The organism is Xanthomonas sp. DAR33341, from assembly GCF_003992815.1.
GTDB classification, from domain to species: Bacteria; Pseudomonadota; Gammaproteobacteria; order Xanthomonadales; family Xanthomonadaceae; genus Xanthomonas; species Xanthomonas cissicola.
The window spans coordinates 1-57431 of the sequence record NZ_QEYV01000026.1 but is presented as its reverse complement, the minus strand read 5'-3'; the positions used below and the strand labels follow the sequence as shown (position 1 = coordinate 57431).

Sequence of the window (57431 nt, the reverse complement as noted above, 5' to 3'; positions counted from 1 at the left end):
GCGCGACATCGCTGCGTCGGGTCAGCACCGCTTCGGCGCGCAGGCCGGCGTCGTCGTTGATCAGCGCGATCACGCATGGCGAAAAGCGATGTTCGCCGAACACGCGTCCGACCAGATACGCACGCCGCTCGCGATAGAACACCGTCTCCAGCAATTCCACGCTGCGCACCGGATGCTCGCCCCAATGCGCCAGGTCGTCTAGCAGACGCACCGCGATGGCAGCCGCGCAGCGGGTGCGGTGCGCATACGGCACGGCGAACGCGTAGTCGCCTAGCACCCGCACCAGCATGTCGGTCAGGCGGCCGGGCGAGACCGCATACGTGTGGCGCGCAACAGGCACGGTGATGGCGTCGGTCGGTTCGATATCCAGGGCGATGAATTCGATGTCCGCATCGACGCCGTGGGTACCGAAGTAGCGCCGGGTCAGGGTGTTGTAGAACGTCTTGTACAACTCCTGGTCGATCAACCCGCTCAGCAACGCAGCGTAACGATCGCGCGCACGCATCCATAGCGCTCGGTCGTGCGCCTGACCCAGCAGTACTGCGCGCAGACGCAACATGCATTCGGCGATGTATTGGTCGTAGAGCGCGATGCGCGCCACTGCGTCTTCGCGCGCGCCGCTCCAGTCGCGTGTTTCGAACCGCTGTTTGGCGCATGCGGTGATTTCGGAAAAGCGCGCGTGATAGTCCTCGAACGCTTCGTACACGGCCTGGGCGATCGCCAGCGCGCGGCGCTCGGATTGTGGTGGCAACGATGGATGGTTCATGGCGACGGTGTCCCGGAGCGCTTGCGGCGACGCGCGGCCAGTGGCGTGGCGGTCGCCTGTTGCGCATGCGCGGCGTGTTCGCGCGCCTGGCCCTGTAGCCAGGTGCGAAACGCGAGAAACCCGCCATGGGTGCTGGAACGCGGCGGATACACCAGGTAATGCGACCAACTGGTCTTGAGCCGTTGCGTGGACAACGCCACCAGCTGGCCGGACGCCAGCAACAGACGCGCGCGCGTCACGCGCCCCAGTGCGACGCCGACGCCATCCAAGGCGGCACGATGGTGTGCCTCCGATTCGTCGAGCACGGCGACATAGCGTCGCGGCACATCGCCGCCGAACGCCGCGAACCAGCGCGACCAGGCGTCATCCGGGTCGCCCAGCAGTGGCCACTGATGCAAGGGTGGCGCCTTCACGCCGCCCATGCGGTCGATCAGGGCCGGGCTAGCCATGGGCACCAGCCATTCGTCGAACAATGGCTCGGCGATGACGCCAGGCCATTGCCCGGCGCCGATACGCATGGCGGCATCCACTTGCTGCTGGCGCTCGAAATCCACCAGCCGCTCGCTCGACAGCAGGTTGATTTCGATGGTGGGATGACTTGCCAGAAATTCGCCCAGGCGCGGCACCAGCCAGGCCGATGCCATCGACGGCGTGAGACTCAGCGTCAGGGTGTCTTCGCGACGCGCACCGAAGGGCTCGAACGCCTCGGCGATGGCGTCCAGATGCGGTGCGATGCGCTCGAGCAGTTGTTGGCCCTGCGGCGTGGCGGTGACGCCGCGCGCATGCCGTTGCAGCAGCGGATATCCCAGCCGTTGTTCGAGCGCGCGCATCTGATGACTAAGTGCGCTGACGGTCAGATGCATCGCACCAGCGGCGCGCGACAGGTTACCCAGGCGTACCGCGCTGACGAAGCCTTGCAATGCGTGAAGCGGCGGACGCGACATGGCCAACCCTTGAATGGAATTCAATACTCACTTGTAAAAGCCTCGCTTTTACGTCCCCTAGCCTGCGCCTACTGTGGATTCCACTCAAGTGGAGGTGAGTCATGCGCATCTTTAGCGAACTGTTGTTTCAGCACGGCCACATTGCCGATGTGGCGCTGGCCCAGCGCCTGGCGGAACCGGACACGGCAGTGGAGGCGATGCAACGGCACACCGCAAGGGAATCGCTTGGATCTCCCGTGCGGCCACAGCCAAACGTGCAGACGATGACCGATCCGCCTTCGCAAACCCGGCGCGAGCGACGCATGGCGCGGCTCAGCCAACGCCTGCTGCGTGGCGTGACGGCATTGTCGCCGTTTCGCTGAAACGACAAGGCCCGTCTCTTCCGAGACGGGCCTTGCAGACGACATGCGGAGACAGCAGGCGGCGCGGCGACTCAGGCCTTGAGCGTGGCCAGGATGTCGTTGAAGGTCTTGCTGGGGCGCATCGCCTCGCTGACCTTGGCCAAGTCGGGATGGTAGTAACCGCCAATCTCCACCGGCTTGCCCTGCGCGCCGTTGAGCTCGGCCATGATCGTGGCTTCGTTCCCGGTCAGGGCCTTGGCCAGCGGCGCGAACTTGGCCTGCAAAGCCATGTCTTCGGTCTGCGCAGCCAGGGCCTGTGCCCAGTACATCGCCAGATAGAAGTGGCTGCCGCGGTTGTCGAGCTCGCCGACCTTGCGCGCGGGCGACTTGTTGTTGTCCAGGAACTGACCGTTGGCGACATCCAGCGCCTTGGCCAGCACGGTGGCCGATGGGTTGTCGTAACGGTTGCCCAGGTGCTCGAGCGACGCGGCCAGGGCCAGGAATTCCCCCAGCGAATCCCAGCGCAGGCAGTTCTCTTCGACGAACTGCTGCACATGTTTGGGCGCCGAACCACCGGCACCGGTTTCGAACAGGCCGCCGCCGGCCATCAGCGGCACGATGGACAGCATCTTGGCACTGGTACCGAGCTCCATGATCGGGAACAGGTCGGTGAGGTAGTCGCGCAGCACGTTGCCGGTGACCGAGATGGTGTCCTGACCCTTGCGGATGCGCTCCAGCGAGAAGGTCGTCGCTTCCACTGGCGGCAGGATGCGGATATCCAGGCCGTTGGTGTCGTGATCCTTCAGATACTGCTCGACCTTGGCGATCACCTGCGCATCGTGCGCGCGCGCCTTGTCCAGCCAGAACACCGCAGGCGTCTCGCTCAGACGTGCGCGCTCCACGGCAAGCTTCACCCAATCCTGGATCGGCGCGTCCTTGACCTGGCACATGCGCCACAGATCGCCGGCTTCCACTGCGTGCTCGAACACCGTCTTGCCGTTGCCATCGGTGACCTTGACGGTGCCGGCGCCGGACATCTGGAAGGTCTTGTCGTGCGAGCCATATTCTTCGGCCTTCTGCGCCATCAGCCCCACGTTGGGCACCGAGCCCATCGTGGACGGATCGAACGCACCATGCGCCTTGCAGTCGTCGATTACCGCCTGATACACGTCCGCGTAGCAACGATCCGGAATCACCGCCTTGGTGTCCTGCAACTTGCCTTGCGCGTTCCACATCTGGCCGGAGTCGCGAATCATCGCCGGCATGGAAGCATCGACGATCACGTCGCTGGGCACATGCAGGTTGGTGATGCCCTTGTCCGAATTGACCATCGCCAGGCCCGGACGCTGCGCGTATTCGGCCTGGATATCGGCAGTGATCTGTACCTGCTGCTCTTCCGGCAACGTGCCGATGCGTGCGTACAGATCGCCGATGCCGTTGTTGGGATCGAAGCCGACCGACTTGAGCGCATCGGCATGCTTGCTCAGCGTGTCCTTGTAGAACTCGCCGACCACCACGCCGAACAGCACCGGGTCGGAGACCTTCATCATGGTGGCTTTCAGATGCACCGAGAACAGCACGTCGCGGGCCTTGGCATCGGCGATCTGCGCGTCGATGAAGCTGGCCAGAGCGCGCTTGCTCAACACCGCAGCGTCGACGATTTCGCCGGCTTTGACCGCGACCTTGTCTTTCAGCACGGTGCTGCTGCCATCGGCACCGACGAATTCGATCTTCAACGTGCCGGCGTCGGCGATGGTGGCGGACTGCTCGCTACCGAAGAAATCGCCGGACTCCATGTGCGACACGTGCGACTTGGAATCGCTGCTCCACTTGCCCATGCGGTGCGGGTGCTTGCGTGCGTAATTCTTCACCGACAGCGGTGCACGACGATCGGAATTGCCCTCGCGCAGCACCGGATTCACCGCGCTGCCCTTGACCCTGTCGTAGCGCGCCTTGATGTCTTTTTCCGCAGCATCCTTGGGCTCGTCCGGATACGCCGGCAACGCGTAGCCCTGGCCTTGCAGCTCCTTGATCGCGGCCTTGAGCTGCGGCACCGAGGCGCTGATGTTGGGCAGCTTGATGATGTTGGCTTCCGGCGTGGTGGCCAGCTCGCCCAGTTCGGCCAGGTCGTCGGCGATCTTCTGCGTGTCGCTCAAATGCTCGGGAAACAGCGCAAGAATGCGCCCGGCCAGCGAGATATCGCGCGTTTCGACCACGATGCCGGCGGTATCGGTGTAGGCATCGATGATCGGTAGCAGCGACTGCGTGGCCAGGTAGGGTGCTTCGTCGGTGAGCGTGTACAGGATCTTCGGTGTCTTCGACATGAGGTGCGATGGCTCTTGTGGTCGGGAGGAGCGCCGGCATTCACGGACGATGGCAGTGGTGCGCGCGACGGGGGTCGTTGATGCACACCGGTTAGCCAGGGTTGGATGCGGCGATGGATCAGCACGGCATTGTCGCGTCTGAGCCGCGCCCGGGTAAAGCGACCACAGGCGGATGCTACGTCCCGTCACCAGGGCAATCGACATGGATGCAGCTGAAACAAATGCGATGCAACAAAAAGGCGCGACTTGATCGGTCGCGCCCTGTTTGCGTGGCTCAGTGAAATGTCGAGCCATCGGTCGACGGGATCGGTGGCGACGCGCAGCCGATGCTGTACACCGCCAATGTCGCCCAACCTTACTTGACGGTGATGGTCTGCGGATTGCCTGCAGGCTTGCCGTCCACCATGACCTGCGCGGTGTAGGTGCCGGCCGGCCAGCCATCGGGCTTGCTGAAGCTCAGGTTGGTGGTTTCGGCACCGGTGGTGTTCAACGTCGCGTTCTGTTCGCCAGCCACCTGACCATCCTGGTAGGTCAGCTTTGCCGATACGGCCACGTTGCTCGCGCTGCCGTCCGTCTTGACCGAGACGATGATGGTGTCTTTGCTGCCGACACTGGTCGCCGGGGTCACCGTCTTGTCGGCTGCGGCCTGGGTGCCGACGGCCACGCTGGACACCGTCACTGCGCTACCGGTCGCAGCACCGCCATCGGTGCTGGCCGCACCGGTTGCGCTGCCCTGGGCTGCCTGATCGCTCGCCGGCGGGGTGGCGGCCGGGCCGGGCATCGCTTCGGTCGCGGCACCGGAAGTGGGGTCTTTGGAAACGCTGTCGTCGTCGGCCTTCTTGCTGCAGCCAGACACGGCGAGAACGCCCGCCAACGCCAGGGCCAAGCTGCTCGAAACAGAGGTAGTACGCATAAATCGATTCTCCGGTAGCCAGAACGCCTGCAGTGGCAGTGTTCGAGTTGGTTTCTGGGTTTGTTGAATGACGTTGCCGCCAGCGACTGGAAGCCGACCCGCCGTTACGACTTTGCGGGCAAGCGCAGCACCTGCCCGGGAAAGATCTTGTCCGGGTCCTGCAGCGTTTCGCGGTTGGCTTCGAAAATACGTGGCCACAGATTGCCGTCGCCTAGATGGCGCTTGGCAATACTGGAGAGGCTGTCGCCGGCCTGGACGGTCACCGATTCTTCAACGAGCTGTGCGGTGCTTTGTACACTGGTGCGCACGTTGGAAAAATCGGGCGCAGGCGTCACCTCGGCGGTGCTATCGACCGATGAGGTGACGTTGGAGAAATCTGCCTTCTTGTCGACACTCATTGCTGCAATCCCTGTGCATCGCGGTGTCAGCAGGGTGCGCGGGGCGCTGTTAAGCATGGATCGCGCCGCCGTGAAGCCCGCGCGATCCCGCATGAGCGCGATCTACTGACGCAGGTCGCGGAAAATCGACAGCGGCGTCGGGACACTGGCCGAGCTGCGCAGCGGATTGATGTCCAGGCCGCCACGACGTGTGTAGCGCGCTTCCACCACCAGCCACTGCGGCGCGCACTGCGTCAGCACGTCGTTGAAGATGCGCTCGACGCATTGCTCATGAAACTCGGCGTGGTCGCGGAAACTCACCAGATAACGCAGCAATCCCTCGCGATCGATCGGTGCGCCGCGGTAACGCAAGGTGACACTGGCCCAATCCGGCTGGCCAGTCACCGGGCAATTGGATTTGAGCAAGGCCGAGGTCAGCACTTCTTCCACCACTGGCTGCGCATGCGCGCAGAGATAGGCCGCGTTCGGCGGGCCGTAATCGTCGATGCTGAGATCCAGTGCATCAATGGATTCGCCCTCGCCCACCGCATCGATCGGCGGCAGGCCGAACTCCACCGCCACATCGGCACCGGCGCGCGTGGACAGGTCGGTCGCAATGCGCGTGCGCACCGCTTCGGCGCTGTTGAAGCGGGTGGCGTTGAGCGAGTTGAGATACAGCTTGAGCGACTTGGATTCGATCAACGAGGGCGAATCGCAGGGCACGTGCAAGGTGGCGGTGGCTACGCAGGGCTTGCCCTGTGCATCGAGCCAGCTGAGTTCGTAGGCGTGCCAGCGATCGCGGCCGATAAACGGCAGGTCACCAGTCAGCCCGATGGCCTGGCGCCCGGCCGCACGCGGAATCGGAAACAGCAACGACGGGTCGTAGCCGCTCGGATAGGCGACCTCACGACCGAGGGTGGAATCTTCTGGGGTATTCATGTCGCCATTTTAGGCCGCACGGGCTGGCCGTGAGATGTATGGCAACGCGTGACAGAGAGCGAATGGAAAACCCGAAGATCGCCGCTCCAGAATCGAGCCACCGGCCCAACCAGCGAAAGCGGGAATCGCCCAGCCCACGGACGATTCCCCATTCCCCATCACCCCTGCTGCAGATAATCCAGCGACACCTGCAACAGCGCGCGCAAGCCCACATCCAGCGACGACTCGTCCAGCAGGAACTGCGGCGAATGGTTGCTGGGTGCGGTGGCCGGGTCGATACCCTTGGCGGTGGAGCCGACGAAGAAGAACATCGACGGAACCTGCTGGGCGTAGAACGAGAAATCTTCAGCGCCCATCTGCAACGGCGGTTCGTACACATTGTCGGCACCCACCACGGCCTGCAGGCTTGGCAGCATCCTGGCCGTCAGTGCGGGGTCGTTGACGGTGGCCGGATTGCCCGGCTGATCCGGCACCTGCGCCTGGACCTTGGCCCCATGCGCGGCGGCGGTGTGTTCGGCCACGTTCTTGAGATCGGCAAAGATCTGCTGGCGCATGCCCTCGTCGAAGGTGCGGATGGTGCCGACCATTTCCACATCGTCGGGGATGATGTTGTAGCGGATGCCGCCCTTGATCGCGCCGAAGCTGAGCACCGCCGGCTGCTTGGACAGATTGGCGCGGCGGCTGATCACCGTTTGCGCGGCGCCGATCATGTCGGCGCTGGCCACGATCGGGTCGATGCCGTTCCACGGCGCCGAGCCATGGGTCTGGCGGCCGATCATCTTGATCGCGAAGCGGTCCGAGGCCGCCATCAGCGGGCCGCTGCGCACCGCGATCTTGCCGGCCTGCACGCTGGAGAACACATGCAGGCCGAACACCGCCTGCGGCTTGAAGTCGGCAAACAGACCTTCCTTGAGCATCAGCGAGGCGCCGCCCTCTTCGTTGCCTGGGGCGCCTTCTTCGGAGGGCTGGAAGATCAGCATCACTTCGCCGGGCAACTGCTCGCGCATGCCCACCAGCGCTTCGGCCACGCCGAGCAGGATGGCGGTGTGCGCATCGTGGCCGCAGGCATGCATCACCCCGACCTGCTCGCCGCGGTATTCGGCAGTGGCCTTGGAAGCGAACGGCAGCCCGGTCTGCTCTGTCACCGGCAGCGCGTCCATGTCCGCACGCAGCGCGATCTTCGGCCCCGGCTTGGCGCCCTTGATGATGGCCACCACGCCGTGATGGGCGATGCCGGTGCGCGGCTTGAGGCCCAGCTTGCGCAGCTGCGCGGCCACGGTGGCGGCCGTGCGCTCCTCGCGGTTGGACAACTCCGGGTGCTGGTGGAAGTCGCGGCGCCACTGCACCACCTTGGCCTGCAGCGGGGCGGCAGCGGCCTGAACGTCGGGCCGCTGCGCAGTCTGCGCGGTGGCGAGCATGGGCAGGGCGAGCAGCAGCGCGCTGGTCAGCAAGCGGGAGGGGCGCATCGGCAATCCTCAAAAGATGGTTGCCTAATGTAGTGCAGGCGCGTGCCGGATGGGCTGTAGTGGGGCCCGATTCAGCCCGGCGGTCAACCGCGGTCGCCGTGGCGCGTTGCCGCTGCAGTGCAAGTGTGACCGTTGCGGTCGTTTCGCCAGCCGAGCCGTTACTTCAGTAACGCTCAATTGGGAGAGCGCAACGATATGCTTTGCACAGCCGCCCCCACGGTCGCATCCACGCGCCCGGCCCGCCCTCAGGAGTTGTCGCATGTCGCGTTTTTGGAAGGTCACACTGCTGGTTGTCGCGGTGCTCGTCGTGGTGTTCGTCGCAGTGCGGATGATGGGTGCGGGCAATCACGGCAAGCGCGCGAGCGCGCCGGACGGCAATGACCCGGACAACAGCGGCCCGGTACCGGTAACGGTGGTGGCGGCCACCACGCAGGACGTTCCGGTCTATGCCAGCGCGCTAGGCACGGTCACCGCGCTCAATACGGTCACGGTCAGCCCGCAGGTGGGCGGCCAGCTGATGAGCCTGAATTTCAAGGAAGGCCAGGAAGTGAAGAAGGGCGATCTGCTGGCGCAGATCGATCCGCGCACGCTGCAGGCCAGCTACGACCAGGCACTGGCGGCCAAACGCCAGAACCAGGCGCTGTTGGCGACCTCGCGGGTGAATTACCAGCGTTCCAACGACCCGGCCTACAAGCAGTATGTCTCGCGCACGGATCTGGATACCCAACGCAACCAGGTGGCCCAGTACGAGGCCGCGGTTGCGGCCAACGATGCGCAGATGCGCTCGGCGCAGGTGCAATTGCAGTTCACCCGCGTCACTGCGCCGATCGACGGCATCGCCGGCATCCGTGGCGTGGACGTGGGCAACATCGTCACCAGCAGCTCCACGATCGTCACCCTGACCCAGATCCGCCCGATCTACGTGTCTTTCAACCTGCCCGAGCGTGAGTTGCAGGCAGTGCGTACCGGTCAGACGGCGGCGCCACTGGCCGTGGCGGCACTGGATCGCGGCGATGCGCATGTGATCAGCAGCGACGGCAAGCTGGATGTGATCGACAACCGCATCTCCGCCGACAGCGGCACCTTCGGCGCACGCGCGATCTTCAACAACACCGACAACGCGCTATGGCCGGGCCAGTTCGTCAATGTGCGCCTGCAGCTGCGCACCATCGCCGGCGGTACCGTGGTGCCGTCCCAGTCGGTGCAGCGCGGCCCTGACGGCGATTACGTGTACGTGGTGGGCAGCGACAACACCGCACAGATGCGCACCGTGATGCAGGGCGTGGAAGTGGACGACAGCCATGTGCAGATCACCAAGGGCCTCAAGCCCGGCGAGCGGGTGGTGACCGAAGGCCAGTTCCGCCTGAAACCGGGCAGCAAGGTCAGCGCGCTCAAGCCGGGCGAGACGCCGCCGGAACCGACCGAGGCCGAACTTAAGGCCGCGAAGGACAAACAGAGCCGTGGTGGTGGCCCCGGCGGCCGTCGTGGCGGCGGTCCGCGCTAATTCTCGACCATCGGCGACGGAACCTCCGTCGCCGATGTGCGCCGGCGCTGCATGCGCCGGCTTCGACTGACGTCTTCAGCAAGGACACCCCCCGTGGGCTTTTCGACCATCTTCATCCGCCGCCCGATCGCCACCTCGTTGTTGATGGCCGGCGTCCTGCTGCTGGGCATCCTGGGCTACCGTCAATTGCCGGTCTCGGCATTGCCGGAAATCGACGCGCCCAGCCTGGTCGTCACCACCCAGTACCCCGGCGCCAATGCGACCACCATGGCCTCGCTGGTGACCACGCCGCTGGAGCGCCAGTTCGGGCAGATTTCCGGCCTGCAGATGATGACCTCCGATTCGTCGGCGGGCCTGTCCACGATCATTCTGCAGTTCTCGATGGAGCGCGATATCGATATCGCCTCGCAGGACGTGCAGGCGGCGATCCGCCAGGCCACCCTGCCCTCTTCGCTGCCGTACCAACCGGTCTATAACCGGGTCAATCCGGCCGATGCGGCGATTCTCACGCTCAAGCTCACCTCCGATTCGCTGCCGCTGCGCGAGGTCAACCGCTATGCGGATGCGATCCTGGCCCAGCGCCTGTCGCAGGTGCCGGGTGTGGGCCTGGTGTCGATCGCCGGCAACGTGCGCCCTGCGGTGCGCATCCAGGTCAACCCGGCGCAGCTGTCGAACATGGGCCTGACCATGGAGTCGCTGCGCAGCGCGCTGACCCAGACCAACGTCAGTGCGCCCAAGGGCTCGCTCAACGGCAAGACCCAGTCCTACAGTATCGGCACCAACGACCAGCTCACCGACGCGGCGCAGTACCGCGAGACCATCATCAGCTACAAGGACGGCCGCCCGGTGCGGCTTGCCGACGTGGCCAACGTGGTCGATGGGGTGGAGAACGATCAGCTTGCCGCCTGGGCCGACGGCAAACAGGCGGTGCTGCTGGAGATCCGCCGCCAGCCCGGCGCCAACATCGTGCAGACGGTGGAGCAGATCCGCAACATCCTGCCGCAGCTGCGATCGGTGTTGCCGGCCGATGTGCATCTGGAGGTGTTCTCCGACCGCACCGAAACCATCCGCGCCTCGGTACATGAGGTGAAGTTCACCCTGGTGCTGACCATCGCGCTGGTGGTGGCGGTGATCTTCGTGTTCCTGCGCCGGCTGTGGGCCACCATCATTCCCTCGGTGGCGGTGCCGTTGTCGCTGGCCGGCACCTTCGGGGTGATGGCCTTCGCCGGCATGTCGCTGGACAACCTCTCCTTGATGGCGCTGGTGGTGGCGACCGGGTTCGTGGTCGACGATGCGATCGTGATGATCGAGAACATCGTGCGCTACATCGAACAGGGCAAGAGCGGGCCGGAAGCGGCTGAAATCGGCGCCAAGCAGATCGGCTTCACCGTGTTGTCGCTGACCGTGTCGCTGGTGGCGGTGTTCCTGCCGCTGCTGTTGATGCCGGGCGTCACCGGTCGGTTATTCCACGAGTTTGCGTGGGTGCTGTCGATTGCGGTGGTCATCTCGATGCTGGTGTCGCTGACGTTGACGCCGATGATGTGCGCCTACCTGCTCAAGCCCGATGCCTTGCCCGAAGGCGAAGACGCGCACGAGCGCGCGAGCGCGGCCGGCAAGACCAACCTGTGGACGCGCACCGTGGGCGCCTATGAGCGCAGCCTGGACTGGGTGCTTGCCCACCAACCGCTGACCCTGGCCGTGGCGATCGGTGCGGTGGCGTTGACGGTGGTGCTGTATGTGGCCATTCCCAAGGGCTTGCTGCCCGAGCAGGACACCGGCCTGATCACCGGTGTGGTGCAGGCCGACCAGAACGTGGCGTTCCCGCAGATGGAGCAACGCACCCAGGCGGTGGCCGCCGCGTTGCGCAAGGACCCGGCGGTGACCGGCGTGGCAGCCTTCATCGGCGCCGGCACCATGAACCCCACGCTCAACCAGGGCCAGCTGTCGATCGTGCTGAAGACGCGCGGCGACCGCGAGGGCCTGGACGAGGTGCTGCCGCGCCTGCAGAACGCAGTGGCCGGCATTCCGGGCGTGGCCTTGTTCCTCAAGCCGGTACAGGACGTCACCCTGGACACGCGGGTGGCCGCGACCGAATACCAGTATTCGATCTCGGACGTGGACAGCAGCGAGCTGGCCACCTGGGCCGGGCGCATGACCGAGGCAATGCGCAAGTTGCCCGAGCTGGCGGACGTGGACAACAACCTGGCCAACCAGGGGCGTGCGCTGGAACTGAGCATCGACCGCGACAAGGCCAGCATGCTCGGCGTGCCGATGCAGACCATCGACGACACGCTGTACGACTCCTTCGGCCAGCGCCAGATCTCCACCATCTTCACCGAGCTCAATCAGTACCGCGTCGTGCTGGAAGTTGCGCCGGAATTCCGCACCAGCACCGCCTTGATGAACCAGCTGGCGGTGGCCAGCAACGGCAGCGGCGCGCTCACCGGCACCAACGCCACCAGCTTCGGCCAGGTCACCTCGTCCAACTCGTCCACTGCCACCGGCGTAGGCGCGCAGAACACCGGCATCGTGGTCGGTGCCGGCAGCATCATTCCGCTGGCCGCGCTGGCCGAGGCCAAGGTCACCAACACACCGTTGGTGGTGAGCCACCAGCAGCAGCTGCCGGCCGTCACCATCTCGTTCAACCTGGCGCCGGGGCATTCGTTGTCGCAGGCGGTGGCGGCGATCGAGAAGGCGCGCGAAGAACTCAAGATTCCGACCCAGGTGCATGCGCAGTTCGTCGGCAAGGCCGCCGAATTCACCGGCAGCCAGACCGACATCGTGTGGCTGCTGCTGGCCTCGATCGTGGTGATCTACATCGTGCTGGGCGTGTTGTACGAAAGCTACATCCACCCGTTGACCATCATCTCCACGTTGCCGCCGGCCGGTGTCGGTGCGTTGCTGGCGCTGATGATGTGCGGGCTGAGCCTGTCGGTGGACGGCATCGTCGGCATCGTGCTGCTGATCGGCATCGTCAAGAAGAACGCCATCATGATGATCGACTTCGCCATCGACGCACGCCGCGAGGGGGCGACTGCGCACGATGCGATCCGGCGCGCCTGCCTGCTGCGCTTCCGCCCGATCATGATGACCACCGCTGCCGCCATGCTGGGCGCGTTGCCGCTGGCGCTGGGCACCGGCATCGGCTCGGAACTGCGCCGCCCGCTGGGCATTGCGATCGTCGGCGGCCTGCTGCTGTCGCAGCTGGTCACGCTGTACACCACCCCGGTGATTTATCTGTACATGGAACGCGCCGGCGAGCGCCTGCGCGCATGGCGGGCGCGGCGGGCGGCACGCCGTGACGGCATCAACCCGGCGCCGACCTCGGAGCGCCCGGCATGAGGACCGGTAGCGGCATCGCTGATCGGTCTACTGGCCCGCGGCATCGCCCGCTCGCGCACACGCGGGGTAGCCGCCTTGGCTTCGGCTTTGGTTCTGGCCCTTACCGATTCCCGATTCCCGAATCCCAGTTCCCGAATCCCGATTCCCGATTCCCGGCAGTCACCCCATGAACATCTCCGCGCCCTTCATCAAGCGCCCCATCGGCACCTCGCTGCTGGCGATCGGTTTGTTCGTGATCGGATTGATGTGCTACCTGCGGCTGGGCGTGGCGGCGCTGCCGAACATCCAGATTCCGATCATCTTCGTGCACGCCACCCAATCCGGTGCCGACGCCAGCACCATGGCCTCCACCGTCACCGCGCCGCTGGAACGTCACCTGGGCCAGTTGCCCGGGATCGACCGCATGCGCTCGTCCAGCTCGGAGAGCAGCAGCCTGGTCGTACTGGTGTTCCAGAGCAGCCGCAACATCGATTCGGCCGCGCAGGACATCCAGACCGCGATCAACGCATCGCAATCGGACCTGCCCTCCGGGCTAGGAACGCCGATGTACTCCAAGGCCAACCCGAACGACGACCCGGTGATCGCCATCGCGTTGACCTCGGAGACGCAATCGGCCGATGAGCTCTACAACGTGGCCGATTCGCTGCTGGCGCAGCGGCTGCGCCAGATCACCGGCATCAGCTCGGTGGACATCGCCGGTGCGTCCACCCCGGCAGTACGCGTGGACGTGGACCTGCGCGCACTCAACGCGCTGGGCCTGACACCGGACGATCTGCGCAATGCGGTGCGCGCGGCCAATGTGACCTCGCCGACCGGATTCCTGTCCGACGGCAACACCACCATGGCCATCATCTCCAACGATTCGGTGTCCAAGGCCGCCGATTTTGCGCAGCTGGCGATCTCCACCCAGTCCAACGGGCGCATCGTGCGCCTGGGCGATGTGGCCACCGTTTACGACGGCCAGCAGGATGCCTATCAAGCCGCCTGGTTCGACGGCAAACCGGCGGTGGTGATGTACGCCTTCACCCGCGCCGGCGCCAACATCGTCGAGACCGTCGACCAGGTGAAGGCGCAGATTCCCGAACTGCGTAGCTATCTGCAGCCCGGCACCACGCTCACGCCCTACTTCGACCGCACGCCCACCATTCGCGCCTCGCTGCACGAGGTGCAGGCCACGCTGATGATCAGCCTGGCGATGGTGATCCTGACCATGGCGCTGTTCCTGCGCCGGCTCGCGCCCACCCTGATCGCCGCTGTCACCGTGCCGCTGTCGCTGGCCGGCTCGGCGCTGGTGATGTACGTGCTCGGCTTCACCTTGAACAACCTCAGCCTGCTGGCGTTGGTCATTGCGATTGGCTTCGTGGTCGACGATGCGATCGTGGTGATCGAAAACGTCATGCGCCATCTGGACGAAGGCATGTCGCGCCTGGACGCGGCGTTGGCCGGTGCGCGCGAGATCGGGTTCACCATCGTGTCGATCACCGCGTCGCTGGTGGCGGTGTTCATCCCGATGCTGTTCGCCAGCGGCATGATCGGTGCGTTCTTCCGCGAGTTCACCGTGACGTTGGTGGCGGCGATCGTGGTGTCGATGCTGGTCTCGCTGACCTTGACGCCGGCGCTGTGCAGTCGTTTCCTGTCGCCGCACGCCGAGCCTGAAACACCCGGCCGTTTCGGCGCCTGGCTGGACCGCATGCACGAACGCATGCTGCGCGCGTACACGGTGGCGCTGGATTTCTCGCTGCGCCACGCACTCCTGCTGTCGTTGACGCCGTTGTTGCTGATCGCCGCCACCATCTTTCTGGGCAGTGCGGTCAAGAAGGGCTCGTTCCCCGCGCAGGACACCGGCCTGATCTGGGGCCGCGCCAATTCCAGCGCCACGGTGTCGTTTGCCGACATGGTCAGCCGCCAGCGCCGCATCACCGACATGCTGATGGCCGACCCGGCGGTGAAAACCGTCGGCGCACGCCTGGGCTCCGGCCGTCAGGGCTCCAGCGCATCGTTCAATATCGAGCTCAAAAAGCGCGATGAGGGCCGTCGCGACACCACCGCCGAAGTGGTCGCGCGCCTGAGCGCCAAGGCCGACCGTTACCCGGACCTGGACTTGCGCCTGCGGGCGATCCAGGACCTGCCCAGCGACGGCGGCGGCGGCACCAGCCAGGGCGCGCAATACCGCGTGTCGCTGCAGGGCAACGACCTGGCGCAGCTGCAGGAATGGCTTCCCAAACTGCAGGCTGCGCTGAAAAAGAACCCGCACCTGCGCGATGTCGGTACCGACGTGGATACCGCCGGCCTGCGCCAGAACATCGTGATCGACCGCGCCAAGGCGGCGCGCCTGGGCATCTCGGTGGGCGCCATCGATGGTGCGCTGTATGGCGCGTTCGGCCAGCGCTCGATTTCCACCATCTATTCCGATCTCAATCAGTACAGCGTGGTGGTCAATGCACTGCCCTCGCAGACAGCCACCCCCAAGGCGCTGGATCAGATCTTCGTGCCCAACCGTGCCGGGCAGATGGTGCCGATCACCGCGGTCGCCACCCAGGCACCGGGCCTGGCGCCGCCGCAGATCATCCACGAAAACCAGTACACCACGATGGAGCTGAGCTACAACCTGGCACCGGGCGTCAGCACGGGCGAGGCGGACTTGATCATCAAATCCACCGTGGAGGGCCTGCGCATGCCCGACGGCATCCGCCTCAGTGGCGACGACAGCTTCAACGTGCAGCTCAGTCCCAATTCGATGGGCATCCTGCTGCTGGCCGCGGTGCTCACCGTCTACATCGTGCTGGGCATGCTCTACGAGAGCCTGATCCATCCGGTGACCATCCTGTCCACCTTGCCGGCCGCCGGCGTGGGCGCGCTGCTGGCGTTGTTCATCACCAACACCGAACTGTCGGTGATCTCGATGATCGCGCTGGTGCTGCTGATCGGCATCGTCAAGAAAAACGCCATCATGATGATCGACTTCGCGTTGGTGGCGCAGCGCGTGCATGGCATGGATGCGCGCGCAGCCGCACGCGAGGCCTCGATCGTGCGCTTCCGCCCGATCATGATGACCACGATGGTGGCGATCCTGGCCGCCGTGCCGCTGGCGGTGGGCCTGGGCGAGGGCTCGGAGCTGCGTCGCCCTCTAGGTATCGCGATGATCGGCGGGCTGGTGTTCTCGCAGAGCCTGACCCTGCTCAGCACGCCGGCGCTATACGTGATCTTCTCGTGCCTGAGCGAGCGCTGGAAGGCGCGTCGCGCCCGCGCGCGGGCACGCCGGGCAGAACGCGCAGCGGCGCGTCGCCCGGCCGCCCAAGCGCACTGAGGTTTGCGTCGACTGACCGCCCAGCCCGGCAGCGCAGCCTCGGTGCGAAGCAACCGGAACCACGCAGGCGCTCGTCTGCGTGTCGACCCATGCCGTGGTGCGACGACACCTGCGTAAAGCAAGCACATGCGCACGCGCTGAGCCCACTTGATACCGCCGACGCCGCCGCATGCGGCGCGTGCTACGCCAGCAACCCCTGCAGGGACTCCCGCTCCAACTGCGCATACAGCGCGAATTCGTCGTGCACCTGCGCACCGAGCGCCTGCTCGAAACTGCGCCTGCTCGAATGGGCGGCATAGGCGCGTTGCTCGGCACCACCGAGGTTGGACTGGAAGATGCCGGCCGCGCTGACCGGCAAAAAATCTTCGTAGATGATCGGGTCGGCACTGACCAAGCCGAGCGCGATCGCGGTTTCTGCCGGCATGGCGGCCACCTGCGCGGGATCGGCGCGGCCGGCGTCGGTGAGCGCATAGCGGAAATAGCCCAGCCCTTCCTGCCGGAGCAACGCCTCGTCGTCGGGGAAGGCCACGAAGGCAGTCTGCAGCCGGGTGGCGTAATCGGTGCCGGTGCTGCCGGCGCCATCGGCATCGCGCGCCTGCGCCAGCAGCGCGTCGTACAACGCGCGGCCCTTTGGCGTGAGGGCAAGGCCGCGCTGCTCGATCTCGCCAAAGCGTGCGGTATGCGTGCCGTGTTCCGGTTGCCCGTCATCGCCGACAAAACGCACCGGCTCTTCCAGCGCCTTGAAGCTGGTCTGCCGCAACAGGATCGGCACGCGCCGACGCGGCGGCCCCTCGATCACCGCCTTGGCATCGATGCCGGCGCGCTGCATCTGTTCCTGCGCCGCATCGATGTCCAACGTGCGTGGCGTGAGGTGATTGATGTGCGGGCCGTGGAAGCTCACCACATCGGCAATCAACTTATGCGCCTGGCTCAGCGCGCGATAGGTCGGCAACGACACCGTGGCATCGCCATGCCAGCGGAAGGTTTCCAGCGCTTCGGCCACGAACTGCCGTGCCTGGTCGGCATCCAGCCCGCCCTGCTGTTCGTAGCGCTCGATCAACTGCAAGGCGCCGACGGTAAAGATCTGTCGCTGCTGCAGGATCTGCTGTGCCTGTTCGCGCAGGGCGGCGTCTTCGATCAGTTCCAGCCGCAGCAGCGAGGTGAACACGCGAAACGGATTTGCCGACAGCGCCGCCTCATCGATCGGGCGGAACGCGGTGGAATGCACCGGCACGCCGGCCACCGACAGGTCGTAATAGCCCACCGGCTGCATGCCCATCACTGCGAACAACCGGCGCAAGGTGGCCAGTTCGGCCGCCGTGCCGACGCGGATGGCGCCGTGCCGTTCCAGATCCAGCCGCGCGCGCTCGTCGTTGCGCTGCAGCCGCTGCGCCAGCGCCGGATTGGCTTGCAGCGTCTGTGCGTTGACCTGCGCCACCAGCGACATCAGATCGCCATACAACGGCACCTCGGTGCGATACATGTCCGACATCGCCTGGGCGAACCAGCTGCGGATCTGATCGGGAGAGATAAAGGCGGTATCGCGCATGGGCTGGTCTTGGGCAGGTGCCGGCCGAACGCCAGCGGTACCGCATTCTCGCCGACCGCGCCCTGCGTCGACCAGCGGCACGGCAGCATCGCAGGCGGCGCGTAGTACGCAGACGGCCGCGCCATGCCGGGAAATGCATAGCGCGACGCCACAGCGACCGCGTCAGAGCCCGGCCTGCGCCGCCGCTTCGGCCGCTTCGCTCGCCTGGCGCGCCGCTTCCAGGCGCTGCGCATGATCGCCGAGCTGACGCCGCAGCAATGCGTCCAGGGTGATCGGACGTTCCCAGCGGTCGTAGCTGGCGACGATGGCATGCCGCAGTGCGCGCATGTGCAGGTTGTCCGGTGCCACCGACAGCCGCGTGACCACACCCTCCCAGCCATCGCGATGGTCGCGGCTGTAGGCGCGTACCGTGTCGCGGCACGACAGCTGCACGGTCTGCGCCCAGAAGCACGCGAAATAGATATCCCCGGCATGCCAGCCGTGCACTTGCAGCAGCGCCTGCACGTATGCGCGCGGCGTGCCGGTATAGCGTGCCACCTCGTCGATGAAGCTGGCCGGATAGCGCTGCGCATAACTGCCCATATCGGCCAGGTGCTGATCCACCCAGGCGTCGCCGGTGCCTGGCGTCACCGCAGGCGCCGCCTCTTCCGTTGCAGCTGCGGTCGCCGATGCCGGCGGCGCCTGCGCGGCGCCCAGCGCCGGCCACAGCGATGCCACCAGCAATGACACGGAGCGCAACACGGATGAGCGGGATACGGGCATGCAGCGATGATGCCGCATGCGTGCGGTGCTGTCAGGCGGACGCCGGATCAAGCGCCGCTGCCGGGCGCCAGGCACCACGCTTTTCAACGACCCACGCCTGGCGAGGAAGCGCACCGGAGCCCCAGGTGCGCTATCGGCATAGATGAGCGCGTAGGCCGCAGCGGCCCAGTACGCTCTGATTCCGACCAGCCCTTGCGGTGCTGATCGGCAACGGCGCGCAGTCGAAGGTTAGGGGAAAGATCGGACACTGCGAGCTGCACGGCGATGCCGCACGATACGTCCGGTGGATGGCGCGGGCCATCCCCTGACTCCTAACGCAGGTCGTAAAACCCGAACTGGTGGACCTCGCGGCAACCGCTCAGATCGCAGGAGCCGATGTAGCCAGGACCGATGTCACGCTGGCGCGCGTCGCGGTTGTGCGGACTGCTGTACGGATCCGGACCATAGAGACCATTTCCATAGTAAATCTGGCCGTAGGGGCGATTGCGCGAAGCGCCAAGGCGAAGTGGGCCACCAATAGCCCGATATCCGCCATCGCCCACATACCGCTCGTCGTACCCGGCGCCGACAAACCCGGCGCCGCGATCGCGATCGCTCGGTCGAGCCTGCAACCTGGCGACGCTCTCGCCCTGCGCATCCACGTAGCCCTGCTCGCGATCGAAGCGCACGGTGCGAAAATACACCGGCTCGCCATCCACCTGACGGGTCTGCAGGCGGATGTAGTCGCCACCGTCGTCGTAGTAAGGCTGCCCGTTGCGAAAGATGACTTCGCTCGGATGGATGATTTCTTCTTCCAGCTCGGCGGCGGCCAGTGGCACGGCACCGATCAGCAGCAAGAGCAACAAGGCCAGGCTGGCGCGCTGGGTCATGGACAACATGGTCATCGGCACTCGCTCCAAGCTCGGCCATGCACACATGCACGGCCGTAAACATCCTGTCGTTGGGCGCCATGCAGCGCCCGCATGTGACGCATCGAGCCAGATCCGTGTCGCCAGCCCGCGGCGCCCCGGCACAGCTTAGAGCGTGTTATGCACGTTGAGATGAAATGCGTTGGCCGCCAGCGGTGCGGAGCGGGTGCTGCGCGGCGCCCGCTCCGTGCCGCTGGCCGCCAACCCTCCGGGAAGCGCGCTGTGGCGCGCCGAGACCGCGTTGCGCGCCTTGCCCAGGCCGCCAGCCTGGGCCGCAGCGCACGCCTTGTCTCGACGCGCCACAGGACGCTTCGCACTCACCTCAACGTACATGACACGCTCTAGCCCTGCCGCCGCGCCAACGCTTCCAGCGCCTGCACCGCTGCCGGCCAGCCGGCGGCGTCGGGCACTTCGCGCATGCGCGGTTCGTCGGCAGCGACACCGTGCTCCTGTTCGTGCGCCCAGGTCACCGCGTACGGGGTGTAAATGCCCCAACCCCCGATGGCCAGCACCGGTTCCACATCCGAACGCAGCGAATTGCCGATCATTGCAAACTGCTGCGCCGGCAAACCGAATTCGCCGAGCACGCGCGCATAGGTCCGGGGATCCTTTTCGGACACCACTTCCACGCGCGGGAACAGATCGGCCAGGCCAGATTGCTCGATCTTCTGCTCCTGGTGAAACAGGTCGCCCTTGGTGATCAGCACCACCTGATAATCGGCGGCAATCGCACCGACTGCCTCGCGTACGCCGGCAATCACTTCCACCGGATGCTGCAGCGTGGCACGGCCGATCTCGACGATGCGCTGGATATCGTGCGCGGCAATGCGCGCCTGGGTCAGTTCGATCGCAGTTTCGATCATCGACAGCGTCATGCCCTTGGCGCCATACCCGAAGACCTTGAGGTTGCGCCGCTCCACCGCCAGCAGATGCTGCTGCATGCGGCTGTCGCCCAGATCCAGGTACCCGGCCAGGATCGCTTCGAAATCCGCTTCGGCAGTGCGGTAATAGTCCTCGCTTTTCCAGAGGGTATCGTCGCCATCGAAGCCGACCAGTTGGATCGCCTGGCCGTCGCGCTGTGCAAGTGAGCTCATGGGGCAAGTTTAGCAGCGCACCGGTATGGCGCCGTGCTCAATCGCCTGCGGCATCGCCCGGGCCAGGCTGATAGCTGGCGAATTCCTCGCGCGACAGGCGCCCGTCGCCGTTGCTGTCGAAGCTGGAGAAGTTTTCGCGCAACACCGGGTCGGCGCTTGCTTCGGCCAGCGTCAGCGATCCGTCGGCGTCTGTATCCAGGCTACGGAAACTGCGCGGTGCCAGGCTGCCGACGACGGCAGCGGACGCCTCGGCACCGCTCGTGGACCTGGCGGGCCCGGGTGCCGTCGGCAGCAAGGGCGTGGTGGCCGGAGCCGGCGGATCGATCGGCAACGGCGACATCGCCGGTGTGGTGTTGCCAGCGCTCGCCGGCACCGACGCCGTCGGGGTGGCGCGTGGCAGCTCCGGCGGCGCGGCGAGCGCAGACACGGGGTTCGCCAACCCGAGCAGAAGTGCAAGACGTAAGTGCAACATGATGGATGAGCGCCCGACGTGGAACGGCTCACCCTAACGCGGCAGACGTCAACAAAACGGGAGCGACCCTGGCAGATCGCTCCCGCGTGTCCATCCTGTTGCTAATGCTGGTTAGTGCTTGTCGCAGAGCGCTGACGGGGCTGTATGCCAGCGCTCTGCATGCGTCACTCTCAAAACCTCAAAGGTGCCTGAGCCTTGCTTAGTTGCCCTGCGAACCGGTGGCACCGCCACCCTGCTGCTTGGCGACGAACGCCTTGTACTCATCCGGGGTCAGCTTGCCATCGGTGTTGCCGTCGGCCTGATCGAAGATCTGCGCAAGGCCGGCGTTGACCTGCGCTTCCTGCTTGCTGATGGCGCCATCGCTATCGGTATCCACGCTGGCCCAGGTCTGGCCGCCACCGGAGCTTGCACCGCTCGACTGTGCCGCGGTGGCCGAACTGCCCGACTGCGCCGCGGCGTCCTGAGAGGTGCTTTGCGCCATCGCCGGCAGCGCCAAGGCGGCAGCAAGAGCGGCGGTAGCGGCGAGCAGCGAGGTGCGGTTGCGATTCTTCATTAGGGTGGTCTCCTTATGCTTGGGAATGCGCGGTGTCGCCGCACATGGCACCACCCTACCCATCGCAAATGAACGCCCAACCCGGCGCAATTTCGCGCAAAACAGTCTTTTAACCACAGCCTGAATGTTTGCGGCTAACCGCCTGTTAGGCACGAGTGAGTCAAACCGAAGCACCTCATTCAATGCATGAAAATGTGCGACCCGCCCCGCACTTTATGCCGCACGCTCAGGCACTTGGCGGGTCGTTTTCCCAGCCCCCGGAACTGAACAGTTTCCAACCCAGCACCACGCCCGCGAGCGCGCCGGCCACTTCCAGCACCACGCGCGAGCCCAGTTCGTTGGGGTCGTGGATCCTGGCCAGCGCCAGGCGCGCATACAGCGGCGATTCCAGTCGCACGATGCTGGTGTAAACGAGATGCCAGATGTCGTATCCGGCACCGATGGCCACGGCCAGCAGACACGCAATGCCCAGCGTGTGCCCATGGTTGAACTGCAGCCGCCGCCCGCCCCGCTCCACCGCCGCAAAGACCACCACGCCCAGGATGAGCGCAATCAGCCCGGCCTCCAGTGAACCGAGCAGGCCGAAATGCAGGGGCAAATTCATTGTGACGATCCAGGCAGCAGGCGCACCAGTCTAGCGGCTGCAGCGCCTGGATACGCGCGCCTCACGATGCAGGCGCCCTGAACGAACTGGAGGCTGCCATGCCGGTGGCAGCCGTGGCGACCTGCAGATGGCAGGCGATTGCCGGCATCCGGACGCTGTCGGGCGCTACTGTCGCGCATCGCAACCACAGGCAGGTCAGATGCGGCGGCCCGCACAATGGCTCAGGCGTCGTCCTGACCGCGCGCACTCACCTGCGCTTCGCCTTCTTCGTCCCAGCGCACGCTCACCGCAATCGGCTTGCAGCAGACCTGGCAATCTTCGATGTAATGCTGGTCGCCGCCCGTCAGATCCAGCGCCAGCGTGATCCACTCCCCGCAGTACGGGCAGGCGATATCGACAAAGCGTTCCGGGTCGGACATGGCGGTTCCTTGGATCTGTCGAGGCGAGTGACCGGACGTGGCGGGCGACGCCGGCCGGTGCTGCTGGCGGGCATCGGAGTGTACGACTGGCCCTGCGCTGATGCTTGCGCCGTTGCTGGTGAGGCGAGCGAGCGCCCGACGTCGACACGATGCACTGCATCCACACTAGCTGCTTGCGTGTCGCATCCACGCGTCTTGCAAGCGGCCAACCGATCGCGAGCAGCACCGGATCGATCAGCGACGAAGAGCGTGTTGCCTGACCGCTGTCAGTCCACCGGAACATCGTAGGCCGTCTCGGGCGTGGGTTCGGGACGAAACGTGAAATGCCACCATTCCATCGGATAGTTGGCAAATCCTTCGGCAGCCATCGCCTGCCGCAGGCGCTGGCGGTGCGCGCGTTGCGCTGCGCTGATGTCGGGCGCGTCGGTGTGCGCCCGCGCATCGAAGAAATCGAATCCTGTGCCCATGTCCACTGCACGGCACCCGGCCGGCCGGCACTCCAGCAAGCCCAGGTCCAGCGTCGCGCCACGGCTGTGCCCGGAGGTGGGCGCAATGTAATCGCCCAGCAGTGCGCGCTTGGCCACCCGCGGGTAGTACTGCGGCTTGGTCGCCTGATCCTGCAGATCCGCAGCCCAGGTGACGAACGCGTTCACCGACCGCACCGGCCGATAGCAATCGAACACCTGTAGCCGATAGCCGTCGGCCTTGAGCGTCTGCGCCACCCGTGCCAATGCGTCGGCAGCCGGCCGCAACAGGTAACACCGCGGCGCGTCATACCCCGGCACCACCCGTCCGGTGAAGTTGTTGCTGCTTGCATACCGCATGTCCAAGGCGATGTCCGGCGCAAGGGCGTGCACGTCCACAAGGCCGGCCTCTGCAGCGGTCCTTGCCGAGGACACATGCACCTCGCCGGCGACCAGTGCAAATGGCACCACGGCGCTCATCAGCAAAACGCCTTGCACAACACATTGCCGCCAGCAGCGCCCATTCCGAAACAGCAGGTTGTCCGTCATGTCCGTTCCCTTGCAAGATGCCGCGTTTGCGCGGCAGATCAAGCCGCGCGTCTTTCGCCACCGCCTACAGCATGGCGCGATCCCTGTGGGCCTAGCGGTTGTCGCCTTCAGTTGACTCAAGCGCCGGCCGCAGGCTGGAAGGTCTCGCGTGGTTGGTCAACGCAGACAGGATGCGCAGGTCTTCGGCATCCAGGGTGGTGGCGCTGTTGCCGCGATAGTGGTGGTGAAACGCCTGCAGGGTGGCGGCGGGATCGTCGATGCTGTAGCCGATCAGGGCAAGCGCCTGCCATGGGTCGAAATCTTCCGGGGCTGCGGGCGCGTCCGCAGCGGGCCAGCGGCCGAAACCGGCGTCGGCCAGGCGCTTCCAGGGGAAGAGCGGGCCAGGGTCGTTCTTGCGCGTCGGGGCCACGTCTTCGTGGCCAACGATCTGCGTGCGGGGGATACGCAGGCGTTGACACAGATCGTCCAGCAACACCAGCAGGCTGTCGATCTGCGCCGGCGCGAACGGCTCGCTGCCGTCGTTGTCCAGTTCGATGCCGATCGAGGCCGAATTGATGTCGGTGATGGTGCCCCAGCGACCGGCCCCGCCGTGCCAGGCGCGCTGCCCATCGCTGACCAATTGGTAGCGCTGCCCGTCTTCGCCGATCAGGTAGTGCGCACTGACGCGACCACCGCTGTTGCGGCCGCGCAGGGTACTCAGGCTTTGCCGGACTGAATGCTGGTCGGTGAAGTGCAACACGATCAGGATCGGTCGCCGCGTGTCGTAATTGGGCGATGGCACCCACTGCGCCAGCGGATTGCGCTGCGGTGCGTGCGCACAGGCACCCAGCGACAGCGCGACCAGGCAAACGGCAGTACGCAGCCAGGCCGGTGACGAGAGAGGACAGCTGGGCAGCATGGATTGCTCCTGGGAAGGCCGGACGACCTGCGCCGTCGCATTATCCGCCGAGTTGTGCTTGCGCGGCCGTCTGCAGGTGGGAGCGTCGGCAGCGCGGTGCCCTGCGCGCTGCCGTCGTCGGGCGTAGGCGGTGTCTCGCATCTTGGCAAGCATCGCCATTGCGGTGACGGCAGTAACGGCCACTCGCGCGTCCACGGCTGCGGCAAAGAGCCTCACTCACTTGCTGCACGCTCCGCTACCAACGCGCCCCCGAATGTCCATTGCCGGCAGTGGTCGCTACGCAGCCAGGACCTATGGATACGCCCTGCGCCGCATGCCACTATCGGCCTTGCCTCGCAGCTCGCCAGCGGCTGCCTTCCTCCTGAGCCCTGCATGCCACTGTCGCGCCACCTGCTGATGTTGCTGCTGATCGCGCTCGCCTTGCCCTACGGTGCCGCCCCCGCGCTTGCTGCCACGCCGGTTGCGCAAGCATCGCCCTTCGTCGTCAGCGATGCGCAGCTCACCCCGGAGTATTGGATCCGGCGCAGCCGCAACGCGCAGCTGCCGCGGATCAATCCCGCGCAGATCGCTGACGTCAATGCACGCCTGCTGCGCGACGATGCATCGATGCACGACATCGCGCAGCTTCCCCAGACACTGCCCGCAACCGATGTGAGAGCGCGTATCGACGCGTTATCGGCAATACCGACGCGTCCGCTGTACGACGCAGATGGGCGGCTTCTGGATACCGCACGCTTGGCGACATTGCGCAAGGCCTTGGCACTGGATGCGATACCCGCACAGGTGCCACTGCACTTTGCGCTGGTCGTCGCACGTGGAGCATTGCGGACCTTCCCCACCGCGCAGCGTGTGTTTACCAGTACCGACGACCGCGATATCGACCGCTTCCAGGAATCGGCGCTGTATCCCGGCACGCCGGTGGCGATCCTGCACAGCAGCGCCGATGGGGCGTGGAAGTTCGTGGTCGCCGCCAATTACGCTGCCTGGATCGCAAGCACGCAGCTTGCCGAAGGCAACCGCACCGAGGTGCTGAATTACGCACAACGCGGCCCGCGCCTGATCGTTACCGCAGCCCGCGCGCAGACCGCCTACACGCCCGAAAGTCCGGCGATTTCTGCACTGACGCTGGATATGGGCACCAGCCTGCCCTTGCTCGGCGACTGGTCGCCGCAGCAGCCAGTCAACGGACAGTTGCCGCTAGCGGCCTACGTGGTGCAACTGCCACTGCGCAGTGCAGATGGGCGTCTGCAGCTAGTGCCGGCATTGATGCCGCGCGGCGCCGATGTGCGCATCGGCGCCTTGCCCGCCACCGACGCCGCACTGCTCCGGCAGGCCTTCAAATTCCTTGGCGAACGCTATGGCTGGGGCAACGATTACGATGCGCGCGATTGCAGCGGCTTCGTGCTGGATGTCTATCGCAGCCTCGGCCTCGCACTGCCTCGCAATACCGGCGACCAGGCGCGCAGCACGGTGCTGCACAGTGTCGCGTTCGACGCTGGCGCACCGTTGGCGCAACGCCTGCAACAGCTCGCACAGCTGCAGGTTGGCGATCTGGTCTACATTCCAGGCCATGTGATGCTGGTGATCGGACATGCAGATGGTGCGCCATGGGTGATCCATGATGTGGCCGGGGCCAGTTACCGCGCGGCCGATGGCAGCGTGCAGCGCGCGCGTTTGAATGGTGTGTCGGTCACCCCATTGCTGCCCTTGCTCGCCAGCGATGGCACTGCATTCATCGACCACATCACCCGCATTCAAAGGGTTTTTCCAACGGGCACATTATGAAGATCACCGGCTTCCGGCTTGGCATGGTGCGCGTGCCCCTGAAAACACCGTTCAAGACGGCCGTGCGCACGGTGCAGGCAATCGAGGACGTGGTGGTGCTGTTGCAGACCGACAGCGGCCACATCGGGTATGGCGCCGCGTCCGCCACCGCACCCATCACCGGCGATACCCATGGCAGCATCGTTGCCGCGATCGAACACTGCATCGGCCCCAAGCTGATCGGACAGGACGTGGCCGATCTCAACCGGCTATGCGGGCTCGTTCAACACGCGCTCGAACGCAACACCAGCGCCAAGGCCGCGGTGGAAATCGCACTGTACGATCTGTGGGCGCAGGGTTTTGGTGCGCCGCTGTACCAGTTGCTCGGTGGCGGCACGCCGCGCGTCACGACCGACATCACCATCAGCGCCGATACCATCGACACCATGGTGGCGCAGGCGCAAGCGGCGCTCGCGCACGGCTATCGCGCGCTGAAGATCAAGGTCGGCAAGGACATCGAGTCGGATGTCGAACGCGTCACGGCAATTCATGCCGCAGTCGCTGGGCGCGCATCGCTGCGGCTGGATGCCAATCAAGGCTGGACGCCCAAACAAGCGGTGCGCACCATGCGTACGCTGGAAGATGGCGGCATCGCGCTGGAGCTGCTGGAGCAGCCGGTCAAGGCCGCCGACCTCGACGGGCTCGCCTTCGTCACCGCACGCATCGACACGCCGGTGATGGCCGACGAGAGCGTCTTCTCGCCCATGCAGGTGATCGCGCTGATTCAGCGTCGCGCCGCCGACATCATCAACATCAAACTGATGAAGACCGGCGGGCTGTCCAATGCCATCCGCATCGCCGACATCGCCGGGTTGTACGGGTTGCCATGCATGATCGGCTGCATGATCGAATCCAGCATCAGCGTGGCCGCCGCGGTGCATCTGGCGGTGGCCAAGGCCGACAGCATCACCCTGGCCGATCTGGATGCGCCCGCGCTTGGGCAGTTCGACCCCACCGAGGGCGGCGTGCGGTACGACGAGGCACAGATCCACATCGACGATTCGCCGGGACTGGGCATCCGCCGCATTCGTGGGCTGGAGCTGTTGCCGGCGTGAGAGCGGCCGACGCGGGCGGCGAACAGCCCCCAAGTGGAAGCAGACCGCGCTGTAACGTTGGTGTGACCAGCGTTGCTCGCCGATTCCGAGCAAGGGACGCGCCTGTCTGGTGCGCAGCACGCACATGCACCACGCAACAGCATTGCTGAGTACAGTAGCGACAACGCGGCGTCGGTCACGCACCACCGTAGCGCGCCGTTTCCAGACAACCGTGTCTCGCCTTTAGACTCATCCCGCTCGACCATTGCCCGGAGCCTGCATGCGCCTTGCCATCGTGTTTCGATCCTTTGTGCTGCTGGCGCTGACAAGCTGTAGCAGTCTTGCCATCGCGGCCAGCCCGATCGATGCGTTGAACCATGCACGCACGTTGATCGTGGTGACCACCGCAGACTGGGACAGCACCCAGGCGCGTCTGCGCACCTTCACCCGTGTGGATGGCAAATGGCAACCGGCTGCCCAGAGCTTCGCCGTCGCGCTCGGGCGGCATGGCAGTGCCTGGGGCGAGGGCCTGCATCCTGCGCAGATGCAAGGCCCGCAAAAGCGCGAAGGCGATGGCCGCAGCCCTGCCGGCGTCTTCGCCCTTGGCCCGGCGTTCGGCTATGCGTCGAAGATCGACAGCGCGATGCCGTACCAGGCGATGAGCGCTACCCATTACTGCATGGATGTGCCCAGCTCGCCGCTGTACAACCGCATCGTCGATGCCGCGCAAGTGGGCGAGGCGGCCGTTGCCGGCTCGACCGAGCCGATGCGCCTGGATCTGCGCCACGCAGGCGATGCGCGTTACAGCGAGGGCTTAGTCATCGCGCACAACCCCAGGGCCGTTCCCGGACGCGGCAGCTGCATCTTCGCGCACGTGTGGCGTACCCCGGGCCAGTTCACCGCCGGCTGCACCGCGATGGCGGCGGCCGACATGCAACGCTTGCTCGCCTGGCTGAAGCCGGACGATCACCCGCTGTTCGTGCTGTTGCCACGCGCCGAATACGCGCACCTGCACACTGCATGGCAATTGCCCGCACTGACCGGGGACGCGCCATGAGCACACCGCAGCCCGCGCCGGACGCGACAGGCTTGGTCCGCGTCGTCAGCCGATGGCAGATCGTCGGCCTGTCGATCAACGATGTCATCGGCAGCGGCATCTACCTGCTGCCTGCCGCAACCGCCGCGCTGCTCGGGCCGATGAGCCTGTGGGCCGTGATGCTGGCCGGCCTTGCAGTCGCCTTGCTGGTGCTGTGCTACGCGCAGGCGGGCAGCTACTTCGATACGCCGGGCGGCAGCTACCTCTACACGCGCGAAGCATTCGGCCCTTTCGTCGGTTTTCAGATTGGCTGGATGATCTGGCTCACGCGCATCAGTTCGGCGGCTGCCTTGAGCAATGGCCTGGCCGACGCAGTGGCGCGGTTCTGGCCCACCGCCGCCACCGATACCTGGGCGCGCTTGCTGGTCGTCGTCGGCTCGCTGGGCCTGCTCACCGCGATCAACGTGATCGGCGTGAAATCGGCCGCACGTACCGGCATCGCGCTGGTGATCGGCAAGCTGGTGCCGTTGTTGCTGTTCGTGGCGATCGGCCTGTTCTATGTCGATTGGTCATGGGCGTTTGCCGGCACCGCGCCCGATCTGCGCGACCTGGGCAATCTCGGTGAAGCGGCCTTGCTGCTGCTGTTCGCCTACGCAGGTTTCGAAAACATTCCCGCAGCCGCTGGCGAATACCGCAACCCGCGGCGCGATGTGCCATTTGCGTTGATCACCATGATCGTTACCGTCACCCTGATCTACGCAGCGGTGCAGGTGGTGGCGCAGGGCACCCTGCCCAACCTTGCGGCCTCGCCGACGCCGCTGGCAGATGCCGCAAGCCGATTCGGTGGCGAAGCGTTGGCACTGATCCTCACCGTGGGCGCCACCATTTCCATCCTCGGCACCACCAGCAACACCGTGATGCTCGGCCCGCGCTTTCTGTTTGCGCTTGCGCGCGATGGCTATGGCCCTGCGTTTCTGGCACGCGTGCATCCGCGCTTCCACACGCCCGCAGCGGCGGTTCTCACGCAGGGTGCGTTGTCGCTTGCATTGGCGTTGTCGGGATCGTTTACGCAGCTGGCATTGCTGTCGATGGTCACCCGCCTGTTCGCCTACATCGGCACCGCCGCGGCAGTGATCGTGCTGGCGCGCAGGTACCGGCAGCGCACCGACACGTTGCGCCTGCCCGGCGGACCGGCCATCCCCATCGCCGCCTTGGTGCTGTCGCTGGGCCTGCTGGCCAGCGCCAGCTGGCAGAATCTGGCCGCAGCAGGCGTGGCGCTTTTGGTCGGTTGGGTGTTTTATCTGTTTCCGCGCAAGCGGGTCGAAGGCGGCTGAGGGCACAACGAACTGCTGTTGAGCAGCCTTTGAAGCGGCATGCCCGCACCACACCATGTTTTGTGTAGGTTCCCGTGCATCGGACAGTGAGACGCTCCCCGCGCGGTGACCTGCGATTTCGCGGCATGCTCGCGCAGCGCTCACGCACGCCTAACCGCGTGCACTCAACGCTGCGCTTCTATCTGCATGGGAGCTTGCGATGAAACTTCGCCATGTCTACAGCACCGCCGATCTCGACAGCGCTCAGCGCGTGCTGCAGGCCGCGCGCAGTGCCGGCATCGACAACGATGCGCTGTCGTTGATCGCTCGCTCCGATATCGAGCTGCAGGACGTGCCAGACGAACGGAAGGACGTCAAAACCGACTTCCTCCCTGCTGCCGCGCGCGGCGCCGCCACCGGTGGTGCGGCTGGCCTGGTGGCTGGCCTGGTCGCCATTGCAGTACCCCCGATCGGGCTGACCTTGGCCGGCGCGGGCGTCATGGCACTGGCTGGCGCGCTGGTCGGTAGCTGGTCGTCGGCGTTGATCGGCGCCACGGTGCCCGATCCGGTACGCCGTCAGTTCGAAGAGCAAATCCAGGCCGGGCGCGTACTGGTGATTATCGATGCAGAGCAGCCGGCGCTGCAGGAGGCCGAGGCCGCCATGGTGGCTGCCGGTGCAACCCCGTTGCCGTATGAAGCGGCCTCGGCGACCACCTGAAGCGCCATCCAAGACCGCCCTCCATGCCGCGCAACGCTGTCGCGATCGCGCGTTGAAAAGCCTGGTCTACGCCGCCGTGTCGAACCTGCTGCGTTGATGTACTCCTCACCTGCCATGGCAATGAAATTAACGGCAAGCGACCTAGGGTAGTGCGCACATCCACCACGGAGACGCGCATGAACGTGCCGTATCAGATTCCGGGCCGGGCGCCGGACGAAGACCGCAGCCAGAACGTATCGACGTATTGGCGCGAACGCTTCACCGAAGAGCCGTATTACACCGAAGGCGATCGCTACGAAGACTACGAAGGTGCTTATCTCGCAGGTCATGAAGCGCGTATCCGCGACAACGCGCGCGCTTACGACCAGGTCGAAGCCGAGTTGCATCGCGATTGGGAAGCCAAGCGCGGCACCTCGTCGCTGAGTTGGAGCAAGGCGCGGCATGCAGTCAAGCGCGCCTGGGAAAACGCGGCCGATTTCGTCACTGGCGACGACACGCCTAAACGCTAGAAACGGCAACGCCACCGTCAAGGTGGCGTTGTTGCATCGCGCGATCTTTAGCGTATCAGTCCAGTACCGGCGGCACGTTGCGCGCACTACGCGATGCGTCACTGACCTCCATCGCATCGCGGGTATTCTTCTGTACCGCAACTGCACCAAACAGGCTCAGCGCATAGGCCATTGCGTAAAATCCTTTCTCGCTCAGCAACAGCGTGGCATTGATCAAGCCGATGGTCAGCAGCACCAACGCAACAATCAGCGAAAACCAGCAGATGGCATAGTACAAGCTGGTCACCGGAATTCCATCTGCGCGGTCGCGTACGCTTTTCTGCAACGAGACAGAGGCGAACAAACCGAACAACAATAGCGTGAAGTAGTAGCCTTTCTCGTTGAGCAACATCTGGGCATTCCACAAACCCACCAGATACGCCGCACCGCCCAGCAATAATGCGGCCCAGGATGCGGCGACAAAAGCAGGCGAGGTTTTTTGCGTGGCCATGGAAACTCCTTTTCATGGTGGAACGATGCACGACATACGACGATGTGAGACGCGGGCGTCTTGCAGACAGTGATCTGCAACAAGGGCGACCCCGGCGACGTCGTGTAAGGTACTTGAAAACCCGACGCGGGACACGTTGCGGGAGGGCTGCAGCGTACCGTGCCCATCCCCAGGAGGACCCCATGTCTGTCCGTCGTCTGCTTGCCCTGGCCTGCTCGGCCAGCCTGTTCACTGCCGGCACTGCAGTTGCCGCGCCCGCAGCCGCCCCCGCGGCCTCCATCCCCAAAGCACAGTGGCCATTTCAGGCCACCACGGTCGCCGATTTCGACGAACCCTGGGCAATGACCTTCCTGCCCGATGGCAGCTTGCTGGTCAGCGAAAAGCGCGGCGCCTTGATGCGCCTGGACACTAAGACCAAACGCAAGAGCGCCGTCACCGGAGTGCCGACGGTTGCCTACGGTGGTCAAGGCGGTTTCGGCGATGTTCTGGCGCATCCGCGCTTCGCCAAGAACGGGCTGGTCTACCTGAGTTATGCCGAGCCGGGCGAAGGCGACACGCGCGGCGCTGCGGTGGCGCGCGCCAAGCTCACGCTGGATGCAACCGGCGGCGGCACGCTCTCGGACCTGAAAGTGATCTGGCGCCAGGACCCCAAAGTCACCGGCAATGGTCATTTCGGGCATCGGCTCGCGTTCGGGCCCGATGGCAAGCTGTGGATCAGCTCCAGCGAACGGCAGAAGTTCACTCCTGCCCAGGACATGAAAGCCAACCTCGGCAAACTGATCCGGCTCAACGACGACGGCAGCGTGCCGGCCGACAACCCGTTCGTTGCGCAAGGCGGCGTTGCTGCGCAGGTGTGGTCGTTGGGCCATCGCAATATTCTTGGCCTGGCCTTCGACAGCAAGGGCCGCCTGTGGGAACACGAAATGGGTCCGCTCGGCGGTGATGAGTTGAACCTGATCCAGCGTGGCGCCAACTACGGCTACCCGATCGTCTCCAACGGCGACAACTATGACGGCACGCCGATCCCCGATCACAACACGCGCCCGGAGTTCGCCGCGCCCAAGATCAGCTGGACGCCGGTGATTTCGCCGGCAGGTTTTGTGATCTATAGCGGCAAGCAGTTCCCGACATGGCGCGGGAATGGCTTTATCGGTGGGCTGTCGTCGATGGCGCTGGTGCAGGTGTCGCTGGGTGACCAGCCGCGCGAAGTGGCCCGTTACGACATGGGCGCACGCATCCGCGAAGTGGAGCAAGGCCCGGACGGCGCGCTCTGGCTACTGGAAGACGAAGCCAGTGGCAGTACCGGGCGTCTGCTGAACTCACGCCCAAGAGCAAGGCCGCGGTCGAAAACGACGCCTGATCGATTCCGCAGCATAAGCCGGTGCATCCGATGCGCTGCACCGGCAAGGGCGATGGCGACATTGGACAGTCGTCATCGCGTTTGACCACGACGTCAGCGGGCGCTTCGTGCTGTAGCCAAGTGTGCCAAGCGCGCTTCTATCAGCGTTCCAGCAGCTCGAAGGTGACTGCCTCGCCGCTCTTGGCCGACGCGCACACCCATACATCGAACAGACCGGGCTCCGCACCGAAGACGCCCTTGTGGTTGGTGAATGCCAGCGCATCGCGCTCCAGCGTGAACACCACGTCCCGGCTCTCGCCGGGCTGCAGCAATACCTTGCGAAACCCCTTGAGTTCGCGCACCGGACGCACGCGACTGGCCACGCGATCGTGCACATACAACTGCACCACTTCCTCGCCGGCGACCTTGCCGGTGTTGCTGACGCGCGTGGTGATGGTCAGCGCCTCATCCCAGCCGAGTTGCGCCGCGCTCAACTGCGGCTGCGCATACGCAAACGTGGTGTAGCTCAAGCCATGCCCGAACGGATACAACGGCTCGTTTGGCATCTCGCGCCAACGCGCCTTGTACTCGGACAGGGTCGGCAATTCCGGGCGCCCGGTGCGCAGATGGTTATAGAAATAAGGTTGCTGCCCGGTCGCCTGCGGGAAGCTGATCGGCAGACGCGCCGACGGGTTGTAGTCGCCGAACAACACATCGGCCACACCGGTACCGGTCTGCGTGCCCAGGTACCAGGTCACGGCAATCGCGTCGGCATCGCGCACCGCGCCACCCAAGGCCAGCGCGCGACCATTGCGCAACAACACCACCATCGGGGTGCCGGTCGCTGCAATCGCTTCAGCCAGTGCCTGTTGCGCCGGCGGCAAGGTGATCTCGGTGCGCGATTGCGCCTCGCCACTGAAACGCTGCGGCTCGCCCAACGCCAGCACCACCACATCGGCCGCCTGCGCCGCATCGATCGCAGCGGAAATGCCACCCGGCAGCGCCTCTTCCAGTCCGCAGCCCGCCACCACGCTCAGATCTTCGGTGCCGACCACCGCACGCACGCCCTGCTCCAGGGTCACGTAGCGTTCCTTGTCGCCGAACAGGGTCCAGCAGCCCTCGATGTTTTCGCGGTCCTGCACGAACGGGCCGATCAACGCGATGCGCTGGCCGCTCTTCTTCAGCGGCAACACGCCGCCTTCGTTTTTCAACAGCACGATCGAACGCCGCGCCGCGTCGCGCGACAGCGCATCGTGCGCCGGCAGATGCGTGGTGTCGGCTTCGCGCGCCGGGTCCAGCGAGCGATACGGATTGTCGAACAGCCCGATCGCTTCTTTGAGCTGCAGGATGCGCCGCACGCTGGCATCCAACGTGGCCATCGGCACCTCGCCGCTTTCCACCAGCGACGGCAGATGCGCGGCATAAAAGCCGCTTTGCATGCTCAGGTCCAACCCGGCCAGGAAGGCCTTCTTGGTCGCGTCGCGCTCGTCGGCGGCATAGCCATGGGCGATCAATTCCATGTCGGCGGTGTAATCGGAAATCACCACGCCGGGGAACTGCCATTCCCCGCGCAGGATCTCGGTCAGCAACTCATGGTTGGCGCTGGCCGGTACGCCGTTGATGTCGTTGAAGGACGACATCACGGTCAATGCGCCGGCATCGAAGGCGGCCTTGAACGGCGGCAAATGCACATCGCGCAGCGTCTGCGGCGCAATGTCGACGGTGTTGTATTCCATGCCTGCCGCCACTGCGCCATAGGCGGCGAAATGCTTGGGCGTGGCCAGCAGGCAATCGTGGGCGGTCAGGTCGCTGCCCTGGAACCCGCGCACACGGGCAGCGGCAAAGGCCGCGCCCAGCATCACGTCTTCGCCGGCACCCTCGGCGCCACGGCCCCAGCGCTGGTCGCGCGCGATGTCCACGGCCGGCGCGTAGGTCCAGTGCAGGCCGGCAGCGGTGGCCTCGATCGCGGTGGCGCGCGCGGTGCGCTCGGCCAACGCCGGCTCGAAACTGGCCGCCTCGCCCAGCGGGATCGGGAACACCGTGCGCATGCCGTGGATCACGTCGGCGGCCAGGATCACCGGGATCCCCAGGCGACTCTCTTCCACGGCGACTTTCTGGATCTGCACGCCCAGCGCGGCGCCCACGCCATTGAACAGCGAGCCGACCCGACCCAAGCGCACCTGCTGCAACACCTCGTCGGCATTGAGCACGTTGGCCTCGGGATTCACGTCCGGCGCGAACGGCCGCACCATGTCGGCGAACACACCCAACTGTCCGACCTTCTCTTCGACGGTCATCCGGGCAATCAGGGTTTCGATGCGATCAGCAGCCATGAGATCCTTGAGAAAACGTTTACATGGCCGTCAATTCTAGCCTGACGCGCCTGCGGGGAGGCAAGTTTTGAAGGCCGGGATTCGAGATTGGGGATTTGTAGAGGCCGGTTGCACGGCATGTTGCCCGCCGGAGCGGCAGCGGCGCAGCGCCTGGGCCGCCGCAACCGTCGATATTCCGGGATCCAAGCATGCAGCGATAAGCCAGCCAGGCGAGCGGTTCGCGACAATCAGGCGGCGCGTTCCCGCTCGATGATCACGCCCACCGCCTGCGCGCCGCGCACTGCCCCCGGCTTGCTCAGCTTCAACCGCAGCCAGTGCACGCCGAATTCGTCCAGCACGAGCCCCGCGCAGCGCTCGGCCAGCGTCTCCACCAGCCCGAAGTCCGAGGCTTGCACGAACTCGATCAGGCGCTTGCTCACCGCCTTGTAGTTCAGCGTGTCGGCGATGTCGTCGCTGGCCGCCGGAATGCGGTTGTCAAAGCCCATTTCCAGATCGAACCGCAAGGTCTGCCGGATACGCCGTTCCCAATCGTAGATGCCGATCAGCGCATCGATGTCGAGACCTTCAATAAACACTTTATCCATGGGGAATCGGGAGTCGGGAATAGGGAATTGGTAGGAGCAAAGACAACAGCGCACGTACGGATAGGATCGGAGTAGAGTTCTTCACTCTTCACTCTTCACTCTTCACTATTCCCGATTCCCCACTCCCGATTCCTGCGCCGCCAGTGGCGGCAGCGCCGCCATATCCCACCGCGGCGTCACATGCACCGCCGCATCCGCATGCTCACCGGCCTGCAGCCGCAGCGCGCCGGCGAAGGCGATCATCGCGCCGTTGTCGGTGCACAAGGCCGGGCGCGGGAAGCAGACCCGGCCGCCGCGGCGCTGGGCAGCCTCTTGCAGGCGCGCGCGCAGGCGCTTGTTTGCGCCCACGCCGCCGGCCACCACCAGGGTGTCGCAGCCGGCCGCGTCCAGCGCGCGCAGGCACTTGATGGCCAGGGTGTCCACCACCGCGTCTTCGAAGCCGCGCGCGATGTCCGCCCGGGTGGTGTCGGACTGGTCGCTGGACCGCCAGGCCAGCAGCACCTGGGTCTTGAGCCCACTGAAACTGAAATCCAGGCCGGGCCGGTCGGTCATCGGCCGCGCGAACTTATAGCGCCCCGGCGTGCCGGTTTCGGCCAAGGCGGCCAGCTGCGGGCCGCCCGGGTACGGCAGGCCCATCATCTTGGCGGTCTTGTCGAAGGCTTCGCCGGCCGCATCGTCCAGCGTCTCGCCCAGCACTTGGTAGCTGCCCAGCGCCTTCACCGACACCAGTTGGGTATGCCCGCCGGATACCAGCAAGGCCACGAACGGCGCCTGCGGCGGGTCGTCTTCCATCAACGGCGCCAGCAAGTGGCCTTCCATATGGTGCACGCCGATCGCCGGCACATCCAATGCCCAGGCCAGCGAGCGCGCCACGCCGGCACCGACCAGCAATGCGCCGACCAGCCCCGGCCCCGCGGTGTAGGCCACACCATCCAGTTCGTCGATGCGCAGCCCGGCCTCGCCCAGGGTCTGGCGGATCAGCGGCAGCAGCTTGCGCACATGGTCGCGGCTGGCAAGCTCCGGTACCACGCCGCCGTATTCGGCATGCAGCGCGATCTGGCTGTAGACCGCATGCGCGCGTAGCGCTGGCACGCCGGATAATTCGGTGTCGTAGACCGCTACGCCGGTCTCATCGCACGATGATTCGATCCCAAGAACTTTCACGGCAGCTCGGCATGGGGAGATGCAACTATTTTCGCAGCTTTTGTGCTGCGCAGATCGGCCGATGGCAAGATGCTGCATCGCCCTACCGTGCCGGCCGCATATGGCCCAGGCGCATGCTTTATTCGCGTCGCGGCTGCAAATTCTGCCAGGGGCTTGCAGGTCGTCGGCAAGTCGTTATAATGCGCGGCTCGCCGGGGCAACCCGGAAATTCCGTCACGCGAGTCCGCTCGCACCCGCCCGGGGCTCCCGGACGGAAATCCCATTTCTGGAGAACACATGCCCAGCGTTAAAGTCCGCGAGAACGAGCCCTTCGAATTTGCGCTCCGTCGTTTCAAGCGCACCTGCGAAAAGGCCGGCGTGCTGGCCGAAACCCGCAAGCGCGAGTTCTATGAAAAGCCGACCCAGGAGCGTAAGCGTAAGGCTGCCGCTGCCGTGAAGCGTCAGCTGCGTCGTTCCTCGCGCGACGTCACCAAGCGTCAGCGCTTGTACTGATCGAATGCGGTTCCTTGCCGATGGGTCTGCGCTGAAGGCGCGACCTATCGGGAGCGAACCCAAGAGCCGGCACGCGCAAGCGTCGCCGGCTTTTTGTATTGGTCCGCTACACGGCATTGCACTGGAGACATTAAGCAATCCGCGCGACGCGCGAGGCGCTGCAAGGCATCTCTCCACGCACGCCCTGCCCCCCGTTCGGCCGAGGTACCCAGCCCGCTTAGGCGCCTTGTCCACCACTCGATACCTACACTCAGGAGTTACCGCATGTCCATGAAGCAGCAGCTCACCGATGACATGAAGGCCGCCATGAAGTCCGGCGACAAGCACAGCCTGGGCGTGATCCGGCTGATCAACGCCGCCATCAAGCAGAAGGAAGTGGACGAGCGCATCGAGATGGACGATGCCGCCGTGATCGCCGTGCTGGACAAGATGGTCAAGCAGCGCAAGGACTCGGTCACCCAGTTCGAAGCCGCCGCGCGCGATGACCTGGCGCAGATCGAGCGCGAGGAGATCGTGGTGATCGAGCGCTATCTGCCGGCCAAGATGGGCGAAGCCGAGATCGTGGCTGCCATCCGGGCCGCGATCTCCGAGACCGGGGCAAGCAGCCCGGCGGATATCGGCAAGCTGATGGGCGCACTCAAGCCCAAGCTGGCCGGTCAGGCCGACATGGGCCTGGTCTCGACTTTGGTCAAGCAGCAGCTGGCAGGCTGATCGATCGCCGCAGCGCCCTGTGCCACGGCCACGGCCAGGGCACTGCGGCGAGTGCGGCGAGTGCGGCACTGCCTGCCGCACCACCGAGCGGCTTTTCCAGTGGAAGGCGGACCTCTTAACGCGCAGTGATGTTGCAAGACGCCGCTGGAGCGCCAAGGCCGTTGTACATCTGCGACACGCAACGCATCGGGCAGGGCGCGCGCCCTCGTTCAAACGCGCATGGCCCAGCATGCGGCCGAAGCGCTCTGCACAGTCTGCGTCCCGGTCGTCGCGTGGACTCCGGCAGTGCCAAGCACGCGGCCCTACAGGTGCACCGGCGACTGGCGCACATTGAACGCGCTGACAGACACGCCGCGCGCGTTGCTCACGACGCGCAACAGACTGCGCATATCAGGTGCGCCGCCTGCTGCTTAGCCCGCAACACGTGCGCGCTTTCACCCGTCCTTCGATCCGGCCCTGCTAGAACGGGTACGCCAGCGCAGGCATGGGCAAGGTCTTTCCGCATACCGTCTTTGCCCTGACGTCGCCTCCGCGCCAACGGTATGCGCCAAGGATCCTCCCACCGGTGACGACGCTTTCCTCCGCCTATCTGCACAAGCATCTGAGCCGTCTGCAGCGGAGCGTGCCGATGGCGCTGCTGAACCGCTTCATCGAGATCGACGTGATGACGCAGGCGGCGTCGTTGTCGTTCTACGCGCTGCTGTCGCTGGCCCCGTTGCTGGTGCTGCTGTTGTGGCTGACTGCCTCGCTCTATCCGCCAGCGCAGGAAGCATTGGTGCAGCAAATCGGGCAATTGGCCGGCGGCAGCGCGGCCGAAGTCGCGCAGACCGTCATTCGCAATGCAACCGATCAACCTGGCGTTGGCTCGCTGGCCGGGGTATGGAGCACGCTACTGCTGTTCATCGGCGCCACGGCGGTGTTTGCGCAGTTGCAGAACGCCTTGAACCTGATCTTCCGCACCGACAAGCAACGCCTGGACGGCTTGATGGCTTGGCTGCAGAAGCGGGTGTTCTCGTTCGGGGTGATCCTGGCGTTGGGCTTCTTGCTGATCGTGTCGATGATTGCCACCACCGCACTGCAGGTGGTCTTTGCGCGCCTGCCCTCGGTCCTGCCGGCAGTCGGCTACGTGACCACGCTGGCCCTGTACTCGCTGGCGTTCGCGTTCCTTTATCGCTACCTGCCCGATCGCACCGTCGACTGGCGCCAGGCGTTCCTGGGCGGCGTCATCACCGCGGTGTTGTTCGCGCTGGGCCGCTACGCCATCGGCGTGTACATCGCCACCGCAGCGCCGGGCAGCGCCTACGGTTCGATGGGGACATTGGTCATCCTGCTGGTGTGGATGTACTACGCCTCGGTGGTGTTCTTCGTCGGCGCCTTGATCACCGCGGTGATCGACGAGCGGGTGCGCTCGCATCGCAAGCTGCGCGAGGCGGGCGTGGATCCGGAACATCCGCCGGTGATCGTGCCGCCTGCCGATGCAGCGCCTGCATCTTCAGCATCGGAGTCGCACGCGCTGCCACGCGGCTGAGGACTCTGCTGCAGTGCCGGCCTCCCCGGCCTCGTCGGCGGGGGCGACGAAGTACTGGCAGGCCGCTGGGATATCCTAGCGGGATGGCCCGCATCCCCGACGCGTTTATCGACGAACTGCTTGCACGCACCGACATTGTCGAGGTGGTGGGCGGTCGCGTGCCGCTCAAGCGTCAGGGCAAGGAATATTCGGCGCGCTGCCCGTTCCACGACGAGCGTTCGGCCTCGTTCACGGTGTCGCCGACCAAGCAGTTCTATCACTGCTTCGGCTGTGGCGCGCACGGCACCGCCATTAGTTTCCTGATGAATTACGACCGCCTCGAATTTCTCGATGCGGTCGATGAGCTGGCCAAGCGCGCCGGCATGGACATCCCGCGCGAGACGCAGCAACGCACGCCGCAACAGCAGGACGACAGCCGCGAGCTGTACTCGGCACTGGAAGCGGCCACCAAGTTCTTCCAGCGTCAGCTCGAGGGCAGCGGACGCGCTCGCGACTATCTGGACGGGCGCGGCGTGGATGCCGACAACCGCGCGCGTTTCCAGATCGGCTATGCGCCCGACGGCTACAGCGCATTGAAGGACACCCTGGGCACCGATGCGCGGCGCATGAGCGTGCTCGAGCGCGCCGGGCTGTTTTCCAAGAACGATCGCGGCCATGTGTACGACAAGTTCCGCGACCGGGTGATGTTCCCGATCTTCGACCGCCGCGGCCGCGTGATCGCCTTCGGCGGACGCATCATGGGCGCGCCGGCCGATGGCCGCGACCCGGGGCCGAAGTACCTCAACTCGCCGGAAACCGCGCTGTTCCACAAGGGCCGCGAGTTGTACGGCCTGTGGCAGGTGCGGCAGGCCAATCAGAAGATCGAGCGGCTGATCGTGGTGGAAGGCTACATGGACGTGGTCTCGCTGTTCCAGTTCGGCGTCACCCAGGCGGTGGCCACGCTGGGCACCGCCACCACGCCCGAACATGCCGAGCTGCTGTTCCGCAACGCGCCGGATGTGTATTTCTGTTTCGATGGCGACAACGCCGGGCGCAAGGCCGGCTGGCGCGCGCTCGAATCGGTGCTGCCGCGCATGAAGGATGGCCGCCAGGCGTTTTTCCTGTTCCTGCCCGATGGCGAGGACCCGGACACCATCGTACGCAAGGAAGGCGCACAGGCCTTCGATCAGCGCCTGAAACAGGCCACGCCGCTGTCGCAATTCTTCTTCGACGAGATGTCGCGTGAGATCAACCTGCACACGCTGGACGGCAAGGCGCGCCTGGCCGAACGTGCGCGCCCGCTGTTGGCGCAAATCCCCGAGGGCGCATTCGGCGATCTGATGAAACAGGAACTGGCGCGCCTGACCGGGGTTGGCGCCAATGCGTCTGCGCAGCAGCCCGCACCCAGGCCGCGGCCGCCTGCCCGCATGGGCGCGCCCACGCAGAAACGCAGCCTGGTGCGTGCGTCCATCGCCATCCTGCTGCAACGGCCGTCATTGGCGATGAGCCTGGAGGGCGTGCATGATTTTTCCGGGCTGCGCCTGCCCGGGATCGACTTGTTGATGGAATTGCTGGACCTGGTCCGGCAACGCCCGGAAATCAGCACGGGCGCGCTGCTGGAGCACTTCGCCGAGCGCGAGGAACTCGCTGCCTTGCAGAAGCTGGCGGCGCAGGAGCTTCCCGGCGACGAACACAGTTGGACGCTTGAGCTGCATGACGTCGTCGCGCAACTCGACAAGCAGTTGCTGCGTCAGCGCGTGGAAGAGCTGCAGGCCAAACAGCGCGCGCAAGGGCTGGACGACACCGACAAATACGAAATGCGCGAACTGCTCAAGGCGCTCGCAGCGTCGTGATGCAGCGCTGTGCGGCTGGATGCAGCGCAAGGCAATCGCGCACCGCCGGGCCGTTTCAGGCGTGAACGGTGGCGTCGATGCCACAGCACGCATCGTAGAATGGTCCATACCAGGCGCAAGATCGCGCGCTACCGTTGGATCTCGATGAAGAAGCTGCTGGCGCGGTTGCGCATTGACCCCTTCACCCTCGCGCTGCTGTGCACGGTCGCACTGGCCTCGTTTCTCCCGGTCTCGGGTACGGCTGCTGCGGTCATGGACGATGTCACCGACGTGGCGATCGCGGCGCTGTTCTTCCTGCACGGCGCGCGGCTGTCGCGCGAAGCGGTCAAGGCCGGCGCGTTGCACTGGCGCCTGCATCTGGTGATTCTGGGCTGCACCTTCGTCCTGTTCCCGTTACTTGGGCTGTTGTTCAAACCACTGGCGCATCTGGTACTGACGCCGGAGCTGTATGTCGGCGTGCTGTTCCTGTGCGCGCTGCCGTCCACGGTGCAGTCCTCGATCGCGTTCACATCGATGGCGCGCGGCAATGTGCCGGCTGCGGTCTGCGCGGCTTCGCTTTCCAGCCTGCTGGGCGTGTTTTTCACCCCGTTGCTGATGGGCGCACTGGTCGGCAGCCAAGGCGCGATGGCGCATCCGGCCGAGGCGATCGGCAAGATCCTGCTGCAATTGCTGGTGCCGTTTCTGGCCGGCCATTTCATGCGTCCGTGGATCGGCGGCTGGGTCGAACGCCATCGCGCCGTGCTGCGTTACACCGATCAAGGCACCATTCTGCTGGTGGTCTATACCGCCTTCAGCGCATCGGTGAACGAAGGGCTGTGGCAGAAGACGCCACTGCCTGCGCTGCTGGCGGTACTCGGCGCTGCAGCGTTGTTGCTGGCCATGGCGATGCTTTCGATCACCTGCATCGCGCGGCGCCTGCACTTCAGCCGCGCCGATGAAATCGCCATCGTCTTCTGCGGCTCGAAGAAGAGTTTGGCCACTGGCGTGCCGATGGCCAAGGTGATGTTTGCCGGCGGCGGGCTGGGCGCGATCGTGTTGCCGATCATGTTGTATCACCAGCTGCAGCTGATCGTCTGCGCCGTTGTGGCCGCACGTTATGCGCGCGGTGCCTCGGGCCAGCCGCAAGGCGCAACCGAGCGCCATTGACGATGCGCCGCGCCAGCGCCTGCCCGCTGCGCATTGCGTAACAGCAGTTCGCATCGCCGCAAATCCGGGTTGTAAGCAGATGTACAACAGTTATGACGCACTCCGGCCCTGGTCCGCCAGCGGCCGCTAGAGTGCGTGATCGACCTCCTGCCGCCCCACGGTGATTTGCCATGATGCTGTCGCTGCGACGCCCTTCCCCATCCTTGATCGCGCTGCTGGCAGTGCTGGCTGCGCTGGCCGCCTGCAACAAACCAGCACCGCCTGCGGCGCCCCCACAGCCCAAGACAGCGTCCACGCCGACAGCCGCTGCCGGCATCGCCTGGCGCGAGGGCGATGTGGAAGACGCTTTTGCCGAAGCCAAGGACAGCGGCAAGCCGATCCTGTTGTATTGGGGCGCAGCCTGGTGCCCGCCCTGCAATCGCCTCAAGGCCACGCTGTTCAAGGATCCGGCCTTCATCGCGCGCACCCAGCAATTTGTCGCCGTGCACCTGGACGGCGATTCCGAAGGCGCGCAGGCCTGGGGCGAGCGCTTCGGGGTCAAGGGCTATCCCACCATCATCGTGCTGCGCTCGGATCACAGCGAAATCACCCGGCTGGCCGGCGATGCCGATAACGCACGCCTGGCTGAGGTGTTGCGGGTTGCGGCCAAGAGCACCAGCACCGCCCAGCAACTGCTCGACAAGGCGCTGCACACGCCGCAACAGCTCAGCGCGGACGACTGGGCCGTGCTCGGCAACTATGCCTGGGGCACCGACGACCGGCTGGTCAAACCCGATGACGCCGCCGACGTGCTCACCCGGCTCTCGGCATCGGCGCCACAGCCGGCACTGCAACGCAGCTTCGCCCTGGCCGCCATCAGTGCCGCCAAACACCCGCCGGCTGCCAGCAGCGCAAATCGCACGCTGCTGGAAACAGTGTTGGCCGACCCGGCAGAAGTGCGCGCCAATCTCGGCACGCTGAACTATGTGCCGGCGCGCCTGGTCACCGCCGCCAGCAATGAAGCCGGCGTGCGCAGCGCGCTCTCCAACGCACTGAATCAGGCCTTGGACAAGGTCTACGCCGATCCTTCATTGCCGATTTCCGACCGGCTTGGCACCGCGTATGCGCGCATCCAGCTGGCACGCCTGGCACAAGGCCAGCCCACCGAAACCGAAGCCGAAGGCCCGCAACCGCCGCTGCCGAAAGACGTGGTGGAGGTCGTGCACCAGCGCGTGCAGTGGGCCACCGACACGGCCAAGACCGACGAGGAGCGCCAATCCACCATCAGCACGGCCGCCGCGTTGCTGAGCGAGGTCGGCGATCGCAGCGCGGCAGAGCAATTGCTGCTGGCCGAGTTGTCGCGCAGCAAGAGCCCGTACTACTACATGCCCGAATTGGCCGATCTGGCCGAACAACGCGGCGACAAGAAGACCGCCCTGTTGTGGCTCAAACGGGCCTACGACAGCGCGCAAGGACCCGCCACACGCGTGCAGTGGGGCGTGATGTACGTAGATGGGCTGATCCGGCTCAGCCCGGACGACACTGCCGGCATCGAGAGCGCCGCCGCCCAGGTGATTGGCGAGTTGGCCGGTCAACCGGATGGTTACCGGCAACGTACCCGTCAGCGCTTCACCACCCTCGGCACCGCACTGAAGACCTGGAGCAAGCAGCACCGCCGCGAAGGCAGCGCAGTGCTGGCACGTCTGCAACAGAAAATGCAGTCCAGCTGCAACAGCAAAACTACCAGCGAGTGCGCCAGTTGGCTGAGTTGAGTCGTCACAGCGCTGCCGTGTGCTGGCAACGCGTGATGATCAGAAGCTTGCAAGCCGCAAACCGCGGCGCCTGCTGACGTGGACGCCGCTGGTGACCTCGACGCGCCGCACGCGGCGCCTCATCCGGCGATCTTTCGCCACGCGCCGCAGGCGCTGCAGGCGCGCTATAGACGTGATCCATCCATACGCTGGTTGCGACGCAGTCAGTGGCGGCAGACCACCGCGTTGCCGCGCGTATCAGTGCAGCGACTAGCGCACCCACGGCAGCAGCAGATGATCGACCATCAGGAAGGCGAACAACGCCATCAGGTACACGATGGAGTACCCGAACATCTTCATCGAAAACAGTTCGTCCGGCGGGTTCAGCATGCGCCACGCGTACCAGAGGAACACCGCATTGAGCACGGCTGCGCCGCCCAGGTAGAACATCCCGCTCATGCCCACCGCCACCGGCGCCAAGGTCACGATCGCCAGCAATACGGTGTAGACCAGGATCTGCTTGCGCGTATGCGGCACACCATGGGTCACCGGCAACATCGGGATGGCCGCCTTGGCGTAATCGGCGCGACGAAAGATTGCCAGCGCCCAGAAATGCGGCGGCGTCCAGATGAAGATGATCAGCACCAGCAACGAGGCATTGATCCAGTCGGCGCTGGTCGGCAGCCCGGTCACCGCGGCCCAGCCCAGCATCGGCGGCGTGGCGCCGGCCAGGCCGCCGATCACGATGTTCTGGGAGGTCGCGCGCTTCAGGTAGACGGTGTAGATCACCGCATACCCGATCAGCGAGGCGAAGGTCAGCACGGCGGTGATGACATTCACCCACACCACCAGAACGGTCATGGAGATCACGATCAGCACGCCGGCGAACACCAGCACCTGCCAGGGCCGCACCTTGCCCACCACCAACGGGCGCCATGAGGTGCGCGCCATCTGTGCGTCGATCTTGGCATCAAGCAATTGGTTGATCGCCGCCGCCGCCGAGGCGGCCAGCCAGATGCCCAGGAAGCCCAGCGCGCCGGTGCGCACCTGCAGCCAGGTCGGCATGTCGGGAATAGCCAGGAACATCCCCACCAAGGCGGTGAACACGATCAGTGCCACCACCTTGGGTTTGGTCAGATCCCAATAATCGCGTGCGCTGACAGCCATGCTCACTCCGGCGCGCGCAGCCGCGCCAGCAGCGAGACCAGCACGAACAACAACGCCACCGCCCCGCCGTTATGCATGACCGAGACCTCCAGCGGCAGCGCCAGCTTCACGTTGAGCATGCCCAGGGTCACCTGCACGGCCACCAGCAGCGCCAATGCGCCGGCCCACACCCGCATGCCCGGCGAGCGCGACAAGCGCCAGGCCAGCCACCATAAGTACAGCGCGGTCGCAATTGCCCATAGCCGGTGCGCCATCTGGATCGCGATACGTGCCGCACCGTCCAGCACGCCGCCTTCGTAATCCACCCCGATGCCGCGCCATAGCGTGAAACCTTCACGGAAATCGTGCGGCGGCCACCACTGGCTGACGCAGCGCGGGAAGTTGTCGGCCGACCAGCTGCCGCCGCCGCACGCCAGCGCGGCGTAGTTGGCGCTGACCCAGCCACCGAGCGCGATCTGCAGACCCAGCACCGCCACGCCCAGGCGCAGCAGCCACTTCAAGCGCGATGCATCGGCCAGGGTGATCGGCAGATGCGTCGCACGCCAGGCCATCCACACCAGCAGCGAGAACATCAGCATACCGCCCAGCAAGTGCCCCATCACCACGATCGGCTTGAGCAGCAACGTCACCGTCCACATGCCCAGCAAGGCCTGGAAGATCACCACCGCCAGCGTCAGCACCGCTGCGCGCGCCAGATCGATGTTGCTCCAGCGCAATGCCGCCAGCAGCAGGATGGCCTCGCCGGTGATCGCCATGCCGAACGCCGTGGCGTGCCAGCCGGACATGTAGAGCGGGATCGACAACGCCACCAGCACCGCAGCCGACACCACCTGGGCAATGCCCATGCGACGGCGACGCACCGCCAGCAACGACAACACCAACACTTCCACGCCCAACGCACCGGCCAGGAAACGGTGAACCTGTTCGCGCCAGGCCTTGTGCGATTCCAGCGGGCGGATCTTGCTGGCCACGTGCGTATTGGCTTCGTCGCTGGTCTGCGGCCAGGTCACACGGCCGTAGCAGGTGGGCCAGTCCGGGCAGCTCATGCCGGCGTCGGACAACCGCACGAACGACCCGAACAGGATCGTGCTCGCAGTGAACAGCGCGGCCAGCCAGGCCATGCGATGGAAGTGACGGAACAACGCCGGTGGCGCAAACAGGTTCATCGAAACGGGCTCACATCAGTTTCAGCAGCTTGACCAGATCCGACCGCAGGCCGGCCGGGTCGAAGCCGGGGGCATACCGCAGGATCACAAAGCCATTGGGGTCGATCACATACACCGGCACGCCGGCCGCATCGGTGCCGCGCGGCAATGCCTGGCGCAAGGGGGCATCGTCGCGTAGCACGCGCAATGCGGGCATCGGCGGCAGCCCCGCCGGCGGCGCACCGATCCACAGTACCTCCACCTTGTCGGCACGATGCCCGAGCAGTTGCCATACCTTGTCCAGCTCTGCGGCCAAGGCCACGCACTGCTGCGTGCAATCGGCCGGCGGCGCCACTGCAATGCGCCAGATGCGCTCGCTCGGCCCCCAGGCATAGGGCTGCCCGCTCGCACGTACCGGCACCAGCGCCCGCAGATCCGCAGGCGGCTTCAGCAGTTCGCCGTTGTTGCGCATGGAAGCCGGCTGCCATCCGGAGAAGCGCAGCACGCCGGCCAGCAACATCGAGCCGAAGAACAGCACCGCCAGGGCAATCAGCATCCTGCGGCCGCGTTTGACCGAATGCGGCGTGGCCGATGTGGAGGAGGTCATGACAGCGATTTTCTCATGCCGCAGGCGTCAGTGCCTGCGGCTGCGGCGGCGCGCACGCCATGTCAGCAGCGTTGCGGTCGCCAGGACCGCAGCGGCCAGCCCGAACCATTGCACCGCATAACCCAAGTGCCGCGCGGGCGGCAGGGTGTTTGGCAGCATGTCCAGATCGCGTGTGTAGCCAACCGGCAGTGCAGGGTCCAGGCGCAAGACCTGCGACGAAATGTCGCGCCTGCCAAGCGTGCTGCGTAGGACCTGCAGATCCAGTCGGGTGGCCAGCCAGGTCTGCGCCGCAGCCCCCGGCGCCAGCGCCGGCCCGATCGCCAATCCCGCCGACGGCGGTGCGCTCAAGAGACCCTGCACCGTCTGCACGCCTTTCAGCGCAACGATGCCGGGCAACTGCCGATCGGCCGGTAATGGCAGCCAGCCCAGATCCACCAGCACGCCTGTCGATACGCCTTCTGGCGCTGCCAGCTGATACACGCGCACGCCGGCACGTCCGTCATGCAGCTGATTGTCCAGCAAGACCAGTTGCGGCAAGAAACGAACGCTTCCACGCACCCATGCCAACTCATTCGGCGTCGCCAGCGCCTGCCCCAAGGGCAGCGTGGTGTCTCGCACATGTGCGGCACGGTCCAGCAAGGCTTGCTTGCTATGCATCCGCTGCAGTTGCCAATGCCCAAGCGCCGCAAAACCCGCGCTCACTAGCAGCGCCAAGCACCAGCCAAACACCGCCGTGTGCTTGCGCGTCATGACAAGCGACGCAAAAAGGCGTGCAATGCCATCACCACGCCGACTGCACCCGGGGCTGTTGTGAACGATTCGCTCAAGACGCTGCTGATTGTCGCCTTCCTGATCGTGATCTTATGGAACCTGGGCGCCGGCCTCTACTACCTGCTGACCGACCGCGGCCAGACCAAGCGCACCGTCAACGCCCTGACCTGGCGCATCGGCCTATCGGTGGCGTTGATCGCCATCGTGATCCTCGGCATCTATACCGGCTGGATCAAGCCGCATGGGCTCGGCCGCTGAGGAGCCGGGAAAGGGGAATTGGGAGTAGGGAATCGTAAAAGTCAAAAGCAGCCTCGCTCTGGCGATTCCCGATTCCCGACTCCCGACTCCCGATTCTCAAAGGACATACACGAACAAAAACAGCGCCAGCCACACCACGTCGACGAAGTGCCAGTACCACGCAGCCGCTTCGAAAGCGAAGTGATTGTCGCGGCTGAAGTGCCCTTTCGCCGCGCGCAGCCACATCACTGCCAACATGATCGTGCCCAGCAGCACGTGCATGCCGTGGAAGCCGGTCAGCATGAAGAACGTCGAACCGTAGATGCCCGAGCCCAGCGTGAGATTGAGCTCGGTATAGGCGTGGATGTATTCCTCGGCCTGCAAGAACAGGAACACGCAACCCAGCAGCACGGTCAAGCCCAGCCATAACAAGAGCGCGCCACGGCGCCCGCCCTTGAGTGCGTGGTGGGCGATGGTCAAGGTCACGCCGGAGCTAAGCAGGATCAGCGTATTGATCAGCGGCAGGCCCCAGGCCGGGATGGTCTGGAACTGCCCACCGATCGTGCCCGGGCCATTGGTCGGCCAGGCAGCGGAATAGCCATTCCACAGCAGTTCGTTGGTCATCACGCCGTCGCCTTCCCCGCCCAGCCAGGGCAGCGTCAGCACACGCGTGTAGAACAGCGCACCGAAGAACGCGCAGAAGAACATCACCTCGGAGAAGATGAACCACACCATCCCCATGCGGAACGAGCCATCCACCTGGCGGTTGTAGTGCCCGGCATTGGATTCGCGGATGACGTCGCCAAACCACATGAACAACGTCGCCAGCAGCATCGCCACGCCGGCGAAGAAGGTCCAGCGGCCCCATGCGGCGTCGTTGAGCCAGCTGGCCACGCCGATCATCATCACGAACATCGCAATCGACCCGACAAAGGGCCATTTGCTCTGGCTCGGGACGAAATACGCGTCGGCGTTGGGACTGTGATCGGCCATGGCGTTGCTTCCGTGTCGTGGTGCGTGTGGATGAAGAATCAGGGTGCGGCGCGCGGCGCGGCAGACGTGCCGCCGCCCTGCAGTTCCGAGGTCAGCGCGTCGTTGCGATAGAACGTATAGGACAAGGTAATCGTGGTGACTTCCGGCGGCAGTGCGGGGTCGACGATGAAACGCAGCGGCATGTCGCGCGTTTCGCCGGCTTGCAAGGTCTGCGCGGTAAAGCAGAAGCACTCGGTTTTGTTGAAGTAGCCCGACGCACGTGCAGGGGCAACCGAGGGCACCGCACTGCCCACCACCGCACGCGCGCCATCGTTGCGCGCGAAATACAGCGCCTCGTTGAGCTCGCCCGGCACCACATCCATCGTCATCTGTTCGGGATGGAAGGTCCACGGCAGTTTGGAATTGACCCCGCCATCGAACTCCACGCGCACCGTGCGCTTGCCGGCGGCAGGTGGCGCGCCCGCGTTTGCGCGCGTGCTGCCAGGCGCACGCTCCATGCGGATGCCAAACACTTTCTCGCAGGCGATGCGGTAGAGCGGCACCAGGGAAAACGTCAGCACAAACACGCCCAGCACCACGCCCAGCAGCTTGAACAAGCCGGCGGTTGGTGCATGTGCGGGCGCGCGTGCACTCACCGCCCGATGACTCCCGAGGCGATGAAGCCTGCATAGATCAGCAACGCGATGATGCCGACCGTGATTGCGGTACGGCGTACCGCACGGCGCTGCTGCGCCTGCCGTTCCGCAGCAGAGAGCAAACGCGTCACCGCCGGCTCCGAGGCGGACTCAGTGGCCGATGTCTTCATGCGCAAGATCTCCAGGCTTGATCACCGGCGGCACGGTGAAGGTATGCGCCGGGGCAGGTGACGGCACCGTCCATTCCAGGCCCTTGGCACCTTCCCAGGAACGCGCCTGTGCCCGCGCGCCACTCCGCAACGAGGACAGCAGGATCGCGGCCATCAGGAACGGCGTGACGAACATGCCGAACGCACCGATCGAACTGACCAGATTCCAGTCGGCGAACACCACGTTGTAGTCGGGAATGCGCCGCGGCATGCCGGCCAAGCCGAGGAAGTGCTGCGGGAAGAACAGCAGGTTGACGAATACCATCGTCCACCAGAAGTGCACCTTGGCCCAGGTCTCGTTGTACATCCGCCCGGTCCACTTGGGCCACCAGTAGTACACCGCCGCAATCAGCGCGAACACCGCACCGGTCACCAGCACGTAGTGGAAATGGGCCACCACGAAGTAGGTGTCGTGATACTGGAAATCCGCTGGCACGATCGCCAGCATCAAGCCGGAAAAACCACCGATGCTGAAGAGGATCACGAACGCCACGGCCCACAACATCGGCGATTCGAAGGTCAGCGAGCCTTTCCACATCGTGCTGACCCAGTTGAAGACCTTCACCCCCGTCGGGATGGAGATCAGCATGGTGGCGAACATGAAATAGATTTCGCCACCGAGCGGCATGCCCACGGTGAACATGTGGTGCGCCCAGACGATAAAGCTCAGGAACGCGATCGCTGCGATGGCGTACACCATCGCCTGATAACCGAACAGCGGCTTGCGGCTGAAGGTCGGGATGATTTCGCTGACCACGCCGAACGCCGGCAAGATCATGATGTACACCTCCGGGTGCCCGAAGAACCAGAAGATGTGCTGGTACATCACCGGGTCGCCGCCGCCGGCCGCGTTGAAGAAACTGGTGCCGAAGAACTTGTCGGTCAGCAACATCGTCACTGCGCCGGCCAGCACCGGCATCACCGCGATCAGCAGGAACGCGGTGATCAGCCAGGCCCAACAGAAGATCGGCATCTTCAGCAGATCGATGCCCGGCGCGCGCATGTTGAGAACGGTGGCGATGATGTTGATCGCGCCCATGATCGAACTGACGCCGGCCACATGGATCGCAAACACACTGAAGGCGACGTTGTACCCGCCCTGCAGCGACAGCGGGGGGTACAGCGTCCAGCCACCGGCTGGCGCTCCACCCGGCAGGAACAGCGTCAGCAGCAGCAGGGTAAAGGCGACCGGCAACAACCAGAACGACCAGTTGTTCATGCGCGGCAATGCCATGTCCGGTGCACCGATCTGCAACGGGATCATCCAGTTGGCCAAGCCGACGAAAGCCGGCATCACGCCGCCGAAGATCATCACCAGTGCATGCACGGTGGTCATCTGGTTGAAGAATTCCGGTTTGACGAACTGCAGGCCGGGCTGCATCAATTCGGCGCGAATCACGACGCTCATCGCCGCGCCGATGATGAACATCACGAAGGAGAACAGCAGGTACAGCGTGCCGATGTCCTTGTGATTGGTCGAAAAGAACCAGCGCTCGACGAAACCGGGCTGGTGGTGTCCGTGGTGATCGACTGCGGTATGCGCCATGACGGAATGACCTCTGCGAAGCGAGCGGTTGCGGGCGATTAGAGAGCGGCGGTCGGTGCTGCGGCCTGGGCCGGTACCGCGGCAGGCGCGGCGTCACCTGCCGGAGCGGCCGGAGCGGCCGGTGCACTGGCCGGCGTCGGTGCGGCGGCTGGCGCCGCAGGCGCCGCTCCCGGCGCCGTGCCTGACGCACGACGACGCGACGCCAGCCAGCGCTGGAAGTCAGCCTTGGGCAGCGCCTCCACCACGATCGGCATGAAGCCATGATCCTTGCCGCACAACTCGGCGCACTGCCCGCGATACACGCCCGGTTGCTCGATGTTGGTCCAGGCTTCGTTGACGATGCCGGGAATCGCATCTTGCTTCCATCCCAGCGCCGGCACCCACCAGGCATGGATCACATCGTCGGCAGTAATCACGAAGCGGATCTTGGTATTGACCGGCAGCACCAGGCGGTTGTCGACATCCAGCAGATAATGCGGCTGCGAGGCTGCGGTGGGGCGCTCGCCGCTTTGGCGGATGCGATCGGATTCGCGTGCCAGGCGACTGGTGAATTCCACGCCCTGGCCCAGATATTCGTATTTCCACATCCACTGATAGCCGGTCACCTTGACCGTCATTTCCGATTCGCGGGTGTCGTACATCGCGATCAGTTTCGCCGTCGCCGGCCACGCCATCGCGATCAGCACCAGGACCGGAATCACCGTCCACAGCACTTCCGCGGTGGTGTTGTGACTGAATTGCGCGGCCACCGCGCCCTTGGACTTGCGGAACTTGAACATCGCATAGCCCATCGCCGAAAACACCAGCGCGCCAATCGCCACGCACACCCACAGCGCCACCATGTGCGCCTCGTAGGCCATGCGCGCGGTCTGGGTCACCCCGCGCCCCATGTTGAGCTGCCATTCCTTTGGATCGGCCGATTGCGCCCAGGCCACCGGCGCGCTCAACAGCGCCGCCATCGCCAGGCCTACTTGTGTGCAGGTGTTGATCGACTTCCAGCTGCTGCGTTGCGTCATTGCCTAGACCCTTACGTCATCGGTGACGGCCATTGGCGGCCGCGAGCAAGCGTTTGAGCGTCGTTGCCAGTTCCACACGTTCGGCCGGCCCGAGAAAACTTCCGATCTCGATCTGCTTGCCGCTGCTGACCAGCAACACCCTGTCATCGCGTTCTATGCAAAGCCGCACCCAGTGCGGATGTGCCTGGAACGCTGGTGGCGCATGCCCGGACGGAAACACCTCGACAACGGCCTCCCCCACCCGGATCGCTTCTTCGCGCTCGCCACTTCGCCACAACTGCCGTAGCGCCAGCGCCACCACACCACTGTGTACCAGGGCAAAAACCGGCGCGAACGCATTGCCGGTCCACCACCCCAGGCCTGCAAATAACCACATCGTTCCCGCCAACACTGCGAACAGCTGCACGAATTGCTTGGCCGACAGTGCCCGCGGAGGCCGCAACCGCAGCTGCGTCCCAACCCCTCCGGACATCAACGGCAGCACTTCGATCATAAACAGCACGCAGCGCACTGCGGGAATAGCCCGATGGTAGACCCGCGCCAACGCATGCGGCAAGCATTTCCGGCGATCAAAAATTTGCTGCAGTGCAGCTAAAAGTGCGTCTAAATTCAATCACTTCCAAGTCTCACGACGATCGTCGTGCCGACACCCCGCACCGCGCACCTGCGCCGGCGGCATGCACAAAACGGCGGGAAAGCCGCCGCTTCCACACAAGTGCGCGAGCCGTTTGGCTCACTAGAATGAGCACGGAATCCAAGGCACCTTTCGCATGAACGCTCAGCTCGACCCGCTTGCCTCCACCTCAGTTGCGCGCCCGCTGCTGGCGCCCGAACTGCCCGCCGCACCTGGCGCTTTGCGTGCCGCCATCACCGCGGCCTGGCTCAAGGACGAAACCGAGCACGTGCGTGAATTGCTCGACCAGGCACGCCTGCCTGTCGCTGAGCAAGCCAACGTGCAGGCGATCGCTGCCGATCTGGTTACCCGTGTGCGGGCGCGTGCGCAGGACCAAGGCGCCATCGAAGCCTTCATGCGCCAATACGACCTGGGCAGCGAAGAAGGCGTGCTGCTGATGTGCGTGGCCGAGGCGCTGTTGCGCATTCCCGACCAGGACACTGCCGACAAGCTGATCCGCGACAAGCTTGGCGATGCGGATTGGAAGAAGCATATGGGCGGCAGCGATTCGGTGCTGGTCAACGCTTCCACCTGGGGCCTGATGCTGACCGGTCAGTTGGTACAGCTCAACGACCTCACCCGCGCCGATGTGCCGGGCGCCTTCAAGCGCCTGATCGGCCGCGTCGGCGAGCCGGTCATTCGCCTGGCCGTGCGCCAGGCCATGAAGATCATGGGCCATCAGTTCGTCATGGGCCGCACCATCGGCGAGGCGCTGTCGCGTTCGCGCAAGGGCGACAACGCCAACTACCGTTATTCGTTCGACATGCTTGGCGAAGGCGCGCTCACCATGAAGGATGCGCAGCGCTATCTGCAGGCGTATCGGGATGCGATTCATGCGATCGGCCGCAGCGGCAGCTTCGTCGGTACCGATGTATTTGCCGCGCCCAGCATCTCGATCAAGTTGTCGGCGCTGTACCCGCGTTACGAGCATGCCAAGCGCGCCCGCGTGATGGCAGAGCTGGTGCCGGGCGTGCTGGAACTTGCGCAGTTGGCCAAGTCGTACGGCATCGGCTACACCGTCGACGCCGAAGAAGCCGACCGGCTGGAACTGTCGCTGGACATCATCGAGGCCACCTTCTCCGACCCGTCATTGGATGGCTGGGAAGGCTATGGCCTGGCCGTGCAGGCCTATCAAAAACGCACGCCGTACACGATCGATTTTCTTGCCGATCTGGCGCGCCGTGTCGGACGACGTATTCCGGTGCGCCTGGTCAAAGGCGCGTACTGGGACGCAGAGATCAAGCGCGCGCAGATCGAAGGGCATCCCGGCTACCCGGTGTTTACGCGCAAGCAGAACACTGACGTGTCGTACCTGGCATGCGCACGTCGCATGTTCGCGCACAGCGACGCGCTCTACCCGATGTTCGCCACGCACAACGCGCAGACCATTGCGGCAGTCCGTGCGATTGCGGCAGGCAAGACCTACGAGCACCAGAAACTGCACGGCATGGGCGATGACCTGTATGCCGAAGTGATTCCTGCCGATCGTCTCGATCTGCCATGCCGCGTCTATGCACCGGTCGGCTCGCACGAAGATCTGCTGCCGTATCTGGTGCGACGTTTGCTCGAAAACGGCGCCAATTCCAGCTTCGTCAATCGCATCACCGACGAGGATGTCGCCATCGAAGACCTCATCCGCGACCCGGTCGAGGCTGTGACGTCATTTACTTCCATCCCGCATCCCAAGATTCCACTGCCAGCCGATTTGCTGCGTAGCCAGAACCAGAACAGGAAAAACTCCATGGGCGCCAATCTCGCCAACGACAACGATCTGCGCCAGCTGGCCGAGCAACTCAACGCCGCGATCAAACCGTGGAAGGCCACGCCCCTGGTGCCTGGTGCGCTGATCAGCACGCCCAGCCAAGCGGTGTTGAATCCGGCAGATCGCCGCGAGACGGTTGGACAGTGGCACCCGGCCGATCCGGACACCGTCCAGAAGTCGCTGGCCAGCGCTGTGGCCGCGCAGCCGGCCTGGAACCGCACACCTGCAGCGAGCCGCGCCACCATCCTGGAACATGCAGCTGATCTGCTCGAAACGCGCATTTCCGAGTTCATGGCGATCTGCGTCAAGGAAGCCGGCAAGACGCTGCCCGACGCAGTGGCCGAAGTCCGCGAGGCCGTCGATTTCCTGCGCTACTACGCCGGCCAGGCGCGTGCGCAGTTCGGTGCCCCGGAGCGCCTGCCTGGACCGACCGGCGAATCCAACGAGCTGCAGCTGCACGGGCGTGGCGTCTTTGTCTGCATCAGTCCGTGGAACTTCCCGTTGGCGATCTTCCTCGGTCAGGTCGCCGCAGCGCTGGCGGCCGGCAACACGGTCATCGCCAAACCGGCCGAGCAGACCAACCTGATCGGCTTTGCAGCGGTCAAGCTGCTGCACGAAGCCGGCGTACCGGAAGCGGCTGTGCAGTTCCTGCCAGGTGATGGCGCTACCGTTGGTGCTGCACTGACCAACGACCCGCGCGTTGCCGGCGTTGCATTCACCGGTTCTACCGAAACCGCACGCATCATCAACCGTACCCTGGCCGCACGCGATGCTGCCATCGGCGTCTTGATCGCCGAAACCGGCGGCCAGAACGCCTTCATCGCTGACTCGTCCTCGCTGCCCGAAGCGGTGGTCAAAGACGCCATTTCCAGTGCCTTCATCTCGGCCGGGCAGCGCTGCTCCGCGGCGCGCGTCCTGTTCGTCCAGGACGACATCGCCGACAAGGTCATGACGATGCTGGCCGGTGCGATGGGTGAGTTGAAGATCGGCGATCCGGGCCTGCCATCGACCGACGTTGGCCCTGTCATCGATGCCGATGCCCTCAAGATTCTCGACGATCACGCTGCACGCATGGATCGGCAAGCGCGTCTGATCGGCAGCACCGCCCTGGACGGTAGCACCGCACACGGCAGCTTTTTCGCTCCACGCGCCTATGAGCTGACATCGCTGTCCCAGCTGCAGCGGGAAATTTTCGGGCCGGTGCTGCACGTGATTCGCTGGAAAGCCGACCAGCTCGATGCCGTCATCGAGCAGATCAACGCGACCGGTTACGGCCTCACGTTGGGTGTCCATTCGCGTATCGATGAGACGATCGACCGCATCACCTCGCGCGTGGCGGTAGGCAACGTCTACGTCAATCGCAACCAGATCGGCGCCGTGGTCGGCGTACAACCGTTCGGCGGCCAGGGCCTGTCCGGCACCGGCCCCAAGGCCGGCGGCCCGCATTACCTGCTGCGTTTCGCGACCGAGAAGGTCGTCACCGTCAACACCACCGCGGCAGGCGGCAACGCCTCGCTATTGACCTTGGGTGACTAATACCGGCCAGCAGATGCCGGCGTCTGCACGCTGCTCGGTTCGTCATTACCGATTGCAGCCAGATGTACTGTCAGCACAACAACAAAAACCCCGCTCATGCGGGGTTTTTGTTGGCTGGCGCAGCTTTTCAGATTGTCAGTCGTGGTGGATATCCCAACGATCCAGAGCATCGGTCACAGCTCGGCGAACAAGGGGCGGGCGTTCGTGGCGCACTTCGCCAGCTATTCGAATCGACGGCTCCCAAGCGGGCGCCCTGATGGCGTACATCGCTGGATTCGATCCAAGAGTTATCGGACACCTTCACCGCGCGTCGTGTTACCACTGGTGCCTTGCATCTGGTCTCATCGAAGATGTGGGAAACATCGCAGATGCCGTGATCGATCTGCTTTAGGCCGTCCTTTGTGTCAAGGATATGCGGGCAAGGACGTCGGCCAAGCGAGGCTGTCATGGGCAATGTCTGTTATCGGCTACAGCGACTGCCGCACCGTGCGTCTGGCATTGGCCAGGCAGGTTGACGCCCAGAGAGGCGGAGCGCGCCTCTTTTCCAAGGGATTTGCGAGTGCTGCGTTACAAGGCTTCGTGCCAACACCCGTGCGGGACACTTGGCGTGGCTCTGTTGCCGCGAGCAGGGCGATCTCGGTGCCGAGGCGCCGATCAGCAAGCGGCGCAATGCGCCAACTCCCCCCGACGCAGCCACGGCGTGGCGGGATGTGAGTCGCGTTGCGCGCAGTGCTGTCCAGCGCTGGCGCAAAAAAGAATCCCTCAGTCCATTGGACTGAGGGATTCGGGGTAAAGCCCCTGGCGATGACCTACTCTCGCATGGCTTGAGCCACACTACCATCGGCGCAGCTGCGTT

Annotated in this window: 50 protein-coding genes and 1 pseudogene (1 of these 51 running past the window's edge); 19 read left to right on the top strand and 32 right to left on the bottom strand. The window is 65.1% G+C overall.

The window, feature by feature from the left end:
• Together aceK and EO156_RS11495 are read right to left on the bottom strand one after the other, a co-directional pair.
• Window positions 1-766, bottom strand: partial view of a bifunctional isocitrate dehydrogenase kinase/phosphatase gene (aceK, locus tag EO156_RS11500; RefSeq protein WP_003484508.1) — the beginning only. 974 nt of this gene lie to the left of the window's left edge; only the first 766 of its 1740 coding nucleotides appear in the window; the start codon lies at window positions 764-766; its stop codon lies beyond the left edge, outside the window.
• The gene (locus EO156_RS11495) at window positions 763-1710 is read right to left on the bottom strand and encodes a LysR substrate-binding domain-containing protein (protein ID WP_016849346.1); all 948 of its coding nucleotides are present in this window, start codon (window positions 1708-1710) and stop codon (window positions 763-765) included. Before EO156_RS11495 ends, aceK begins: the two co-directional genes overlap by 4 nt.
• Window positions 1711-1811: 101 nt before the next feature.
• Here EO156_RS11495 and EO156_RS11490 point away from each other — a divergent pair, with 101 nt between their 5' ends.
• Window positions 1812-2072 carry a hypothetical protein gene (locus tag EO156_RS11490; RefSeq protein ID WP_003484542.1) on the top strand — a complete coding sequence of 87 codons (261 nt, stop codon included), beginning with the start codon at window positions 1812-1814 and terminating at the stop codon, window positions 2070-2072.
• Between the two features lie 71 nt (window positions 2073-2143).
• Here EO156_RS11490 and EO156_RS11485 read toward each other — a convergent pair whose 3' ends face one another.
• From EO156_RS11485 to EO156_RS11465, 5 genes are all read right to left on the bottom strand, one after another.
• Window positions 2144-4375 carry an NADP-dependent isocitrate dehydrogenase gene (locus tag EO156_RS11485; protein WP_016849345.1) on the bottom strand — a complete coding sequence of 744 codons (2232 nt, stop codon included), beginning with the start codon at window positions 4373-4375 and terminating at the stop codon, window positions 2144-2146.
• 355 nt (window positions 4376-4730) lie between these two features.
• Complete coding sequence (locus EO156_RS11480; RefSeq protein ID WP_005923041.1) at window positions 4731-5288, bottom strand: hypothetical protein; 558 nt, start codon at window positions 5286-5288, stop codon at window positions 4731-4733.
• A 104-nt stretch (window positions 5289-5392) separates the two neighbouring features.
• On the bottom strand, window positions 5393-5686 hold the full coding sequence (locus tag EO156_RS11475) for a LysM peptidoglycan-binding domain-containing protein (RefSeq protein WP_003484545.1): 294 nt from the start codon (window positions 5684-5686) through the stop codon (window positions 5393-5395).
• A gap of 102 nt (window positions 5687-5788) precedes the next feature.
• On the bottom strand, window positions 5789-6604 hold the full coding sequence (queF, locus tag EO156_RS11470; RefSeq protein ID WP_003484546.1) for an NADPH-dependent 7-cyano-7-deazaguanine reductase QueF: 816 nt from the start codon (window positions 6602-6604) through the stop codon (window positions 5789-5791).
• Between the two features lie 158 nt (window positions 6605-6762).
• Window positions 6763-8070, bottom strand: a complete 1308-nt coding sequence (locus EO156_RS11465; RefSeq protein WP_003484547.1) for a M20 family metallopeptidase — start codon at window positions 8068-8070, stop codon at window positions 6763-6765.
• A 259-nt stretch (window positions 8071-8329) separates the two neighbouring features.
• Between EO156_RS11465 and EO156_RS11460 the strand changes: the two genes are divergently transcribed.
• From EO156_RS11460 to EO156_RS11450, 3 genes are all read left to right on the top strand, one after another.
• Window positions 8330-9574, top strand: a complete 1245-nt coding sequence (locus EO156_RS11460) for an efflux RND transporter periplasmic adaptor subunit (protein ID WP_016849343.1) — start codon at window positions 8330-8332, stop codon at window positions 9572-9574.
• Between the two features lie 93 nt (window positions 9575-9667).
• Window positions 9668-12916, top strand: a complete 3249-nt coding sequence (locus EO156_RS11455) for an efflux RND transporter permease subunit (RefSeq protein ID WP_029829550.1) — start codon at window positions 9668-9670, stop codon at window positions 12914-12916.
• Between the two features lie 166 nt (window positions 12917-13082).
• Window positions 13083-16223 (top strand): efflux RND transporter permease subunit, encoded by a 3141-nt coding sequence (locus tag EO156_RS11450; protein WP_005923030.1) that lies wholly within the window; start codon window positions 13083-13085, stop codon window positions 16221-16223.
• Window positions 16224-16404: 181 nt separating this feature from the next.
• Here the strand turns inward: EO156_RS11450 and EO156_RS11445 are convergent, their stop codons facing one another.
• The 10 genes from EO156_RS11445 to EO156_RS11395 form a co-directional block, all read right to left on the bottom strand.
• Window positions 16405-17772 carry a VOC family protein gene (locus EO156_RS11445; protein WP_016850645.1) on the bottom strand — a complete coding sequence of 456 codons (1368 nt, stop codon included), beginning with the start codon at window positions 17770-17772 and terminating at the stop codon, window positions 16405-16407.
• A gap of 162 nt (window positions 17773-17934) precedes the next feature.
• The gene (locus EO156_RS11440) at window positions 17935-18552 is read right to left on the bottom strand and encodes a hypothetical protein (RefSeq protein WP_046830697.1); all 618 of its coding nucleotides are present in this window, start codon (window positions 18550-18552) and stop codon (window positions 17935-17937) included.
• 293 nt (window positions 18553-18845) lie between these two features.
• Window positions 18846-19418, bottom strand: coding sequence for a hypothetical protein (locus EO156_RS11435; RefSeq protein WP_016851590.1), 573 nt, complete (start codon window positions 19416-19418; stop codon window positions 18846-18848).
• 365 nt (window positions 19419-19783) lie between these two features.
• Window positions 19784-20536, bottom strand: coding sequence for an HAD family hydrolase (locus EO156_RS11430; protein WP_003484555.1), 753 nt, complete (start codon window positions 20534-20536; stop codon window positions 19784-19786).
• Window positions 20537-20573: 37 nt separating this feature from the next.
• A complete protein-coding gene (locus EO156_RS11425; protein ID WP_029829553.1) occupies window positions 20574-20975 on the bottom strand; it encodes an EF-hand domain-containing protein in 402 nt (133 codons plus the stop codon).
• A gap of 232 nt (window positions 20976-21207) precedes the next feature.
• Window positions 21208-21561, bottom strand: a complete 354-nt coding sequence (locus tag EO156_RS11415; protein ID WP_005923024.1) for a hypothetical protein — start codon at window positions 21559-21561, stop codon at window positions 21208-21210.
• Window positions 21562-21787: 226 nt separating this feature from the next.
• Window positions 21788-22165 carry a hypothetical protein gene (locus EO156_RS11410; RefSeq protein ID WP_005911463.1) on the bottom strand — a complete coding sequence of 126 codons (378 nt, stop codon included), beginning with the start codon at window positions 22163-22165 and terminating at the stop codon, window positions 21788-21790.
• 221 nt (window positions 22166-22386) lie between these two features.
• Entirely contained in the window at window positions 22387-22584 is a 198-nt protein-coding gene (locus EO156_RS11405; protein ID WP_003484563.1) for a CPXCG motif-containing cysteine-rich protein, read from the bottom strand.
• A gap of 266 nt (window positions 22585-22850) precedes the next feature.
• Window positions 22851-23597: a M15 family metallopeptidase gene (locus tag EO156_RS11400; protein ID WP_005927046.1), complete on the bottom strand. Its 747-nt coding sequence runs from the start codon at window positions 23595-23597 to the stop codon at window positions 22851-22853.
• Between the two features lie 91 nt (window positions 23598-23688).
• A complete protein-coding gene (locus EO156_RS11395; protein WP_016850303.1) occupies window positions 23689-24495 on the bottom strand; it encodes an N-acetylmuramoyl-L-alanine amidase in 807 nt (268 codons plus the stop codon).
• Between the two features lie 372 nt (window positions 24496-24867).
• Here EO156_RS11395 and EO156_RS11390 point away from each other — a divergent pair, with 372 nt between their 5' ends.
• The 6 genes from EO156_RS11390 to EO156_RS11365 all read left to right on the top strand — a co-directional run bounded on the left by EO156_RS11390 (window position 24868) and on the right by EO156_RS11365 (window position 30929).
• Entirely contained in the window at window positions 24868-26280 is a 1413-nt protein-coding gene (locus tag EO156_RS11390) for an SH3 domain-containing protein (RefSeq protein ID WP_016850304.1), read from the top strand.
• Entirely contained in the window at window positions 26277-27374 is a 1098-nt protein-coding gene (locus tag EO156_RS11385; protein WP_016850305.1) for a dipeptide epimerase, read from the top strand. The genes EO156_RS11390 and EO156_RS11385 overlap by 4 nt, the downstream gene beginning before the upstream one ends.
• 259 nt (window positions 27375-27633) lie before the next feature.
• A complete protein-coding gene (locus EO156_RS11380) occupies window positions 27634-28410 on the top strand; it encodes a L,D-transpeptidase family protein (RefSeq protein ID WP_016850306.1) in 777 nt (258 codons plus the stop codon).
• Complete coding sequence (locus EO156_RS11375) at window positions 28407-29723, top strand: amino acid permease (protein ID WP_003484581.1); 1317 nt, start codon at window positions 28407-28409, stop codon at window positions 29721-29723. The genes EO156_RS11380 and EO156_RS11375 overlap by 4 nt, the downstream gene beginning before the upstream one ends.
• Window positions 29724-29922: 199 nt before the next feature.
• Complete coding sequence (locus EO156_RS11370; RefSeq protein WP_005911476.1) at window positions 29923-30420, top strand: hypothetical protein; 498 nt, start codon at window positions 29923-29925, stop codon at window positions 30418-30420.
• 176 nt (window positions 30421-30596) lie between these two features.
• Window positions 30597-30929: a hypothetical protein gene (locus tag EO156_RS11365; RefSeq protein ID WP_005911477.1), complete on the top strand. Its 333-nt coding sequence runs from the start codon at window positions 30597-30599 to the stop codon at window positions 30927-30929.
• Between the two features lie 55 nt (window positions 30930-30984).
• Here EO156_RS11365 and yiaA read toward each other — a convergent pair whose 3' ends face one another.
• A complete protein-coding gene (gene yiaA / locus EO156_RS11360) occupies window positions 30985-31419 on the bottom strand; it encodes an inner membrane protein YiaA (protein ID WP_016850307.1) in 435 nt (144 codons plus the stop codon).
• A 182-nt stretch (window positions 31420-31601) separates the two neighbouring features.
• Here yiaA and EO156_RS11355 point away from each other — a divergent pair.
• Window positions 31602-32779, top strand: a pseudogene (locus EO156_RS11355) (PQQ-dependent sugar dehydrogenase).
• A 140-nt stretch (window positions 32780-32919) separates the two neighbouring features.
• Here the strand turns inward: EO156_RS11355 and EO156_RS11350 are convergent.
• The 3 genes from EO156_RS11350 to tsaD all read right to left on the bottom strand — a co-directional run bounded on the left by EO156_RS11350 (window position 32920) and on the right by tsaD (window position 36839).
• On the bottom strand, window positions 32920-35091 hold the full coding sequence (locus tag EO156_RS11350) for a glycoside hydrolase family 3 N-terminal domain-containing protein (RefSeq protein WP_029829557.1): 2172 nt from the start codon (window positions 35089-35091) through the stop codon (window positions 32920-32922).
• Window positions 35092-35318: 227 nt separating this feature from the next.
• Window positions 35319-35675: a dihydroneopterin aldolase gene (gene folB, locus EO156_RS11345; RefSeq protein WP_005927009.1), complete on the bottom strand. Its 357-nt coding sequence runs from the start codon at window positions 35673-35675 to the stop codon at window positions 35319-35321.
• A gap of 105 nt (window positions 35676-35780) precedes the next feature.
• On the bottom strand, window positions 35781-36839 hold the full coding sequence (gene tsaD, locus EO156_RS11340; RefSeq protein WP_003484605.1) for a tRNA (adenosine(37)-N6)-threonylcarbamoyltransferase complex transferase subunit TsaD: 1059 nt from the start codon (window positions 36837-36839) through the stop codon (window positions 35781-35783).
• Between the two features lie 276 nt (window positions 36840-37115).
• Between tsaD and rpsU the strand changes: the two genes are divergently transcribed.
• From rpsU to EO156_RS11305, 6 genes are all read left to right on the top strand, one after another.
• A complete protein-coding gene (rpsU, locus tag EO156_RS11335; RefSeq protein ID WP_002808376.1) occupies window positions 37116-37331 on the top strand; it encodes a 30S ribosomal protein S21 in 216 nt (71 codons plus the stop codon).
• Between the two features lie 264 nt (window positions 37332-37595).
• The gene (locus EO156_RS11330; protein WP_005911504.1) at window positions 37596-38042 is read left to right on the top strand and encodes a GatB/YqeY domain-containing protein; all 447 of its coding nucleotides are present in this window, start codon (window positions 37596-37598) and stop codon (window positions 38040-38042) included.
• Window positions 38043-38526: 484 nt separating this feature from the next.
• Window positions 38527-39570 carry a YihY/virulence factor BrkB family protein gene (locus EO156_RS11320; RefSeq protein ID WP_016850739.1) on the top strand — a complete coding sequence of 348 codons (1044 nt, stop codon included), beginning with the start codon at window positions 38527-38529 and terminating at the stop codon, window positions 39568-39570.
• A gap of 83 nt (window positions 39571-39653) precedes the next feature.
• Complete coding sequence (gene dnaG, locus EO156_RS11315) at window positions 39654-41402, top strand: DNA primase (protein WP_016850738.1); 1749 nt, start codon at window positions 39654-39656, stop codon at window positions 41400-41402.
• A gap of 99 nt (window positions 41403-41501) precedes the next feature.
• On the top strand, window positions 41502-42548 hold the full coding sequence (locus EO156_RS11310) for a bile acid:sodium symporter family protein (RefSeq protein WP_005911511.1): 1047 nt from the start codon (window positions 41502-41504) through the stop codon (window positions 42546-42548).
• Between the two features lie 170 nt (window positions 42549-42718).
• Window positions 42719-44299 carry a thioredoxin family protein gene (locus EO156_RS11305; RefSeq protein ID WP_016850737.1) on the top strand — a complete coding sequence of 527 codons (1581 nt, stop codon included), beginning with the start codon at window positions 42719-42721 and terminating at the stop codon, window positions 44297-44299.
• Window positions 44300-44548: 249 nt separating this feature from the next.
• Here EO156_RS11305 and cyoE read toward each other — a convergent pair whose 3' ends face one another.
• From cyoE to EO156_RS11285, 4 genes are read right to left on the bottom strand one after another with little or no spacing between them, the layout of a single operon-like run.
• Window positions 44549-45445, bottom strand: coding sequence for a heme o synthase (gene cyoE, locus EO156_RS11300; protein WP_016850736.1), 897 nt, complete (start codon window positions 45443-45445; stop codon window positions 44549-44551).
• Between the two features lie 2 nt (window positions 45446-45447).
• Window positions 45448-46611 (bottom strand): COX15/CtaA family protein, encoded by a 1164-nt coding sequence (locus EO156_RS11295; RefSeq protein ID WP_003484636.1) that lies wholly within the window; start codon window positions 46609-46611, stop codon window positions 45448-45450.
• 10 nt (window positions 46612-46621) lie between these two features.
• The gene (locus EO156_RS11290; protein ID WP_016850735.1) at window positions 46622-47197 is read right to left on the bottom strand and encodes a hypothetical protein; all 576 of its coding nucleotides are present in this window, start codon (window positions 47195-47197) and stop codon (window positions 46622-46624) included.
• 27 nt (window positions 47198-47224) lie between these two features.
• The gene (locus tag EO156_RS11285) at window positions 47225-47947 is read right to left on the bottom strand and encodes an SURF1 family protein (RefSeq protein WP_005926993.1); all 723 of its coding nucleotides are present in this window, start codon (window positions 47945-47947) and stop codon (window positions 47225-47227) included.
• A 60-nt stretch (window positions 47948-48007) separates the two neighbouring features.
• Here EO156_RS11285 and EO156_RS11280 point away from each other — a divergent pair, with 60 nt between their 5' ends.
• Complete coding sequence (locus EO156_RS11280) at window positions 48008-48226, top strand: twin transmembrane helix small protein (protein WP_003484642.1); 219 nt, start codon at window positions 48008-48010, stop codon at window positions 48224-48226.
• Window positions 48227-48322: 96 nt separating this feature from the next.
• Here the strand turns inward: EO156_RS11280 and EO156_RS11275 are convergent, their stop codons facing one another.
• From EO156_RS11275 to EO156_RS11250, 6 genes are read right to left on the bottom strand one after another with little or no spacing between them, the layout of a single operon-like run.
• On the bottom strand, window positions 48323-49198 hold the full coding sequence (locus EO156_RS11275; protein ID WP_005911522.1) for a cytochrome c oxidase subunit 3: 876 nt from the start codon (window positions 49196-49198) through the stop codon (window positions 48323-48325).
• Between the two features lie 38 nt (window positions 49199-49236).
• Window positions 49237-49833, bottom strand: coding sequence for a cytochrome c oxidase assembly protein (locus EO156_RS11270; RefSeq protein WP_003484651.1), 597 nt, complete (start codon window positions 49831-49833; stop codon window positions 49237-49239).
• On the bottom strand, window positions 49830-50003 hold the full coding sequence (locus tag EO156_RS11265; protein ID WP_003484652.1) for a hypothetical protein: 174 nt from the start codon (window positions 50001-50003) through the stop codon (window positions 49830-49832). Before EO156_RS11265 ends, EO156_RS11270 begins: the two co-directional genes overlap by 4 nt.
• Window positions 49984-51588 carry a cytochrome c oxidase subunit I gene (gene ctaD, locus EO156_RS11260; protein ID WP_005911527.1) on the bottom strand — a complete coding sequence of 535 codons (1605 nt, stop codon included), beginning with the start codon at window positions 51586-51588 and terminating at the stop codon, window positions 49984-49986. Before ctaD ends, EO156_RS11265 begins: the two co-directional genes overlap by 20 nt.
• Window positions 51589-51626: 38 nt before the next feature.
• Entirely contained in the window at window positions 51627-52604 is a 978-nt protein-coding gene (gene coxB / locus EO156_RS11255) for a cytochrome c oxidase subunit II (protein WP_029829559.1), read from the bottom strand.
• A gap of 16 nt (window positions 52605-52620) precedes the next feature.
• Window positions 52621-53097, bottom strand: coding sequence for a DUF2244 domain-containing protein (locus EO156_RS11250; RefSeq protein ID WP_003484655.1), 477 nt, complete (start codon window positions 53095-53097; stop codon window positions 52621-52623).
• A gap of 277 nt (window positions 53098-53374) precedes the next feature.
• On the opposite strand from EO156_RS11250, the gene putA reads away from it, so the two are divergent.
• On the top strand, window positions 53375-56575 hold the full coding sequence (gene putA / locus EO156_RS11245) for a bifunctional proline dehydrogenase/L-glutamate gamma-semialdehyde dehydrogenase PutA (protein ID WP_016850960.1): 3201 nt from the start codon (window positions 53375-53377) through the stop codon (window positions 56573-56575).
• Here putA and EO156_RS24155 read toward each other — a convergent pair.
• Window positions 56572-56745, bottom strand: coding sequence for a hypothetical protein (locus EO156_RS24155; RefSeq protein WP_154666352.1), 174 nt, complete (start codon window positions 56743-56745; stop codon window positions 56572-56574). The two genes, putA and EO156_RS24155, sit on opposite strands and share 4 nt — an antisense overlap.
• Window positions 56746-57431: the final 686 nt, after the last annotated feature.

What these genes read in the sequence shown, in the direction of transcription:
- EO156_RS11495 (WP_016849346.1), bottom strand. Translation starts at nt 1,710, where the DNA reads ATGTCGCGTCCGCCGCTTCACGCATTGCAAGGCTTCGTCAGCGCGGTA.
- EO156_RS11490 (WP_003484542.1), top strand. Translation starts at nt 1,812, where the DNA reads ATGCGCATCTTTAGCGAACTGTTGTTTCAGCACGGCCACATTGCCGAT.
- EO156_RS11485 (WP_016849345.1), bottom strand. Translation starts at nt 4,375, where the DNA reads ATGTCGAAGACACCGAAGATCCTGTACACGCTCACCGACGAAGCACCC.
- EO156_RS11480 (WP_005923041.1), bottom strand. Translation starts at nt 5,288, where the DNA reads ATGCGTACTACCTCTGTTTCGAGCAGCTTGGCCCTGGCGTTGGCGGGC.
- EO156_RS11475 (WP_003484545.1), bottom strand. Translation starts at nt 5,686, where the DNA reads ATGAGTGTCGACAAGAAGGCAGATTTCTCCAACGTCACCTCATCGGTC.
- queF (WP_003484546.1), bottom strand. Translation starts at nt 6,604, where the DNA reads ATGAATACCCCAGAAGATTCCACCCTCGGTCGTGAGGTCGCCTATCCG.
- EO156_RS11465 (WP_003484547.1), bottom strand. Translation starts at nt 8,070, where the DNA reads ATGCGCCCCTCCCGCTTGCTGACCAGCGCGCTGCTGCTCGCCCTGCCC.
- EO156_RS11460 (WP_016849343.1), top strand. Translation starts at nt 8,330, where the DNA reads ATGTCGCGTTTTTGGAAGGTCACACTGCTGGTTGTCGCGGTGCTCGTC.
- EO156_RS11450 (WP_005923030.1), top strand. Translation starts at nt 13,083, where the DNA reads ATGAACATCTCCGCGCCCTTCATCAAGCGCCCCATCGGCACCTCGCTG.
- EO156_RS11445 (WP_016850645.1), bottom strand. Translation starts at nt 17,772, where the DNA reads ATGCGCGATACCGCCTTTATCTCTCCCGATCAGATCCGCAGCTGGTTC.
- EO156_RS11440 (WP_046830697.1), bottom strand. Translation starts at nt 18,552, where the DNA reads ATGCGGCATCATCGCTGCATGCCCGTATCCCGCTCATCCGTGTTGCGC.
- EO156_RS11435 (WP_016851590.1), bottom strand. Translation starts at nt 19,418, where the DNA reads ATGACCATGTTGTCCATGACCCAGCGCGCCAGCCTGGCCTTGTTGCTC.
- EO156_RS11430 (WP_003484555.1), bottom strand. Translation starts at nt 20,536, where the DNA reads ATGAGCTCACTTGCACAGCGCGACGGCCAGGCGATCCAACTGGTCGGC.
- EO156_RS11415 (WP_005923024.1), bottom strand. Translation starts at nt 21,561, where the DNA reads ATGAAGAATCGCAACCGCACCTCGCTGCTCGCCGCTACCGCCGCTCTT.
- EO156_RS11410 (WP_005911463.1), bottom strand. Translation starts at nt 22,165, where the DNA reads ATGAATTTGCCCCTGCATTTCGGCCTGCTCGGTTCACTGGAGGCCGGG.
- EO156_RS11405 (WP_003484563.1), bottom strand. Translation starts at nt 22,584, where the DNA reads ATGTCCGACCCGGAACGCTTTGTCGATATCGCCTGCCCGTACTGCGGG.
- EO156_RS11400 (WP_005927046.1), bottom strand. Translation starts at nt 23,597, where the DNA reads ATGACGGACAACCTGCTGTTTCGGAATGGGCGCTGCTGGCGGCAATGT.
- EO156_RS11395 (WP_016850303.1), bottom strand. Translation starts at nt 24,495, where the DNA reads ATGCTGCCCAGCTGTCCTCTCTCGTCACCGGCCTGGCTGCGTACTGCC.
- EO156_RS11390 (WP_016850304.1), top strand. Translation starts at nt 24,868, where the DNA reads ATGCCACTGTCGCGCCACCTGCTGATGTTGCTGCTGATCGCGCTCGCC.
- EO156_RS11385 (WP_016850305.1), top strand. Translation starts at nt 26,277, where the DNA reads ATGAAGATCACCGGCTTCCGGCTTGGCATGGTGCGCGTGCCCCTGAAA.
- EO156_RS11380 (WP_016850306.1), top strand. Translation starts at nt 27,634, where the DNA reads ATGCGCCTTGCCATCGTGTTTCGATCCTTTGTGCTGCTGGCGCTGACA.
- EO156_RS11375 (WP_003484581.1), top strand. Translation starts at nt 28,407, where the DNA reads ATGAGCACACCGCAGCCCGCGCCGGACGCGACAGGCTTGGTCCGCGTC.
- EO156_RS11370 (WP_005911476.1), top strand. Translation starts at nt 29,923, where the DNA reads ATGAAACTTCGCCATGTCTACAGCACCGCCGATCTCGACAGCGCTCAG.
- EO156_RS11365 (WP_005911477.1), top strand. Translation starts at nt 30,597, where the DNA reads ATGAACGTGCCGTATCAGATTCCGGGCCGGGCGCCGGACGAAGACCGC.
- yiaA (WP_016850307.1), bottom strand. Translation starts at nt 31,419, where the DNA reads ATGGCCACGCAAAAAACCTCGCCTGCTTTTGTCGCCGCATCCTGGGCC.
- EO156_RS11350 (WP_029829557.1), bottom strand. Translation starts at nt 35,091, where the DNA reads ATGGCTGCTGATCGCATCGAAACCCTGATTGCCCGGATGACCGTCGAA.
- folB (WP_005927009.1), bottom strand. Translation starts at nt 35,675, where the DNA reads ATGGATAAAGTGTTTATTGAAGGTCTCGACATCGATGCGCTGATCGGC.
- rpsU (WP_002808376.1), top strand. Translation starts at nt 37,116, where the DNA reads ATGCCCAGCGTTAAAGTCCGCGAGAACGAGCCCTTCGAATTTGCGCTC.
- EO156_RS11330 (WP_005911504.1), top strand. Translation starts at nt 37,596, where the DNA reads ATGTCCATGAAGCAGCAGCTCACCGATGACATGAAGGCCGCCATGAAG.
- EO156_RS11320 (WP_016850739.1), top strand. Translation starts at nt 38,527, where the DNA reads ATGGGCAAGGTCTTTCCGCATACCGTCTTTGCCCTGACGTCGCCTCCG.
- dnaG (WP_016850738.1), top strand. Translation starts at nt 39,654, where the DNA reads ATGGCCCGCATCCCCGACGCGTTTATCGACGAACTGCTTGCACGCACC.
- EO156_RS11310 (WP_005911511.1), top strand. Translation starts at nt 41,502, where the DNA reads ATGGTCCATACCAGGCGCAAGATCGCGCGCTACCGTTGGATCTCGATG.
- EO156_RS11305 (WP_016850737.1), top strand. Translation starts at nt 42,719, where the DNA reads ATGATGCTGTCGCTGCGACGCCCTTCCCCATCCTTGATCGCGCTGCTG.
- cyoE (WP_016850736.1), bottom strand. Translation starts at nt 45,445, where the DNA reads ATGGCTGTCAGCGCACGCGATTATTGGGATCTGACCAAACCCAAGGTG.
- EO156_RS11295 (WP_003484636.1), bottom strand. Translation starts at nt 46,611, where the DNA reads ATGAACCTGTTTGCGCCACCGGCGTTGTTCCGTCACTTCCATCGCATG.
- EO156_RS11290 (WP_016850735.1), bottom strand. Translation starts at nt 47,197, where the DNA reads ATGACCTCCTCCACATCGGCCACGCCGCATTCGGTCAAACGCGGCCGC.
- EO156_RS11285 (WP_005926993.1), bottom strand. Translation starts at nt 47,947, where the DNA reads ATGACGCGCAAGCACACGGCGGTGTTTGGCTGGTGCTTGGCGCTGCTA.
- EO156_RS11275 (WP_005911522.1), bottom strand. Translation starts at nt 49,198, where the DNA reads ATGGCCGATCACAGTCCCAACGCCGACGCGTATTTCGTCCCGAGCCAG.
- EO156_RS11265 (WP_003484652.1), bottom strand. Translation starts at nt 50,003, where the DNA reads ATGAAGACATCGGCCACTGAGTCCGCCTCGGAGCCGGCGGTGACGCGT.
- ctaD (WP_005911527.1), bottom strand. Translation starts at nt 51,588, where the DNA reads ATGGCGCATACCGCAGTCGATCACCACGGACACCACCAGCCCGGTTTC.
- coxB (WP_029829559.1), bottom strand. Translation starts at nt 52,604, where the DNA reads ATGACGCAACGCAGCAGCTGGAAGTCGATCAACACCTGCACACAAGTA.
- EO156_RS11250 (WP_003484655.1), bottom strand. Translation starts at nt 53,097, where the DNA reads ATGATCGAAGTGCTGCCGTTGATGTCCGGAGGGGTTGGGACGCAGCTG.
- putA (WP_016850960.1), top strand. Translation starts at nt 53,375, where the DNA reads ATGAACGCTCAGCTCGACCCGCTTGCCTCCACCTCAGTTGCGCGCCCG.
- EO156_RS24155 (WP_154666352.1), bottom strand. Translation starts at nt 56,745, where the DNA reads ATGCTCTGGATCGTTGGGATATCCACCACGACTGACAATCTGAAAAGC.